Here is a 57671-nt window from a genome sequence, read left to right as displayed (position 1 = left end):
TGAAAGAAGTGCTGGATACCATGATAAGTCTCGCACATGAGGGGATGACCATGCTGTGCGTCACCCATGAGATGGGTTTTGCTCGTACCGTCGCTGATAGGGTTATTTTTATGGATCGCGGGGAAATTGTTGAGCAAGCGCCACCGGCTGAATTCTTCTCTAACCCAAAATCAGAGCGCACACAGGCATTTTTAGCACAGGTTATTCACTAACAAATTCATTACTTTGGGAGTTTCATTGGGTACTTCCGGGTGAGGGCATCCTCACCCTTTTTTAGCGCGGTTACCACAGCAGATGCCCCATCAGCGGTGCGCCGATAACTGTAATAATACCGGCCAGCATCATCACCAGGCTGGATACCACGCCCTCCTGTTGCCCCATCTCATACGCTTTAGCCGTGCCGGCCCCGTGAGAAGAAGCCCCAAGGCCTGCGCCTTTTGCCAAACCACTGCGCACAGAAAGGCGTAGGAATAGCAAATCCCCTACCGCCATCCCGAATACCCCGGTAATCACCACAAACAGTGCCACTAAATCCGGTTGCCCACCCAGCTGTTTTGCCGCTTCCAATGCAAACGGTGTAGTAATAGAACGCACTGCTAAACTGCGCTGCACTTCTTCCGATAGAGTTAATAACTTCGCTAACCACACCGAGCTGACCACCGCCACGGTAATGGCGGTGATAACCCCCGCAGTCAGAGACAACCAGTGGCGGCGAATAATCGACAGATTCTCATAAACCGGCACCGCAAACGCGATGGTTGCTGGCCCCAATAGCCACAATAACCAATGCGTTTCACCAATATAATCCTGATAAGAGATATGGGTAACCACCAGCAGCAACACCAACACCATCGGCGTCAATACCAAGGGCATCAGCAATAATGACCGGCGGCGGCGATAGAGTTTTTTGTTGGCGAAATACAGTGCCAGCGTGGCAAGGAAACACGCAATACTGATAATAAAATCATTCATGATGATTAGACTTGCGGCGCTGTAGCCACACCTCAAAACGGTAAACCCGGTCAACCACCAACCCCGTTGCCGCCAGGGTCAGTGAGGTACTGACCGCGATAACGGCAAAAATCTTCCAACCGTCCACCATGATCAACTGAGCATAATTCACCACCGCCACCACCGCAGGAACAAAGAACAACAGCATTTCAGCCAACAACCAACGTGAACCCGCCTGAACCCAGCGCACCGGCAGAATCCGCAGCATAATCATAGCCAGCAGCAATAGCATGCCGACAATATTGGCGGGTAATGGTAGATGGAAAACGCTAACCAGTTGATCAGAAATAATAAATATCCCAGCATACAGTGCTACTTGAACCGGTACCTGTAAACGCATGAGAACAGACGGCGCAAAACTGCGTAACGCCAACGACATGAGAAACCCCGATGGGAAATTTTACCAGTGCTCAGTATAGGCCGTGGGCAACCTTGCGGAAAATGAATTAAAATCATTGGAATCATGCCTAAATGGCATACTTTTCCGCTCCGCTCACAGGAAAAATAATGGATATCCGAACACTGCGTTATTTCGTCGAAGTCGTGCGTCAGCAAAGCTTCACCCGAGCTGCGGAGAAGTTGTTTGTCACTCAACCCACCATCAGCAAAATGCTGCGCAATCTGGAAAATGAGTTGGAGTGTAGTTTACTGACGCGTGAGGGGCGACGTCTGCATTTGACCGACAGCGGGCAGGCAGTTTATCAGCGCGGGCTGGTAATTCTCGACCAGTTTCAGCAGTTGGAAGCGGAGCTGGAAGACATTAGCTCATTAAAGAAAGGTAAGCTCCGTCTAGGCATTCCGCCGATGGTTGGCACGCAAATGGCGGTGCTTATCAGTGAATTTCGCCGCAGTTACCCCGGAGTAGAACTGCAAATTGCTGAATTTGGCGGTTTAACTGTGCAACAGGCGGTGCTCTCTGGGGAATTGGATTTAGCCCTGACGGCCCTCCCCGCTGATGCCGATTTACCACTAACGTCATTACCGCTGTTCAGTCATCCATTGTGTGTGGTAGTGCCGCGCACCCCGTTTTGGCTTAATCGCACCACCCTCAGTATTCCTGAGCTAGCTGACCAACCCATCCTGATTTATAACGAAGATTTTGCCCTCTATCGTCAGCTAATGGATGCTTTTGCTGCTGGGGGATTTACACCGCAAATCGCCGTGCGCAGCGGTCAGTGGGACTTTCTGGCCGCGATGGTACAAGCCAATATTGGGATCGCCATTTTACCGGAACCTATCTGTCAGCGGCTGGATAAAAATGCACTGTTATGGCTACCATTAGAACCGCTGATGCCTTGGCAATTAGGATTGATCTGGCGTCAGGGAAGTTACCTTTCTCACAGTGCGCAGGCGTGGATTAACCGCTGCCGTGAGTTTTGGCCCAATGGTTCGTTGGTGGAAATAAAACCGGCTACTGATCAGTAGCCGGATTGAAGAATATTAACCTTCTTTTTCGATCAGCAGCGCTTCCAGCAAATCCAAATCGTGCAACAGTTTTTGCAGAGTTTCGTTGCTGATTTTCTGTGTGGCGCGCAAATGATACAGCTCGCCGCGCTCAGCCCGCAGCGCGGTTAAGCGAAAGCGCCGCTCCAGATTTTCGATAAGTAAAGTGTTCTCGATTTCATCTTTACTGCCCGTTCGTCGGCGCAAAGTCCCGATGACGCGAGAGCTGACCTCTTTTAGCAATTCGGGATCGATATTTTCCTCACTGCTGGCCGCCAGGCGCTCTTCCATCTTATTCAAGCTGACAATCGCCACTTCTGCCGCTGCCGCCCGCGCCAAACGAATCTCTTCGCGGCTAGCGCTTTTATCGGCAACAACCACGCCGCGCAATAATGGCGGCAAAGCAATAACCCCGACAATCACCGACAGCAAAATGACGCCGGTGGCGATAAACACCAATTGGTAACGGGATGGGAAGGCCGAACCATCACTGAGAAATAACGGAATGGACAGCACACCGGCCAGTGTAATTGCCCCACGCACTCCGGCAAATGAGGCAACCCATAGCTCACGGGTGGTGTAATTACTGAACTCCAATGGCCGCTTGCTCAACAAACGCTTACTGAGTTTTTTCATCGACCACAGCCAGCCAAAACGTAGCACCAGCAATGCACCATAAATGATGGCGACGTCGGCAAACAGATTCCAGGTTTGAATCGTCGGATCTAGCTCAGCCTGCACAATTGAGGTTTCGAGAATCCCCGGTAATTGCAGGCCCAGCAGGATAAACACCATGCCGTTAAACACGAATTCCAGCATCGACCATACGCTGTCAGCGCGTAATCGCATGGTGAGCGGGGCATTACGGATCACTCCAGACTGACTAATGGTCATACCCGCCGCCACTGCGGCTAAAATACCGGACACACCAATATGTTCTGCAATCAAGTAAGAGGCGAATGGCAATAGCAGCAGCAAGACGATTTGTGTTGCCGGATCATCACCACTCCAGCGGCTCATCAGGCGCAGCGACTTACTGTATAGCCAGGTGACGGCCACACCAGCCAGCAGGCCACCAATCGCTACTTTCAGGAATTCCAGCGTCGCGCCGGACACAGTAAACACCATAGTGCCCATGGCAACGGCAATAGCAAATTTCAGCGCCACCAGACCGGAAGCATCATTCATCAATGCCTCCCCTTCCAGCACGCCCATAATTGATTTAGGTATGCGCCCTTTCCCCACAATACCGGACAACGCCACGGCATCGGTTGGCGACAGCACCGCCGCCAGCGCAAAGGCGGCAACCAGCGGAATACCTGGCACCATCCAGTAAATCAGATAACCGATACCCACCACCGTGACCAATACTAAGGCCAAAGCCAAACCGAATATTTCCCGCCCGTGGTGAATAAACTCCCGCGTCGGTGTTTTCCAGCCATCAGCAAACAGTAGCGGCGGAATAAACAGAACCAGGAATAATTCCGGGTCAAAATCGACATGCAAACCAAAGTGGGGCCAGGCCAACAAAGCACCACAGACAATCTGCATCAGAGGGAGGGGAACTTGAAACGGTAACATTCGCGTGACAACGCCGGAAAGCGACACCACTAAAATCAGAATGAGGATTGTAAAAAAGATTTCCATGCTTTCCTTAGACTCAACTCAACGCAACACAAAACCTGATCGAACTCGCCCGTAAACAGGGCTGGAGCGCAGCTTTTGATAGTAGATCAATTTTTTGTGCAATGGGGAAAAAAATCGGTAATTGATGGCAGGAATAGACAAAGAAAGTAGGGGCATTACGAAGGGTAATGGCATCGGGAACATATTCATCCCGATGCCAACAAAGACTCAGGGCTTAGATTGCCCAACCGCCAGCATAGAATGCCACCAGCGCCACCGCGATAATCACCGTGCCAAGATTCAGCTTACGCCATTCACCGGAGCAAATACGACCAATCACCAATGAACTGAAGCCCAGCATAATACCGGTCACGATATTACAAGTCAGCACGATAAACACCGCGCAGAGCAAGCCAGACATGGCATCAACGAAATCGTCAAAATCCAATTTTGAAACGTTGCTTAGCATCAACAAACCGACATACATCAGAGCCGGAGCGGTTGCATAGGCTGGAACCAAATAGGAGAGCGGCGAGAGGAACAGGATCAGCAAGAATAAGATACCGACGACGGTCGCTGTCAGGCCAGTTTTGCCGCCTGCCGCAGTACCGGCCGCTGATTCAATGTAAACTGCCGCAGGGGCTGCACCCACCAAACCGGCGAAGATGCTGCTAACGGAGTCAGAAGTCAGCGCTTTACCGCCACTGATAATCTGGCCGTCTTTATCCAGTAAGTTTGCTTGCCCTGCTACCGCACGGATGGTGCCAGTGGCATCAAACACCGCAGTCATCACCAGCGCCAACACACTTGGCAGCACCACTGGTTTCAACGCACCCATGATATCAAGACTAAAAATCAATGAGTTGCCGTTTTCATCTGCCAGACTTGGCATGGCAAACAATCCTTGATACTTAACACTTGGATCAAAAATCAAACCGATAACTGAGATGGCAATAATCACCAACAGAATACCACCCGGCACCCGCAGCTTTTCCAGACCAAAAATCACCGCCAGACCCAATAACGTCATCATGACCGGGAAAGAGGTAAATGCGCCCAGCGCGACCGGCAAACCTTCAATTGGGTTTTTGATAACCAGACCGACACCGTTGGCAGCAATCAGCAGCAGGAACAGGCCGATACCGATACCGGTACCATGCGCCACACCCATTGGCAGGTTACGCAATATCCACGAGCGAATACCTGTCACGGAGATAATGGTAAACAGCACCCCCATCAGGAATACCGCCCCCAGAGCCACAGGAATACTGATGTGTTGGCCCAATACCAAGCTAAATGCAGTAAACGCCGTCAATGAGATGGCGCAACCAATCGCCATCGGCAAGTTCGCCCACAAACCCATCAGTAAAGAACCTAAGCCCGCGACCAGACAGGTTGCAACGAATACCGCTGTTGGTGGGAAGCCCGCTTTGCCCAGCATGCTCGGTACAACAATGACCGAATAGACCATCGCCAAAAAGGTCGTCAGACCGGCCAGCACTTCCTGACGTACATTACTGCCACGCTCACTAAGCTTGAAAAACGCATCAAGCGAACTCTTCGGCTTTACTGCCTGGTTCGCTTGAGGATTGGTGCTAGACATGGTTATGTCCCCTGTGTGTCATTTAAAAGTCGTCAACAAGCCACGCGCCCTTTCCATACGTAATCGTTTCCGTCCCTGCCGATTAACTCGTCAATTCCCCCAATGTCGATATGACGGAGAAAATAGCAAACGATTAGCTGGAAACACGCATGACTGAAAAAAATCGAAGTTTAGGGTAGATGAAATTCAAAGCAAACGATTATCTAGCTATTCACAGCGACTAATCAACATCAGAAAGCGACATTTAATGCATTTTCTTACATTAATTTGTCTGGGAACATGCAATTCGAGTTCCATGCAGGCAGGAAACGAAGTGTGAGCAGGCTCACACCCGTTTTTCTTATATAAATCCTGATAGGTTTATCCGTTTTCTAATTTGAATGCGCCGCCCTTTTCAATCGCCTGTTGGTAAGCTGGGCGCTGATGAATGCGCACTAAGAAATCTTGCAGTTTCGGGAACCCCGCAAGACCACCGCGCATATTTATTGCCTCAATAGGAAAGCTCATCTGAATATCTGCCGCGCTAAAATCGCTGCCAGCAAACCATTGATTCTTTTCTAAATGCTGTTCCAGATAATCGCGATGAGTGGCAATTTGCTTATTCAGATAATTTTTCTGCACCCCATCACCCAAAGCTTTGGCGACCGGACGAATAATCCACGGCACAGGCGGCCCGCCGAAGCGGCTAAAGATAAGTTTCATCACCAGCAATGGCATCAAGGAGCCTTCTGCGTAATGCATCCAGTAACGAAATTGCTGACGATCATAATGACCGGTGGGCTTAAACAAGCCCTGCGCATCATAGGTTTCCTGCAAATACTCGATGATGGCACCCGATTCCGCCAGTGTCAGGTCGCCATCAGTAATCACCGGTGATTTCCCCAGGGGATGGATTTTTTTCAACTCCGGTGGTGCCAGCAAGCTACCAGGATCGCGTTGATAACGCTTTAATTCATAGGGGACTTGCAACTCTTCCAACATCCACAGGATACGCTGCGAACGTGAATTATTCAGATGGTGAACAATGACCATAGCTAAGCTCCAGAGGGTAAGTGACAGAATGAGTTGCAACTATTGATACATGATTATAGTTGAGTCACGGACAGCGCTTTATAAATCCGGCTGCCAGTTCGATAGACAACTTATACGTTATTTAATAAAAAACCCCGCCGGAGCAGGGTCTTATTTTTATACAGACTATTAGTTAGTGCTTAGCAGGCCACAGGATCAGAACGGAATATCGTCGTCAAAATCCATTGGTGGCTCATTGCCGCCTTGTGGTTGTGCTGCTGGCGCTGACTGAGCCGGGCGTGAAGCCTGCTGACCACCGCTGAACTGGTTGCCACCTTGTGGCTGCTGAGGTTGGCCCCAACCGCCTTGTGCGCCACCGTCTTGTGGAGCACCACCACCCGCCGGAGCACCACCGCCTTGACGGCCACCCAGCATTTGCATGGTACCGCCCACGTTAACCACAACTTCAGTGGTGTATTTCTCAACACCAGCCTGATCTGTCCATTTACGGGTTTGCAATGCGCCTTCGATATAAACCTGAGAGCCTTTGCGCAAATACTCACCAGCAACTTCCGCTAGTTTGCCGAACAACACCACACGGTGCCATTCCGTCTTTTCTTTCTGCTCGCCGGTTGCTTTATCACGCCAGCTTTCGGAAGTGGCCAGGGTGATATTGGCAACAGCGCCGCCATTCGGCATGTAGCGGACTTCCGGGTCTTGGCCCAAATTCCCGACCAAAATCACTTTGTTTACGCCTCTGCTGGCCATGTGAACTCTCCTGATGAAATAAATTTTGTACAGTATAAACCAGTAAGTTTAACACGCTAGCAGGTAAACGGCACAACTGATCATCACTGCGCAATGCATTGCAAATTTATTGCAATAACCGCCTTAATTGCACCCGGATACTGGATATCCATTCAGGTTTTTTTGTGTCATAATTATCCGTTTCGTACTGGCTGTGTCCTTTTTTGACGTTGCAAAATGCGTCTATACATTATTACTCAAAGTAGTTGGAGTTGCTGGTAGGCGGCAAGCGAGCGAGTCCCTATGAGCTTACAACCAGTAAGTGATTAGGGTGAGTGAACGTAGCTAACAACCCTGCGGCTTCAAGTACGAAGAGTAAAAAAGGGCATGGGAGAGGCTCAGTTTACATCCGGGAAATGTTTGAATGGATAATATCGAAGTTCGGGGCGCTCGCACCCATAATCTTAAGAATATCAACCTGATTATCCCGCGCGACAAACTGATCGTGGTCACCGGTCTATCGGGTTCAGGCAAATCCTCACTGGCTTTTGATACCCTGTATGCCGAGGGCCAACGCCGCTATGTTGAGTCTCTCTCCGCCTATGCGCGCCAATTTCTATCGCTGATGGAAAAACCGGATGTCGACCATATTGAAGGTCTCTCTCCGGCCATCTCCATCGAGCAAAAATCGACCTCTCATAACCCGCGTTCTACCGTGGGCACCATCACTGAAATTCATGATTACCTGCGTTTACTGTTCGCCCGCGTCGGCGAGCCGCGCTGTCCGGATCATGATGTGCCGCTTGCCGCGCAAACAGTCAGCCAGATGGTGGATAACGTCATCAGCCAGCCAGAAGGCCGCCGCCTGATGTTACTGGCGCCAGTGGTAAAAGATCGCAAAGGCGAACATACCAAGACACTGGAAAATTTGGCGATGCAGGGCTATATCCGGGCGCGGATCGATGGCGAAGTTTGCGATCTGTCTGATCCACCCAAATTAGAACTGCAAAAGAAACATACCATTGAAGTCGTGGTCGATCGTTTTAAAGTGCGCGAAGATCTGGCTCAGCGTCTGGCTGAATCATTTGAAACCGCATTGGAACTTTCCGGTGGTACTGCCGTAGTTGCCGATATGGACGATCCTCACGCCGAAGAACTGCTGTTCTCCGCTAACTTTGCCTGCCCAATTTGCGGCTATAGCATGAGCGAGTTGGAGCCGCGTCTGTTCTCCTTTAACAACCCGGCCGGTGCTTGCCCAACCTGTGATGGTCTGGGTGTACAGCAGTTCTTTGATCCAGACCGTGTGCTACAAAATCCTGAGCTGTCACTGGCAGGGGGCGCAATTCGAGGTTGGGATCGCCGCAACTTCTATTACTTCCAGATGCTACGGTCACTGGCTGATCATTATAAGTTTGATATCGAAGCACCGTTTAACTCATTGGATGCCAGCATCCAGAAAGCCGTGCTGTATGGATCTGGCAAAGATACCATTGAATTCAAATACATTAACGACCGTGGTGATACCACGGTACGCCGCCATCCATTTGAAGGTGTGCTGCACAATATGGAGCGCCGTTATAAAGAGACGGAATCCAGTGCGGTGCGCGAAGAGCTGGCTAAATTCATCAGTAATCGCTCCTGTACTTCATGTCATGGCACACGCCTGCGTCGTGAAGCACGTTATGTCTTTGTCGAAAACACCACATTGCCGGAAATCTCAGAACTGAGCATCGGTCATGCGCTGAGCTTCTTCCAGAATATGAAACTCAGCGGCCAGCGGGCGCAGATTGCCGAGAAAGTACTAAAAGAAATTGGCGACCGACTGAAGTTCCTGGTTAACGTCGGGCTGAATTACCTGTCACTGTCCCGCTCTGCGGAAACCCTCTCCGGTGGTGAAGCGCAGCGTATTCGTCTGGCCAGCCAGATTGGTGCCGGTTTGGTGGGTGTGATGTATGTGCTTGATGAGCCGTCCATCGGTTTGCATCAGCGCGATAATGAACGTTTGCTCGAAACACTGATTCACCTGCGCAATCTGGGTAATACCGTGATTGTGGTGGAGCATGATGAAGATGCGATTCGTGCCGCCGACCATGTGATTGATATCGGCCCTGGTGCTGGTGTGCATGGCGGTGAAGTGGTTGCAGAAGGGACGGTGGATGACATTATGGCAGCCCCCGAATCACTCACTGGCCAGTTCCTCAGCGGCAAGCGGGAAATTGCCATTCCAGCTCAACGCGTGGCAGGTGACCCGAGCAAAGTGTTGAAGTTGATTGGCGCCAGCGGTAATAACCTGAAAGATGTCACTCTCACACTGCCGGTCGGGCTGTTTAGCTGCATTACCGGTGTTTCTGGCTCAGGTAAATCAACGCTAATCAACGATACTTTATATTGCATTGCACAGCGCCAGTTGAACGGGGCGACCAGTAATGAACCGGCTCCGTATCGTGATATTCAAGGACTGGAGCATTTCGATAAAGTTATCGATATCGACCAAAGCCCAATTGGCCGCACACCGCGCTCTAACCCAGCAACCTATACCGGTATCTTTACCCCTATTCGTGAACTATTTGCGGGAGTACCTGAGTCACGCGCCCGCGGCTACACGCCAGGTCGTTTCAGTTTTAACGTGAAAGGCGGCCGCTGCGAAGCCTGTCAGGGTGATGGGGTGATTAAAGTTGAAATGCACTTCCTGCCTGACATTTACGTGCCTTGCGACCAATGTAAAGGCAAGCGCTATAACCGCGAAACGCTGGAAGTGAAATACAAAGGTAAGAGTATTCACGAAGTGTTGGCAATGACTATCGAAGAAGCACGTGAGTTCTTTGATGCCGTTCCGGCATTGGCGCGTAAGCTACAAACCTTGATGGATGTTGGCCTGTCGTATATTTGTCTGGGCCAGTCGGCAACGACCCTATCGGGCGGGGAAGCACAGCGCGTCAAACTGTCGCGCGAACTGTCAAAACGCGGCACTGGCCAGACACTCTATATTCTGGACGAACCGACTACTGGCTTACACTTTGCTGATATTCAGCAGCTATTGGCGGTATTACATCAGTTGCGGGATCAGGGCAATACCATTGTGGTCATTGAGCATAATCTGGATGTGATTAAAACCGCAGACTGGATTGTTGATCTGGGGCCAGAGGGCGGCAGTGGCGGCGGCGAGATTTTGGTTTCCGGCACGCCAGAGACCGTCGCAGAATGCGCAGCATCACATACGGCCCGATTCCTCAAACCTATGTTGCAGCGTAAGTAGCCATTAAATGAGCGCTCCGGGGCAATCAGTCAGTTGTCCTGGAGTGCTATTTTAGCCTTCAGACAACTAACTCTTGCCGCCGATGTTCGGGCAATCCCTGTAAAACCAATTGATAAGAGCGGTCTATTAGCGAATAGAACTGTGAGTTTGGTAATTTGCCATCCAGAAACACCGTGTTCCAGTGCGCTTTGTTCAAGTGTTCACTCGGCACGATCTCCGGATGTTGCTCTCTCAGACTTTCTGCCAATTCAGGGCTGGTTTTTAATGAGATAGAGGGGCGTCCTGCCGTCTCGCCTACCATAGCAAACATCACATCTGCTACTTTAATCTGATTCGCCTGCCACTTCTCATGGTCGCTCTGCTCTGCCCCAGGTTTGGACATGCAGTATTCCAGTAATGCTGAATTATTCATGTGGATATCTCCTGTAATGGGCCGGTACCGTCTCGCGAAACGGCCTCATAAGCTATTTATTCCATAAAGGCTTCATTGAACAGTTACACATGCTGAAGCATCAGTTTGCACCTTTGACAACAGATTTACTGTGAGCAATGAATGATCGTTTGGCATATATCAACCACATCAATTAGTATATTCTTTAATCGATTTACAGCCATCGGTCTTGGACTAAACAAGTAGAAGATAAAGGTAACTCACGGAAAGGTGGCGAAAAAAATAAACAAAAAAGGCGATATTGCTATCGCCTTAATTTGAATCACATCAATATCAGATTACTGTACCGCAGCAAAAGCTGCCGCAACACGCTGAACATTACTGTGATTGACGCCCGCCATACACATCCTGCCACTGGCAATCAGATACACACCAAACTCTTCACGCAGGCGATCCACCTGTGCTGCGCTAAAACCGGTGTAGCTGAACATCCCGCGCTGTTGCAGCAAGTAGTCAAAATTGCGATTGGGTAGTGAGGCTTTCAAGGCTTCAACCAACGTGCTACGCATTTCAATAATACGCAGGCGCATTTGCTCCACTTCAGCCTGCCATTGCGCGCGCAATTCGGTGTCATGTAGCACTTTGGAAACCACTTGCGCACCAAAGTTTGGTGGGCTGGAATAGTTACGGCGAACGGTGGCTTTCAGTTGCCCTAATACACGGCCCGCAACTTCTTCACTCTCACACACCACAGACAAGCCGCCGACTCGCTCGTTATACAAAGAGAAGATTTTAGAGAAAGAGTTACTGATCAAACAGGGTAACTCAGCTGCTGCCATCGCGCGGATAGCATAAGCATCTTCATTCAGCCCGGCACCAAAACCTTGATAAGCGATATCCAGGAAGGGGATCAGCTCCCGGCTTTTAGCCACTTCAATCACTTGATCCCATTGTGCATTAGTGAGATCCGAACCTGTCGGGTTATGGCAGCAAGGATGCAATAACACAATGCTTTTGGCGGGTAATTGCTGGAGTGCCGCCAGCATTTGATCAAACTTCACGCCCAGCTTATCGTTATCAAAATACGGGTAGGTATTTACCTTAAAACCTGCACCGCTAAAGATAGCAACGTGGTTTTCCCAAGTAGGATCACTGACCCAGACCTGAGAATCAGGGAAATAATGATTCAGGAAATCAGCACCGACTTTTAATGCCCCGGATCCACCCACGGTTTGAATTGTCGCCACTCGCTGCTGTACCAACATCGGATGATCTGCACCAAATAATAGCTGCTGTATAGCAATGCGATAGGAGTGCAGGCCTTCCATCGGCAAATAGACTGGTGCTCCGTGCGGCTGAGCATTCAATTGTTCTTCAGCCGCTTGAACCGCTTGCATCAGTGGGATCTCACCCAGCTCATTGTAATAAAGCCCGATACTCAAATTCACTTTATGAGCACGGTTGTCGGCTTTAAAACTTTCCATCAGCGACAGGATCGGGTCACCTGCGTAGGCGTCAACATTTTGGAACACGGCGCTGCTCTCCTGAATTAAATAATAATTGTTTATACCTTGATTAGGCAGCTTACCTTATTCCCCTAAATATTCCATCGCGACGCGGGAGGTCAGCTTAGTAATCAATTCGTAGGCGCTGATACCTGTGCACGCTGCAATTTTTTCAACCGGCAATTCAGCTCCCCACAGCAATACCTCGTCGCCCACTTTATCTGTCGCATTTGGCCCGAGATCAACAGAAATCATATCCATTGAAACCCGGCCCACAATGCCAACCTCGCGGCCATTTAGCCACATCGGGGTGCCTGAAGGGGCGCTGCGCGGATAACCATCGCCGTAGCCGATCGCCACCACACCCAGGCGGGTATCGCGCTCACTCACCCAAGTACCGCCATAACCAACAGGTTCACCGGCTTTATGCTCACGCACCGCAATAAGGCTGGATTTCAATGCCATCGCGGGTTTTAGTTCGAAATGACTGGCATAAGGCTCATCCATTGGTGAAACCCCATACAGTATGATTCCTGGGCGAACCCAATCACGGTGCGCTTCTGGCCACAGCAAAATGCCACCAGATGCCGCGATAGATTGCTTGCCAGGCTTATCGGCGACGAAAGTATCAAAACAGTCCAGTTGCTGGCGGGTGGTATCCACTTGTGGCTCATCCGCCCGGCTAAAGTGGCTCATGATATTGACTGGCTGAATAACATTCTTACACGCGCTTAAGCGATTATAGAACGCCTCGGCGTGTTCTGGACGCACCCCCAAACGGTGCATGCCAGTATCCAGTTTCATCCAAACATGGATAGGAGCAGAAAGCTCGGCAACTTCTAGCGCTTCCAATTGTTCAATGCTATGTACCGCAGTTTCAATGCAATTAGCCGCTAGAATAGGGAGATCTTCTGCCGCAAAGAATCCTTCCAACAACAAAATCGGTTTCACGATCCCACCGGATCGGAGCATCAATGCTTCACCGATCCGCGCTACACCGTAGCAATCTGCATCCTGCAAAGTATGCGCTGTTTCTAATAACCCGTGGCCATAAGCGTTTGCTTTCACAACAGCAATCAGGCGGCTTTGCGGCGCTATACGCCGTACCTGTTGCAAATTATGTCGCAGAGCGCGGCGGTCGATTACTGCTGTTGCCGCTTTCATTTCTTATCCTTAATTATTGATATTATTCACTACTCATCATCGTATTGCGGGCCTGCGTAGTTATCAAAGCGCGACCATTGACCATTAAACTTCAGTCGAACAGAACCGATCGGGCCGTTACGCTGTTTACCCAAAATAATCTGCGCAATCCCTTTCTCATCACTGTTTTCGTGATACACCTCATCACGATAAATAAACATGATTAAGTCGGCATCCTGCTCGATTGAACCTGATTCACGTAAGTCGGAGTTGACGGGTCGTTTATCCGCACGTTGCTCCAGGCTACGGTTAAGCTGAGAAAGTGCCACGACCGGCACTTGTAACTCTTTTGCCAATGCTTTCAGGGAACGTGAGATTTCGGCGATTTCCAAGGTACGGTTATCCGAAAGCGACGGTACCCGCATCAATTGCAGGTAGTCGATCATAATCAGGCTCAACCCACCATGTTCGCGGAAAATACGTCGCGCACGGGAGCGCACTTCTGTCGGAGTCAGGCCGGAGGAGTCATCAATGTACATATTGCGCTTTTCCATCAATATGCCCATGGTGCTCGAAATCCGTGCCCAATCCTCATCATCGAGCTGACCGGTACGGATACGCGTCTGATCAACATGGGACAATGACGCCAACATACGCATCATGATCTGATCGCCTGGCATCTCCAGACTGAAGATCAATACTGGCTTTTCCTGCATCATCGCGGCGTTTTCGCACAGGTTCATCGCAAAGGTGGTTTTCCCCATCGACGGGCGCGCGGCGACAATAATCAAATCTGACTTCTGCAAGCCAGCTGTTTTCTTATCCAAATCGGTAAAACCGGTTGAAACCCCGGTAACGCCATCATGTGGCCGCTGATAGAGCTGCTCAATACGCGCCACCGTGGCTTCGAGGATCTGATCGACACTTTTCGGCCCTTCATCTTTATTGGCACGGCTTTCGGCAATCTGGAACACCTTCGATTCGGCCAGATCCAACAGATCTTCACTGCTACGCCCTTGCGGATCATAACCGGCATCGGCGATCTCATTCGCGACCGAGATCATTTCACGTACAACTGCACGTTCGCGAACGATGTCAGCATAAGCGCCGATATTCGCTGCACTTGGTGTGTTTTTTGATAACTCGGCCAGATAGGCGAAACCGCCTACCGACTCCAAATCACCCTTTTGCTCCAGTGACTCAGAAAGCGTGATCAAATCGATTGGCTTGCTGTTTTCCAGCAAACGCTGCATTTCAGTAAAGATTCGGCGATGTGGGCGGCTGAAAAAGTCCTTGCTGGCTACGCGCTCAGAGACATTATCCCAGCGCTCGTTGTCCAGCATCAAACCGCCCAACACGGACTGCTCTGCCTCCAGAGAATGAGGCGGGAGTTTCAGCCCTTCCATCTGGCGATCGCGTGGCTCTGTCATATTGTTGGTTGGTTTTTTTGCTGCCATGAAAAGTGTTCTTTACCTCTTGCGATAGGATAATGGTTGCGATAGGAAAATAGTGCCGCTTAGTATACGCGATGATACCCGAAGGGTAATTATGAATTCCCTATTACTTATCGGTATTAGCAAGATCTTGGCTCCTCGTGTAGAACCCTGTAGGGTAAAAAATATCTATCGTAAAGGAGCTAACATGGCAAAGCATATTCAATTTAGCACCACGGGTGGGCCGGAAGTATTGCAATATCTCGATTTCACACCGGCGAACCCCGCGGCGCATGAAGTTCAGGTAGAAAACAAAGCTATCGGAATTAACTATATTGATACCTATGTGCGTAGCGGCCTTTACGCACCGCCACACTTCCCGAGTGGGCTGGGAACAGAAGCCGCTGGGATCGTGACAAAAGTAGGTACGGCGGTTAACTCGCTAAAAGTGGGTGATCGGGTAGTTTATGCTCAGTCAACTCTCGGTGCTTACAGTGAAGTACATAATGTTGCTGCGGAGAAAGTTGCCCTCCTTCCAGAACAAATCTCTTTTGAACAAGCCGCTGCTTCCTTCCTTAAAGGGCTGACTGTTCAATATTTATTGCGCCAAACTTATGAAATCAAACCCGACCAGGTGTTCTTATTCCATGCGGCAGCGGGTGGTGTCGGGTTGATTGCCTGCCAATGGGCAAAAGCGCTGGGTGCCAGGCTAATTGGCATAGTCGGTTCTGATGAAAAAGCAGAATTGGCTAAAGCCAACGGGGCGTGGGCTACCATCAACTACCGTACAGAAAATATCGCCGAACGCGTAGCTGAACTGACGAATGGCGAAAAAGTGGATGTAGTATATGACTCGGTGGGCAAAAGCACCTGGCTGGACTCACTTAATAGCCTTAAACGCAGAGGCTTAATGGTCAGCTTTGGTAATGCCTCTGGCCCGGTGACAGGGGTAGACCTTGCTATACTCAACCAAAAAGGCGCGCTGTATGTGACCCGCCCATCTCTTAATGTTTATGTCACTAACCGGCAAGAGCTGGAAAGCGCCAGCCACGAACTGTTCTCACTGATTATCAGTGGTGCAATTAATGTGGATGTAGCCAAAGCTCAGCAATTCCCGCTAAGTGATGCCCGCCGTGCTCATGAAATATTAGAAAGTCGTCAGACAACCGGCTCAAGCCTGCTTATTCCGTAATTAATGTTCCTTAATTAAAAACTTTCGCCAATAATGGATAGTTAAATATGACTATCCATTATTTACAATGATAGTTTATTAAAAAACTTATTTACTATTACTTTTAGACCATTAACCTGTGTATCCTGATTGTCCTCCCTGGATTATCTATATATCCTCAGTTTGTAATCGTTAAGTAACATAATTTCATTACATACATTGAGGTTTTAATTATGCATGATGCAGAAATCAATAGAGATATAAAAACACTACTGAACGAATTTTATTGTGATAATAGAATTAACAATAAAGAACTCCAGATACTACGAGACTTTGCTGATGAAAGGTTTGATTTATTACTCAGTGAATTGGGTGAAAACAATAGTTTATCTGCATTTCAAAAATCTACTGATGTCACCGTTCAATTAATGCAACAAAGCTTCTTTGATATAAAAAAGAAATGCAATGATCAAGAAGACAAGAAAGTTATCAAAGAAGCATTTGTCGCTCAAATAGTTTATATCATTGCTAACTACAATCGATTTTTCGCTAATATTTAATACTAACGATCTCACTTCTGATGTGGCTTTATTTAATATTTTAGATACTTAGTATTTATTCATTCACCTTACACTATAAAAGTAATAACCAGGGCCTCTAACAACTAGAAGCCCTGGCTACACTGCTTTCTTTAATGCAAACGTAGGGGTACTACAGGGTAGACTGCCAGAACTGAGTGCCGTTTATACAGCTATTGTTAGCTCTGTCAGGGATGAAAATGTGATACCAAACTGTATCGGATTGCATCCTAGCAAGCTCGTTTGAGAAAAAATACGTTTTCCCCCAGATTTATCCTACTAATCTTTCAGGCTGTGATCTCCGCCGCAAGAAAGCGAAATTTTAGTAACGCCTTACAGTGGGTTTCTGCATCGAACGCCATATCCAGACCACCACAACGGCCAGGATCAGCCAAGGTAGTAGCTTAATCATCATGACAAATAACCCACCCAACATCATAAAGGCCGCCGCAACCAAGAGAGCTGCAAAGATACCCAGTAAAGAAATACCGGTCACCATCAGCATGATAAAAAAGCCGATAACAAAGAAAATTTCAAACATGGCTGGCTCCTAAATAACGGTTTATTTCCCACAATCACTTTATTAAATACAACAATCAGGTCGGGGATTTTATAAGGAGTACTACAAGAAACGTGCCAATCCAGAGAAAACAGGTAACTTATTGAATTTTATTATTTTAGATAAAAATAAGCCTGCCAAAGAAACAGGCAGGCATGGTCAATTTCACTAACTTATAGTCACTTTTCTTACGAACTGTGCTGTGGGCGAGTCACCAGAGCCAGCGCCTGTTCGACCACGGAAACATCAGCTCCAGGCTTATGTGCATTTTCACTCAGATGACGCCGCCACTGACGCGCGCCAGGGATCCCTTGGAAAATACCCAGAATATGACGAGTGATATGCCCTAAATAAGCACCACGTGACAGTTCTTGCTCGATATAAGGAAACAGAGCTTCAATAGCTTTAACGCTATCGACCACCGGCGCATTTGGGTCAAAAAGTTCACGATCCACTTGCGTCAATATACTGGGGTTTTGGTAAGCTTCGCGCCCCATCATCACCCCATCAACATGTTTAAGATGCTCTTTGGCTTCAGCCAGTGTTTTCACACCACCATTAATGGCGATGGTCAGTGCAGGGAAATCACGTTTAAGCTGATAAACCCGCTCATAATCCAGTGGCGGTACTTCACGGTTCTCTTTCGGACTCAATCCTGAGAGCCAAGCTTTACGGGCATGAATGGTGAATATATCGCACTCACCACGCTCCGCGACAGTTTGCACAAATTCACACAAGAACTCATAACTATCCAGCTCATCAATCCCGATGCGAGTTTTCACCGTCACTGGAATAGAAACCACATCACGCATGGCTTTTATGCAATCAGCGACCAAACTAGCCTCAGCCATCAAGCAAGCGCCAAAACGGCCGTTTTGCACTCGGTCAGACGGGCAACCAACATTCAGGTTTATTTCATTGTATCCGCGAAGCTCAGCCAGCTTGGCGCAATGGGCTAATGCCTGCGGATCACTGCCACCCAGTTGTAATGCGACGGGATGGTCTTGCTCGCTATAAGCCAAATAGTCAGCTTTGCCATGAATAATCGCACCTGTTGTAACCATTTCGGTATACAACAAAGTCTGTTTGGTCAACAAGCGATGAAAATAGCGGCAATGGCGATCTGTCCAGTCGAGCATCGGCGCGACGGAGAAACGCTGGAGGGGGTAACGTGGCTTATCGGCCTGAGTGCTGGAAAAAGTCTGAGCTTGGTACATTTACTGTAGTTTCATCGGTTATGACTGCATCAATTACCCATTGAGCAAACCAAACAATGGGAAGGAATCTGTGATTATACCATAGAACTTTATGATGGCTGCCTGAGTGATAGTTGTAGCTCAACATATGGCAATCCGCGGCTAGCTGCTGCAACTTGCTAAAGTTGTGACACTCCACGACATCCCATTTTTTTCATCTATCGGCGATTAGCTGTAAATATGATAAAATCGATACCATTCAAATGCTGCGGGATGTACATGATGAACCCTATCAATCAGGAAAAGCTGCTTGCTCAGGCTGAAAGCCTGTGCCAACAACGAAACGTCCGGCTGACACCGCAACGTCTTGAAGTCTTACGTTTGATGGCGCAACAACCTGGTGCGATCAGTGCTTATGACCTGTTGGATTTACTGCGTGTTTCTGAACCACAAGCTAAACCGCCAACAGTCTATCGTGCATTGGATTTCTTGCTTGAACAGGGGTTTATTCACCGTGTTGAATCAGCAAACAGCTACGTGCTGTGCCATCATTTTGAAGAGCCAACTCATACTTCGGCATTATTTATCTGCGATCGCTGCAAGATAGTGACTGAACGGACAACTGTTGGTATCGAAGAAGCTCTGACACAGTTAGCAAAACAGTCTGGCTTTACCCTGCGCCATACGGTGGTAGAAGCTCATGGTTTATGTGCTGAATGTGGGGAAATCGAAGCATGTGAAAGCCATGATCATTGTGATCATGACCATTCTATTGTGACTAAAAAGAAATAGTCCCTGATGGTAAAAGCAGACTGTCGCCAGATAGGCGACAGGATAAATATGAGTGGAATAATAACCATAGAAAATAAATAGGGGTTTTAAATAAAATAAGACACTTCCTTGTGTCAATTCGATATAAATAGGATACCTATAGAATATTATTAATAATTAAAATCACCAATAAATTTTAGTGTGAATAATATAAAAACCAAAGGTTATTTAATAAATAAGTACTCTATGGATACCAGAGACCCGATTTATTTATATCGATATCAGTTTAATTCCGTTTAACGCGACTACCAGCGATATTTGCTGTGATCTTCCCAGGCCTTAACTTCTTTCTCGGCCTGCTCTTTCTGATAGCCGTATTTCTCCTGGATTTTACCCACTAGATGGTCACGCTTACCTTCAATGACTGTCAGGTCATCATCGGTTAGCTTGCCCCATTTCTCTTTCACTTTACCTTTAAACTGCTTCCAGTTACCGTCGGCTTGATCTTTATTCATAATATCTCCGTTACCTTTGGATTAGTCAGTTTATTTAATTCAATACGGTAAATAATTTAAATTAAACATTGTTGCTTCGCTTACCGTATGAATAACTGTAGCAGAGGATACTGATAATTAAAGTCAGATTAATATTAATCACTGCAAGTTGAGAAATAAATAGAAAGGGAAAACTCGTAATATTCAGTTAAAACAGCAAGTAATAACTTATTATCGGAATGTTCTCAAACTAGATTGAATTAAATATGAAAGGAGTAAAATTCTTTATATACCCTTCTTACTGAAGGGCATATAAATAAACGCGAAAATCAGATCCAGTCACCATTACGGATGACACCAACGGCTAGACCTTCAATAGTGAAACTTTGTTCACGCAGATCGACCACAATCGGCTGAAACTCACTATTTTCTGGCAGAAGTTGTACGATATTACCTTGTTTTTTCAAGCGTTTTACCGTTACTTCATCGTCAATGCGCGCAACAACCACTTGCCCATTACGCACATCTTGAGTTTTATGTACTGCCAGCAAGTCGCCGTCCAGAATACCGATATCTCTCATCGACATTCCATTTACCCGCAACAGGAAATCCGCACTCGGCTTAAACATGGAGGGATCAACTTTATAGTGCCCCTCAATATGCTGCTGCGCTAACAGTGGCTCCCCTGCTGCAACCCGACCAATCAGTGGTAAACCATCTTCTTCTTCCATCAATAGACGGATACCGCGAGAAGCGCCGGAGACAATCTCGATAACGCCCTTACGGGCCAGTGCTTTTAAATGCTCTTCAGCGGCGTTAGGAGAGCGAAACCCCAGACGCTGCGCAATTTCGGCTCGGGTCGGTGGCATACCTGTTTGCGCTAGGTGATCGCGCACAAGGTCATAAACCTCTTGCTGTCTGGTAGTAAGTGCTTTCATTCCGCCCCCTGTTTGTTTATACAGTCTTGCTGTGAGTATATACAGGTAAGCGGGTGTTGGGAACCAAAGAGTGAATAAAAACAGGGATTAATCACTGTTTACATCCACAGCGTGGTTTATCGCATTCTTAGCCGACATGTTGCCAAAGCACTGTTACCCATATAAATAGCGCTAACAAAATAGCCAGAAACACGGCAGCAGATCCCATATCTTTGGCACGACCTGATAGTTCATGGAGTTCACTGCCGATGCGGTCCACCACCGCTTCAATAGCACTATTGATGACTTCAACAATGATGACTAGCACCACACTCGCGATCAATAAAATGCGTGCTGTGGCATCTACATCTAGCCAGAAGGCCAGTATTATAGCGAGTATGGCAGCCACTGCTTCCTGACGAAACGCGGCTTCATTTTTCCAGGCTGCGGTTAAACCTTTCACAGAATAACCAGCGGCTTTATAGATTCGGGTTAATCCTGTTGACTGATTTGCCATTTTTATTGCCTTTATCTTAAGTTAATGATGATTTTTGCCGCTTTCTGTTGTCTCATCACCACAGATCTCAAAACCAGTTTCTGGTATCCTTGCGACGAATTGCTAACAAGAGGCTTCATGTAGTTATGTCAGGTTGGCGTAAAATATATTATAAGTTATTGAATTTACCACTTAAATTGTTGGTAAAAAGCAAGGTTATTCCGGCAGATCCTGTGACTGAGTTAGGGTTAGACCCGTCTCGTCCTATTCTGTACGTTTTGCCTTACAATTCTAAGGCTGATTTACTGACTTTGCGAGCGCAGTGTCAGGCACAGGATCTGCCCGACCCGTTGATTCCATTGGAAATCGATGGCGTGCAGCTTCCCAGCCATGTCTTTATCGATAACGGCCCAAGGGTGTTTCGCTACTACGCCCCGAAGCAGGAATCGGTAAAAATATTCCACGATTATCTCGATCTGCATCGCAATAATCCGGAGCTGGATATTCAAATGCTGCCGGTGTCGGTGATGTTTGGCCGCTCTCCAGGCCGTGAAGGCCACGGTACGCCACATTTACGCGTACTGAACGGTGTGCAGAAATTCTTTGCAGTATTGTGGCTGGGCCGCGATAGCTTTGTGCGTTTCTCGACCACGGTTTCACTGCGCCGGATGGCCAGTGAGCATGGTACAGATAAAACGATTGCCCACAAGCTGGCACGCGTAGCGCGGATGCACTTCTCGCGTCAGCGTTTAGCTGCGGTTGGCCCGAGCCTACCGGCGCGTCAAGACCTATTCAAGAAGCTGTTAACATCCAAAGCGATTGAAAAAGCGGTCGCTGATGAAGCTCGCACCAAGAAAATCTCCCATGAGAAAGCACAGCAAAACGCCATTACGCTGATGGAAGAAATTGCTGCTGACTTCTCTTATGAAGCCGTGCGTCTGTCGGATCGGGTTTTGAGCTGGACGTGGAACCGCTTGTATCAGGGGATAAACGTCCATAATGCAGAGCGTGTACGGCAGTTAGCGCAAGATGGCCATGAAATCGTCTATGTGCCTTGCCACCGCAGCCACATGGATTACCTGCTGCTCTCTTATGTCCTTTATCACCAGGGGCTGGTGCCGCCGCATATTGCTGCTGGTATTAACCTTAATTTCTGGCCTGCTGGCCCGATCTTCCGCCGCTTAGGTGCGTTCTTTATCCGCCGTACCTTTAAAGGCAACAAGCTCTATTCCACCGTGTTCCGTGAATATCTGGGTGAGTTGTTCACTCGTGGCTACTCAGTGGAATACTTTGTTGAAGGTGGGCGCTCACGTACCGGCCGTCTGCTGGAGCCCAAAACCGGCACATTGTCGATGACCATACAGGCTATGCTGCGCGGCGGTTCACGCCCAATCACCTTGGTGCCGATTTACATCGGTTACGAGCATGTGATGGAAGTGGGTACTTACGCCAAAGAGCTACGTGGTGCGACTAAAGAGAAAGAAAGCCTGTTGCAGATGTTGCGGGGCTTACGCAAGCTGCGCAATCTCGGCCAAGGCTACGTCAACTTTGGTGAGCCAATACCGTTGACCACCTATCTGAATACCAATGTGCCGCAATGGCGTGATGCTATCGATCCTATTGAAGCACAGCGCCCAAGCTGGCTGACGCCGGCGGTAAATGATTTGGCCGGTAAGATTATGGTCCGAATTAACAATGCGGCAGCAGCCAATGCCATGAACTTGTGTTCTACCGCATTGTTAGCTTCACGTCAGCGTTCACTCACCCGCGAGCAGTTACTTGAGCAACTAGATTGCTACCTGCAACTGATGCGCAATGTGCCTTATGCGAAAGATGTCACCGTGCCGGATAAAACACCGGAAGAGTTACTTAATCACGCCTTGAATATGAATAAGTTCGAGGTGGAAAAAGACAATATTGGTGACATTATCATCCTGCCACGGGAACAAGCCGTGCTGATGACCTACTATCGCAATAACATCCAGCACTTGTTGATCCTGCCATCGCTGATTGCCAGCATGGTCATGTACCAACGACGCATTACCCGTGCCGAGTTGTTACGCCAAATCAGCATGATCTACCCGATGTTAAAAGCTGAATTATTCCTGCATTACAGCAAAGAGCAACTGCCACAGACCCTGGATACGCTGATTGATGAACTGGCGCGCCAGCAGTTGATTTGCGACAAAGGGAGCGAGTTGGTGCTGAACCCAGCCCGTATTCGCCCACTGCAATTACTGGCGGCGGGTGTGCGAGAAACCCTGCAACGTTATGCGATTACTCTGTCATTACTGAGTGCGAACCCAAGTATCAATCGGGGTGCGCTGGAGAAAGAGAGCCGCATTATGGCACAGCGCTTGTCTGTGCTGCATGGGATTAACGCACCAGAATTCTTCGATAAAGCCGTGTTCTCAACCTTGGTGGGCACATTGCGCGAAGAGGGTTATATCAGTGACAGCGGTGATGCAATTCAAGAACATACGCTGGAAGTTTACAATATGCTGAGCGCCTTGATGACACCGGAAGTGAAGCTGACGATTGAAAGTGTCAGTATGCCGGCAGAAACCAATAGCCTGCTGCCAGAACCCGAGGCAGAGGATAAAGAAGAAAACTAACTCTTCGCTCTGTTAAGCAAAAACAAAATGGCCGGATTCATCATCTGGCCATTTTTTTTATAGATAACTGATGAAAATGCCGAGAAACAACACCAATCCCACGTAATTATTATTCAAAAACGCGCGGAAGCATGGGTCACGTTCACGCCCGGCAATCATCTTCTGTTGGTGGACAAACAACGCGCCAGCCAGCAGAATTGACCAATAAAATGCTCCGCCAAGATTCATCAGCCAGCCAATAGTCACCATCAGAACCAGCGTTGCCAGTTGCAGCAAACCAATAATCAGCTTGTCCTGTTGACCAAACAAAATCGCAGTAGATTTGACGCCAATCTTCAGATCGTCATCACGGTCAACCATCGCATATTGGGTGTCATAAGCCACCGTCCAGCAGATATTAGCCAATAAAAGTAACCAGCAGACCAAAGGTAAACTTTCGCTCACGGCGGCAAAACCCATGGGGATTGACCAACCAAAGGCCGCACCCAAGACCACCTGCGGCAGATGTGTCACCCGCTTCATAAAGGGATAGATCCAGGCTAATGCCAGTGCTGCCAATGACAGCCAGATGGTCATGCTATTGAGCGTGAGTACCAACCCAAACGAGAGCAATACCAAGACGACAAACAGAACTTTGCTTTCTCTCTCACTGATAAGGCCGCTAGGTAATGGCCGTGATGCGGTACGTTTCACAAAACCGTCAATACGGCGGTCAGCATAATCGTTGACGACACACCCAGCCGCGCGCATAAAAAAAACGCCCAAGACAAAAACAATCAATATTTTGGTGTCGGGAATACCTTTCCCTGCCAACCATAACGCCCAGAGGGTCGGCCACAACAGTAATAATGAGCCAATGGGTTTATCGATGCGCATCAAACGGCAATAAGCCTGCCATTTGCTCTGAAATTCACTTCCCTTCAATTTCTCACTCTCCAAAATCTCCCCCCTCTTAAATCGAATATAGCGGCGAGGCGGGTAAAAAAACTTCCGTCAACAACAGGGGCTTACCTGACAGGCGCAGTAACGAACGGCGCGCCCAAAGCTCCTCTTGCCGCCCTACTTGAATATAATCCCGGGTTAAATTGTTGCCACCAAATAAATAGCGCCCAAGGGGTAATGTGCCTAAATCCACCAGCGCCCGATCAGGGCCAGACAGTGTTTCTTCGGGGATGATAGTACGCCCCAGTAGCCACGGCTCATTATCACCACACAATACAATCTCGCGCAGCCAATAGCGCTCACTTATCGGCAGATGTTCAGCATCTTCGCCTAATGCATGACGTGTAATAAAGCATTCTCGTTGTGGTTCGACATGAACCCGCTGGCAATGTTGCTCAAAACGTCGGGTCATCGAGCCTAATTCCATCAACCAATCCGCGATAGCGGCCGGTAGGTTCGGCTGCTCAATGGCATACCATTGGATAGGCTTTATAATTGATGCATCGCCGGTAGACATGCAATTTGCTCCCTGCTGGGGGATAAAAAGCCCACCCCCGCTAAGTCGTCAATAGGGAGCCATTGTAGCGCAGAATGGGCTGCTGGCGGCATCTGATTATCATAGCTACAACAGCATATTAACCGACGAATATATCAGCGATATAATATCTAAATGAGGGAGGAAGAGCAGCTAAACAAAGCATAATAAGAGGTAATAGTTTAAGGGCAGGCCCTGCGCAGTAGCTGTTATTAGATCTAAACGAAAAAAGGTGCGCCGAGGCGCACCAATCATCCAGCCATATTCGGCAGTGCCGGGATTTACCCCTTGCCTTTTACACTACCAATAAAGGTTTTTCGGGCTGAAGTTGAGCCCAAATGTTCCGCTTCGTTCAACAATTTCAGCGCCTTATCGACATCACCGGCTTTCACCGCGTCTTTAATCGCCTGGTTGAAGTAGTTTTCAGTCTCACTCAGCATTGGCTCTGCCGGTTTTGCCGCGACTGGTGCTGCGACTGCCGCAGGCTGGGCTGCGCTGCCCACCACCACAGGTGCTGATGCCGGTGTTGACTGTATTAAACCAATCATCACATTACCCATGCCTTGCTCGGCAGTGGCTTTAATTCTCAAATTACCGGTTGGGATATGTTTGGCAATAGGATCCGGAATATCGGGCACCGCATTACCCACGCCCATAGCATATGCCTTCGCTGGATCCAGTAGCTTGGTAGTTTTAGCCAGATCATCACGGGTGGTGTAGACCAGCAGGTAGATCTGTTTTTGTCCCAGCGCCGGAGTCAACTTCATCACTCCTTGCAAACGATCGCTGGTCATGATGCCCGCTTTTTCATAAGTGAAATAGCTGGAAGGATAATAAGCCGCCGGACGCATTTGTTCGTCTAACACTAATACGCTCGGAGCAAATAATTGGTTGTCTGTCACTAAACTGCTGAGCGTGATCTCCATTGATCCACGATCGGCGGGTAAAGCAAAAGCGGCTACCGCCCCTTCCACATTTCCTTGCGAGATTTGCGGACTGGAAGCAGTCAATTTAATATCTTGCGTCGCCGGTGGCACTAATGGCTGCCAAGGCAATTGTTGTAATGTCGCGGTACTGATAGTCGGCGCGATAGAAACATTCGCAGGAGAAATCGTTGATTCGGCTTGTGCTGCAAGAGGTGCGGTGACCCCCAGAGCCAATGCCAGACAGAGTGTCAGCAGATTCTTTTTCATTGTTATACCCTCGTACATTGAGCGTCAGCGCTAACTGTGCACAGGCAAGGTCGGCAAAGTTAACCAATTAGTTCTGTCATATTTCAGCAAACAGAACAGCCGCCCCAAAGGACGGCTGTATCACTTCTGTTACCACCAGGCTTCGAATTGCGCGCCGAAAGTCACTTCGTTATTCTTGCCACGGCTATTGGTATCAAAGGTACCATTTTGCGCCAGACCATTGTCCGCACCGGCCACATCGTTATAGCCCCACTTCTCATCCCAGTTGGCATAAGTAGCAAAGACACGGATTGCCGGACGAGACCAGATGCTGTCACCTGCCTGCCATTGTTGTGCCAGGGTCAGTTTGTATTGGCCGTTACGGTCACCGGTACGTTGTGATTTAACATTGTCGTAGCCCGCTTCCAGTAAAGTACTCATGATTGGCGTCCATTTGTACATTGGGCGCACACCCACGCTGTACCACGTGGTGCCGTTGTTATTGTCCCAGTCGGTATCCTGATACAACGCGACATACATCATGTCCCACTTCTCTGCCAGATTGATGGCACCGTGGTCGATAATACGCAGCATGTGACCATTGTTATTCACGGCTGACCCTTGTGAATGGCCGCTGTTATATGAAGTCATAGAGTCAGTAGCATACTGAACCACAAATTTGTTGAAGCCACCCATCATGCTTTGAGTATGTTCTGCGGTCAGCATCACGCCATCTTTAGAAGCATTGGGTGCTAAAGCATATCCATCCTGGGTGTTGGCACGGCCATAATCCACACCGAATTCCAGTGAGCCACCTGGGTTAGTTTCTAAACCAGCTAAACGGATGTCATACACATCGTTGATGGTTTTGTCGGCATCTTTGCGTTGATTGTCGATCCAGGCACTTGAACCACCCGCTTCTGAGTTACGGGTTGCTGCCACAGACAATTTACCGAAGCCCAGATCAATGGCTTCTAAACCTGCACCTGGGCCGGAAATATCCCAGTAGTAGAAGTCAATCATATGAACGTCATGGCGTTGATAGAAACGTTTACCGGCCCACATGGTGGAACCCGGCAAGGATTCGATCAGATTCTTACCCTGCACGTTGGCTTCGCGGAAAGCCGGATCGGTGGATTCCCAGTCATCACGTTGCGAAACGGAATACGCGACGTTGGTATCTAAGTAGAAGCTTTTATCGCCTTCTTTCCACAATTCCTGGCCTAATTTAAGTTCCGCATAAGTTTCACACTCGTTGCCCAGACGGTATTTGCTTTGGGCACCGGTTGCTTTGAAACATTGCTGTTCGCCGCCGCTACCCGTCCAGCCGATACCGGAACGCGCATACCCGTGGAAATCAACAGCCAGAGCTTGAGTGGAAAGGACACCAGCGGCAACAGCCAGTGCTATCGGTAACTTGCGCAGAGTAGTCATCAGTAATCTCCTGTTATATTTGCCTGTCGGCATGCGTGCTTAACATTTTCCGAAACTGACCGTCGTGGTAACTAGACGCCCAGTTCTTGGTACAATCGCTTACACGCAGTGCCATCTTCACGGAACAGATGACAACGGTATGGCGGCAGACCGATGGCGAATGTTGCACCTTCTTCTACCAGCACCACGTCGTTCTGGCGGTAGACCAGGTTTTGACGTATTGCAGGGATTTGGATGTGAATTTGAGTCTCATTACCCAGTTGCTCTACCACCTGAATTTCACCTTCCAGCGTGACTTCAGAGGCACTGCTTGGCAGCAGATGTTCCGGGCGGATACCCAAAGACATATTTGCACCGACATGAACTCGCTCACCTTCCACCGGCAGCCACACTAACTGGCCATTAGGATTTGGCAGTTCGATCTGCACTTGATGAGGTTCAACGGCGGTCACTTTAACCGGTAAAAAATTCATTTTTGGCGAACCGATAAAGCCTGCGACAAAGCGGTTGGCTGGATAGTGGTACAGTTCCAGTGGCTTACCGACTTGCGCTACATTGCCGGCATCCAGCACCACAATTTTGTCGGCCAAGGTCATGGCTTCGACCTGATCGTGGGTGACGTAAATCATGGTGCGTTGCAGGCGCTTATGGAGGCGTGATATCTCAATGCGCATCTGCACTCGTAGTGCCGCATCCAGGTTGGAAAGCGGTTCATCAAGCAAGAAGACATCCGGCTCGGCGACCAAGGTACGGCCGATGGCCACACGCTGACGCTGACCACCTGATAGCGCTTTAGGTCGGCGTTCCAGCAGGTGAGCCAGTTGCAGCACTTCAGCTACCTGATTCACCCGTTGGTTAATTTCTGCTTTCTTCGCACCGGCCAACTTCAGGCCGAAAGACATGTTTTCTGCTACAGATAAATGGGGATAAAGCGCATATGACTGAAACACCATGCCAATACCGCGCTCTGACGGTGGCACTTCATTCATCCGTTTACCGCCAATCAACAACTCACCCGAGGTAATATCCTCAAGACCGGCAATCATCCGCAGTAGCGTTGACTTTCCACACCCGGATGGACCAACAAATACAACAAACTCACCGTCATCGATTTCCAAATTAATATTTTTGGAAATCACAGCCTCACCAAAGGCCTTATAAACGCCGCTCAGCGTTACATTAGCCATCTGTTACTCCTTCGCTTACGCAAACAACTTTTCATATGAACCTGACTGAAGAAAAATGGCGGAAGCAAATTCCGGCATGACCCATCGATTACTCCCAGTCCCCTGATGACTCTCTTGCTGCGCGCCGTACCGCCATGCCTAAGCAAGGTTGCCCCGGACGACGTCGCGGCCTGAGTATAGGGCCGCACGTTGGTTAACGCTGCAACGTCCTGATCTACCTGGGTAATAATTAACCGAACAACCACATTTGGTTGGTGACGCTGTTTCAATGGTGCTGACACTGTTTCAATGACTGCGTCGCTTTCAATGACGGCGATAATGCGGGAGTAGCACTATTTGGTAATCATCCGTAACAAAGTTTTTCATGGGGGAGGAGATGGGAGGATGAGGGAACGACCACTGCGAGCAGAAGTTCCATCACAAATACAAATACGTGACCTGACACGCAAATTTCGACCTACATTATTGTGTCTGACACCACAGAATAGGCTGCAGTGTTAAGTCGATCACAATAACTCGTTGGGGGGCGTAGAGAGGGGGAGGATGATGCTGTATCTAGTTGTGACTCAATATGTCAGCGTAATGTATTAGTCCCTGTAATAAATGCATGAATGACTCACAAGAAAGTCGGTACCCACAAAATTGGATAAAAGGATTGGATTATGACTCGCAGCTTCACAAAATCCGGCATTGGTAAGACCGCACGTGTTTTGGCCCTTTCAGCGTTAACCACACTGGTGCTCTCTTCCTCTGCTTTTGCCAAGATTGAAGAAGGTAAACTGGTTATCTGGATTAATGGCGATAAAGGCTATAACGGGTTGGCGGAAGTCGGTAAGAAATTTGAAAAAGACACCGGCATCAAAGTCACTATCGAGCACCCAGATAAACTGGAAGAAAAATTCCCACAAGTGGCTGCGACCGGTGATGGCCCAGACATTATCTTCTGGGCACATGACCGCTTTGGTGGCTACGCGCAATCTGGTTTGCTGGCCGAATTGCACCCATCTAAAGCTTTCCAGGACAAACTGTTCCCATTCACTTGGGACGCCGTGCGCTTTAATGGCAAACTGATTGGTTACCCAGTGGCGGTCGAAGCACTGTCTCTGATTTATAACAAAGACCTGATCAAAGAAGCACCGAAGACCTGGGAAGAGATTCCTGCACTGGATACCACCCTGCGTGCGAATGGCAAGAGTGCCATTATGTGGAACCTGCAAGAACCCTACTTCACCTGGCCACTTATCGCCGCTGACGGCGGTTATGCCTTCAAATCTGAAAACGGCGTCTATGATGTCAAAAACGTCGGCGTGAATAATGCGGGTGCTAAAGCCGGCCTGCAATTTATTGTCGATCTGGTGAAGAACAAACACATCAATGCTGATACTGATTACTCCATCGCAGAAGCGGCCTTTAACAAAGGCGAAACCGCGATGACCATCAATGGCCCGTGGGCATGGTCTAACATTGATAAGAGCAAAATCAATTACGGCGTGACGTTGCTGCCAACCTTCCACGGCCAACCTTCCAAGCCGTTCGTGGGTGTTCTGACTGCCGGTATTAACGCTGCCAGCCCGAACAAAGAACTGGCGACTGAATTCCTGGAAAACTATCTGATAACTGACCAAGGCCTGGCTGAAGTCAATAAAGATAAGCCTCTGGGCGCTGTTGCACTGAAATCATTCCAAGAGCAATTGGCAAAAGATCCACGTATTGCGGCAACTATGGCTAACGCCACCAAAGGCGAAATCATGCCAAATATTCCGCAAATGGCCGCCTTCTGGTATGCAACCCGCAGTGCGGTATTGAACGCCATCAGTGGGCGTCAAACCGTGGAAGCTGCATTGAACGACGCAGCAGCCCGTATCGTTAAGTAACTGTTTCACCTGCAAAAGGGGCGCGGTTCGCCGTGCCCCGACACTGTTTTCAGTCGTAGAAGTCGCTAATAGAATGAGCTTAAGGGAACATTATGCAGTTATCCCACACCGAATACCAAAGCCGTAAAAAGAAAACCGCCTGGTGGCAAAGTGATGCGCTTAAGTGGCTTATTATCAGCATATTAAGCTTATTTACCTGCTATTTAATCGTGTTGATGTATTCTCAGGGCGAATATCTTTTTGCCATCGTGACGCTGATTCTGGTGACTCTGGGGCTGTACGTTTTTGCTAATCGCCGTGCTTATGCCTGGCGTTATGTTTACCCCGGCGTAGCAGGGATGGGGCTATTTGTTCTGTTCCCCTTGATTTGTACTATTGCCATTGCCTTTACCAATTACAGCAGTACTAACCAATTAACCTTTGAACGCGCCCAATCAGTATTACTGGATAGACAATTCCAGACCGGTAAAACATACACTTTTGGTCTTTACCCCAGCGATAACCAATGGCGTTTGCAACTGACTAACCCGGATGATAGTAACGTACTGATTTCCGAGCCTTTCAGCTTTGATGCGGTCAATGGACAGTTACTACACCTTGCCCCTGCCAGCGCTGAACAGACTGGCGAGCGTGCTTCACTGCGTATTATTACCCAAAATCGTCAGGCACTGAGTGGCGTGGTGGCCGTCTTGCCCAATGGGGGTGAGCTACGCATGAGTTCACTGCGTCAATTCGCCGAAACCAGCCCGCTTTACATATTGGCTGCTGACGGTAAAGAACTCAAAAATCAGCAGACAGGTGTGATATATCGACCAAACCTTGATACTGGCTTTTACCAGGCAATCAATGCTGACGGTCAGTGGGAAAATGAAAAACTCAGCCCCGGTTTTACTATCACCATCGGCTGGAAAAACTTCCTGCGGGTACTGCAAGATGAAGGTATCCAAAAGCCCTTTATCTCGATCTTTATCTGGACCATCCTCTTCTCAGTCTTGAGTGTCATCCTGACCGTTGCCGTCGGTATGGTGCTGGCCTGCGTGGTGCAATGGGATGCCCTGAAAGGTAAAGCTATCTATCGCGTGCTACTGATATTGCCTTACGCGGTTCCGTCATTTATCTCAATTTTGATCTTCAAAGGGTTATTTAACCAAAGCTTCGGGGAAATTAACCTGATGCTTAATCAGTTATTTGGTATCAAACCCGAATGGTTCAGTGACCCAATTACTGCCAAAAGTATGATTTTGATTGTGAATACCTGGCTGGGTTATCCCTACATGATGATCCTCTGTATGGGGCTGTTGAAAGCCATTCCTGATGACTTATATGAAGCATCAGCTATGGATGGTGCCGGGCCTTTCCAGAACTTTTTCCGTATCACCTTCCCGTTGCTGATTAAGCCGCTGACCCCGCTCATGATTGCCAGTTTTGCCTTTAACTTTAATAACTTCGTTCTGATTCAGTTATTAACCCGAGGCGGCCCGGATATGATTGGCACCAGTACCCCTGCGGGATATACCGATTTGCTGGTTAACTATACCTATCGTGTCGCCTTTGAAGGTGGAGGTGGGCAAGACTTCGGGCTGGCAGCGGCAATTGCAACACTGATTTTCATTCTGGTAGGCGCACTTGCGATACTGAATTTGAAAGCCAGCAAAATGAATTTTGACTAAGGAGGAGATGCAGATGGCTATGGTTCAACCTAAATCCCAGCGTTTGCGTCTATTTGGCACTCATTTCTTAATGCTGTGCTTTATCGCGCTGATTATGTTCCCGCTACTGATGGTGATTACCATTTCACTGCGGCCCGGTAACTTTGCCACTGGCAGCCTGATCCCGGATCAAATCTCCTGGGAACACTGGAAACTGGCTCTGGGTATGAGTGTCACCCATGCTGATGGTAGCGTGACACCGCCGCCATTCCCGGTGATGTTATGGCTGTGGAACTCAGTCAAAATTGCGGTGATTACCGCCATTGGTATTGTCACCTTATCCACCACTTGTGCTTACGCCTTTGCCCGTATGCGTTTTCGCGGCAAAGACACCCTGCTGAAAAGTATGCTGATTTTCCAGATGTTCCCTGCGGTGCTGTCACTGGTGGCGTTATATGCCCTGTTCGACCGCCTTGGGCAATATATGCCGTTTATTGGGCTGAATACCCACGGCGGCGTAATTTTTGCTTATATGGGAGGGATTGCCCTGCATGTTTGGACCATCAAAGGCTATTTCGAAACCATTGATAACTCATTGGAAGAAGCCGCCGCTCTGGATGGCGCTACGCCATGGCAAGCTTTCAGACTGGTGCTGTTGCCACTGTCAGTACCGATTTTAGCTGTGGTCTTTATTCTGTCGTTTATTGCCGCGATTACCGAAGTCCCGGTCGCGTCACTGCTGTTGCGCGATGTGGACAGCTACACTCTGGCAGTGGGTATGCAGCAATACTTGAACCCGCAAAACTATCTGTGGGGCGATTTTGCCGCTGCCGCCGTGTTATCAGCCATTCCTATCACCGCCGTCTTCTTACTGGCGCAGCGCTGGCTGGTCGGTGGCCTCACGGCAGGTGGAGTGAAAGGTTAAAGATTCAAAATTTCATCACCCAATACCCAAAGTAATTGGAATTGTAGCTAGGCAACAAACGAGTGAATCCCGATGAGCTGACTCAAGTCAGTGATTCGGGTGAGAGAGAGCAGTAAACAACGCTACAATTTCAAGTAAGAAGGGTATTTTTCCCTCTGGTACTGTGTCTTTAGGGCGGCCGTAATGGCCGCCATTTTTATTCTCTTTTCAGCCGCTCGGTATTGGCTAAATACAAAGTCACCACCAACAATAATATCGAGCCGGAATAAATCAGCGTATCAATTGGATTCTCATGATCGACAATGATCAAGCGGATAATTGCGGTGATCCCGATATAAATAAAATAGCGCAGTGGGAAGTGATAGCCAGACTCAAAGTACTTAACAATCAATGCGATAAACTCGAAATACAAAAAGTAGATCACAATCCCTTCAATCAGCATGTAAGAAGACGCATCCTGATTATTGACGAATAAAACCTTGCCAAGATGGAAGGTTTCTTTTATCAGAAAGACCACCAAAATAGCGGCTAATACAATCAACCCCACATTCAGTAAACGCTGTAGATTTTTGGCTATCCACTGTGAGCGCGAATTTTTGGCCATAAATACTCCTATTGAAAGTAGGTGAAATGATCCGGGCCGAAAAAAAGCCCCTTACATCAGTAAGGGGCTAATAAGCACGGATCAAAGAGCTTAGCCCGTTAGCTTAACGCCAGCTCTTGAAACGGTTAATCAACGCATTGGTAGAACTGTCATGGCTGGTGACATCTTTGTCATCTGCCAGTTCTGGCAAAATACGATTCGCCAGTTGTTTACCCAGCTCTACACCCCATTGGTCGAAGGAGTAGATATTCAGGATAACCCCTTGCGTGAAGATCTTGTGCTCATACAGCGCAATCAATGCACCCAAGCTGAACGGCGTGATTTCGCGCAGCAAGATAGAGTTGGTTGGGCGGTTACCTTCGAACACTTTGAATGGTGCAACATGAGCCACTTGCTCAGGTGTTTTGCCAGCTGCAGCAAATTCTGCTTCAACTTCTGCCAGTGATTTACCGAAAGCCAGCGCTTCGGTTTGTGCAAAGAAGTTAGACAGCAGTTTCGCGTGATGGTCACTCAGTGGATTATGACTGATAGCCGGTGCGATAAAGTCACAAGGAACCAATTTGGTGCCCTGATGGATCAACTGATAAAACGCATGCTGACCATTAGTGCCTGGCTCACCCCAAATAATTGGGCCAGTCTGGTAATCAACTGGTTTACCATCACGGCCAACATATTTACCGTTGGATTCCATATTGCCCTGCTGGAAGTAAGCCGGGAAACGGTGCATATACTGGTCATATGGCAGGATGGCTTCGGTTTCTGCACCAAAGAAATTGTTGTACCAGATACCAATCAATGCCAGCAGAATCGGCAGGTTCTTCTCAGCCGGAGTTTCTGCAAAGTGCTTGTCCATAGCATGTGCACCACTGAGCAGTTGTTCGAAGTTTTCGAAACCAACCGACAGCGCGATAGACAAGCCAATCGCAGACCACAGCGAATAACGGCCACCGACCCAATCCCAGAACTCAAACATATTGTTGGTATCAATACCAAACTCGCCTACTGCTTTGGCATTAGTGGACAATGCAGCAAAGTGCTTCGCAACATGTTTCTCATCACTCGCGGTAGACAAGAACCAGTCACGCGCGCTGTGGGCGTTAGTCATGGTTTCTTGAGTGGTAAAGGTTTTTGATGCGACCAGGAATAGCGTGGTTTCTGGGTTCAGCGGTTTCAACGTTTCAGCAATATGAGTGCCATCCACGTTAGAAACGAAATGCATATTCAGATGATTTTTATACGGGCGTAGCGCTTCGGTCACCATGTAAGGGCCGAGATCTGAACCACCGATACCGATATTCACCACATCAGTAATCGCTTTGCCGGTATAGCCTTTCCATTCGCCGCCAATCACGCGGTCACAGAACTGTTTCATTTTAGCCAGTACTGCGTTTACTTCTGGCATCACATCTTTGCCATCGACCACAATCGGCGTATTACTGCGGTTACGCAGAGCAATATGCAGCACGGCACGGTCTTCGGTGCGGTTGATTTTCTCACCAGAGAACATCGCTTTAATTGCACCAGCCAGATCAGTTTCTTTAGCCAGAGCTTGCAGTTTTTCCATGGTTTCGCTGGTAATGCGATTTTTGGAGAAATCCACCAGCATTTGATCGTTAAAAGTCGCTGAGAACTTGTTAAAACGCTGGTCGTCCTTGGCAAACAGACTGCTGATAGTGACATCTTTCATCTGTTCAAAGTGTTGCTGTAACGCTTTCCAGGCAGCGGTTTGACTAGGATTAATATTTTTCATAGCGGCGCTCTTCTAGGCTTAAGGATTAATGAAACGAATACCTTGATTGTATCCTGTTACCCTGTGATTGAGATCTCTTTTCTTGCGATAGGTATTATCTCTCGAAACAACTATTGATCTGATCCATGTTTCTCAATACCTCGGTTCATCTTAAGATTTTTAATCATAATCTGAAGACCTTCAATCAGATACTCTAAATAATTCGAGTTGCAGGAAGGCGGCAACTGAGTAAATCCCCAGAAGCTTACATGAGGTAAGTGACTGGGGTACGCGAAGGCAGCCAACGCACATGCAGCTTGAAGTATGACGAGTATAGTGGCCGCTCACATTCAGGCCAGTATCCAATCAATTTAGTGATATGAGGGAGCATATTATTAAATATGAAAATACCTCATAGCCATTTCATTGACAGAAAGTGGATAACCCGTTATTTCCTTGTACAGAGAAAAATACAGCCGACCACCCGAGATGGCATCTGACACGAGGTTTTTTTAGATGATTTCCGCTTCACAACGACAGGCTTCACAACAACAGACTGCTCGCAGCGCCCCAACCCCAACTGTCGTCGCCAAATTTGGTGGTACCAGTGTGGCTGATTTTGATGCCATGAGCCGCAGTGCTGACGTAGTTTTATCGAACCCGGATGTTCGTTTGGTTATTCTGTCGGCTTCGGCCGGGATTACCAATCTGTTGGTCGCGCTGGCCGATGGTTGCGAACAGGAAACACGCGCCATTCATTTAGATGAAATCCGCCGCATTCAATACAGCATTCTCGCTAAACTTTCCGACCCAGCCGTTATTCGCGAAGAAATTGACCGCATGCTGGAGAACATTGCCATGCTGTCAGAAGCGGCCAGTCTGGCGACCTCGGCAGCACTGACGGATGAACTGGTCAGCCACGGCGAATTAATGTCGACATTATTGTTTGTCGAACTGTTGCGCCAACGCCAGGTGGCGGTGGAATGGTTTGATGTACGTAAAATTATGCGCACCAATGATCGCTTTGGCCGTGCCGAGCCAGATACCCATGCATTAGCCGAACTGGCCCAGACCCAATTAGCGCCCCGTATCGAGCACGCCATTATCGTAACGCAAGGTTTTATTGGTAGCGAAAGTAAAGGTCGCACCACCACGCTAGGCCGGGGTGGCAGTGATTACACTGCTGCATTGTTGGGGGAAGCGCTGAATGTCAGCCGCATTGATATCTGGACGGATGTTCCAGGGATTTATAGCACTGACCCGCGCGTAGTTCCCGGTGCAAAACGTATTGATAAAATCGCTTTTGAAGAAGCTGCTGAAATGGCGACTTTTGGTGCCAAAGTGCTGCACCCGGCAACTTTATTACCGGCCGTGCGTAGCGATATCCCGGTGTTTGTCGGATCGAGCAAAGACCCCGAAGCTGGCGGCACCTTAGTGTGCAATGAAACTTACAACCCTCCGCTGTTCCGAGCTTTAGCATTACGCCGCAAACAAACCCTGCTAACCCTGCATAGCCTGAATATGCTGCACGCACGCGGTTTTCTGGCCGAAGTTTTTAACATTCTGGCACGCCACAATATCTCGGTTGATTTGATAACCACCTCCGAAGTGAGTGTAGCGCTGACACTAGATACGACCGGCTCGACATCGACTGGCGATAGCTTGTTGACCAGCTCATTGTTGACCGAGCTCTCCTCCCTGTGCCGGGTTGAAGTGGAAGAAAATCTGGCATTGGTGGCAATTATCGGAAACAACCTGTCGCAAGCCTGCGGGGTGGGTAAAGAGGTGTTTGGCGTGTTAGACCCATTCAATATCCGCATGATTTGTTACGGAGCCAGCAGCCACAACCTATGCTTCCTGGTGCCGGGCACTGATGCAGAGAAAGTGGTACAAACGCTGCATCACAATCTCTTTGAATAACTGATTATTTGAACAACCAAATTGTTTAAATAACCAGCAATATACTAATGTACTTTTATAACAAACCGGGCGCTTTCGTCCGGTTTTCTTATCTCTGACACTGACGATTAAGGACACTCGCTTCATGTTAGCCAAAATCACTCGGCTGTTCCCACTCTGGGCATTATTGCTCTCAGTTGCGGCCTATTTCCGCCCAACAACCTTTGTCGGCATTGGCCCGTATGTTGGCCCACTATTGATGCTTATTATGTTTACTATGGGAGTCACCCTGCGGTTGGATGATTTCAAACGCGTGTTATCGCGCCCAGCACCGGTTGCGGCGGCAACATTCCTGCATTATCTGATTATGCCGCTCACCGCCTGGATTCTGGCAATCTTATTCCGTATGCCACCCGATCTGTCTGCCGGTATGGTATTGGTCGGCAGTGTTGCCAGCGGAACAGCATCCAATGTCATGATTTATCTGGCGAAAGGTGATGTGGCACTCTCCGTGACTATCTCTGCGGTTTCAACCTTGGTAGGCGTGTTCGCTACCCCACTACTGACCCGTTTATATGTGGATGCCACCATCAGTGTGGATGTGGCTGGGATGCTAAAAAGTATTCTGCAAATCGTAGTTATCCCTATTACTGCGGGCCTGATTGTCCATCATACCTTTACTAAAACAGTCAAACGTATCGAGCCTTATCTGCCAGCCATGTCGATGGTCTGTATTGTCGCCATTATTAGTGCGGTAGTCGCCGGTAGCCAGAGCCACATTGCTTCTGTCGGTTTCGTAGTGATTATTGCAGTTATTCTGCATAACGGTATTGGCCTGTTAAGCGGATACTGGGGTGGGAAACTGTTTGGTTTTGATGAGTCAACCTGCCGCACATTGGCGATTGAAGTAGGGATGCAAAACTCAGGATTAGCAGCGACTCTGGGTAAAATTTACTTCTCCCCTCTGGCCGCACTGCCAGGCGCGCTGTTCTCGGTTTGGCATAACTTATCTGGCTCACTGCTGGCAGGTTATTGGTCAGGTAAACCGGTAAATAAAGACAAAGAGTAATCCAGCCTATTCACCATGCCCGTTAAACACGGGCATCTATTTCTTCCATTTTATCTTGCCATGCCCCTCCCGTTAAAATTTAATCAATAACATCCTGCATTGACCTGAATAGAGATTAAATAATTATAAATTTCATTATTTATCTGTCTTCGAATATCAAAAAATTATTATATTTCAGTTTTTCCTGAATATAACTTAATTCCCAAGCCGCCCCGCCGTTTTTACTTATCAGGGACGGTAATAGTGCTGCCCGTAAATTTGACTCAAGGATGGAGACGACTGAGCCTATTCCGCCAGTAAACTCCCCCACAGATATCATGATCAAAAAACGCACCGCATTATGTTTTTTATTGAGCACGGGCGCCTACGCTAATACCACTCCGGGGATGGATATTCCCTCTTCGATCAATGAAGCTCGCCAAAACTTACAGAACAATAGCAATGAGATAAACCACTTAATAGAAGAACGTCGCCAACCTCATGCTAAACAACCTGAAGCAGAAATAGATACGCCTGAAAATAGTGCTCCGGAATTAGACGATAGCGCACAATGCCTTCCTATTAGTGGCATCTATATTCAGGGTATTACCTTATTGACCGCAACAGATTTAGAGTCATTAAGCGCCATACCCGAACAATGTATCAATAGTGAGCATGTCAATCTTCTGGCCCGAGAGCTGACTCAACTTTATCTTAGTAAAGGCTATATTACAGCGCGCATCCAGTTTATTCCTCCCGACGAAGAAGATGAACTCGGGGTGGACGTCACAGAAGGCTTTATTGAGAGCATTGAAAGTGATGATCCAGAATTAAATGGTGAAACTATTTTCCCCAATATGCTGGGTCAGCCATTAAATATTAAACAACTTGATCAAAGTTTGGATCAAGCCAACCGTCTGCCTTCCAACAAAATTACCGTAGATATATTACCGGGAAATAAAGCGGGGGGATCAATTCTGAAACTGAGTAATATCCGGACAAAACCGTGGCATCTGACAACCTCTCTTGATAATTATGGTAATAAAAGTACCGGAAAATGGTTGAGCCGCAATGCATTTTCTTTCGATAACCCTCTTGGGCTATCGGATTCCCTCAGTTTGAATATCAGCACCACCACTGATAATCCACAGAAAAATCATAGTAAAGCCTACTCACTATTTTATTCCGTTCCTTACGGTGCACTGACCTTCAGTGGTTTTGGCAGTTATTCCGAATACCTTTATCCGGTGAAATTGCAATTTAATACTATTGAGCTCAAGGGGAAAACCCAGCAGCACGGTTTACGGACTGATTACGTTTTCCATCGCGAACAAGACCAAATTAATGGCTTAAGCGCACAGTTAACCTATAAACAGGCAGAAAACTATTTTAACGATCAAAGAATAGCAGTGAGTAGCCCGACACTGACGGTATTTGAATTAGGCATTAATCACCTTCACATCCTACCAACTGGCATATTCAATATAAATGTGGGTATTGAACAAGGATTATCGTGGTTAGGAGCCGATCAGAATTTAACTGCCAGTTATCAGGATAGCCAATTCACTAAAGTTAAAGCAGCCGTTACTTCCAATCAATATTTCAAACTGTTTGATGACTTCTACCTGTTTAGTAATCAATTCTATGGCCAATATACCCGCGACCGTTTACCGGGCGTTGAATGGTTGAGTATCACCGACAGCAATGCTGTTCGCGGCTTTAGTCGCAATACTTTATCTGCCGATAAAGGTTGGTATTTACAAAATACGCTATCCCGCAATTTCTCTCTTGGCAACACCATTATAACGCCACGGTTAGGGGCGGATGTCGGTCGTATTCAGCAATTATCACAAGGCTGGAGCAGCGCTATGGGTTTAAGCGCGGGCATCAATATCAGCTACCGCGATATCAAACTGGATATTGAAGCCAGTCGTGGTCATCTGCTGTCCGGTAAATCAGAAAATAAAGACCCGACTCAAATTCTGGCGCGCTTCTCTTATTCCTTTTAGTTCACCGCTGCCAGTGAAAGCCAATTTTTATCAACACCAAGCAATATGACAAAAATGGAGAAGTAAAAATGAAACAAAATAAGTTCAGGCTCTCCCCGGCAGGAAAACTGGCGGCGGCCGTCGCTATTATTTCAGTATCAGTCGCCACCTGTTATGCAGCGGGCATTGTCGGTGCTGGCGATCCTGCTCATAACCCAGGAGTTAGCTCAATCAATGGCGCTGCGGTAGTCGATATCGTCAAACCCTCGGCCTCCGGTTTATCCCATAACCAATATAATGAATTCAATGTTAGCAAAGAGGGTGCTGTATTTAATAACTCCCTCAGTGCCGGACAGTCACAACTTGCTGGGCAATTATCCGCTAACCAGAATTTAAATGGTCAAGCAGCGAATATTATTCTGAATGAAGTTATCAGCCGTAACCCTTCATTATTATTAGGCAAGCAGGAAGTCTTTGGTATGGCCGCTGATTATATTCTGGCTAACCCTAATGGAATTACCTGTGATGGCTGTGGTTTTATTAATACTACTCGAAACTCACTAGTAGTCGGTAATCCATTAGTTGACCAAGGTAATTTACAAGGGTTTGATACTCGTAATAACACCAATTTATTAAATATGACAGGTTACACATCAACAGTTGGGCCAATAGACTTAATTGCCCCACGTATTAATATGCTGGGAGCTGTAGACTCCAGAGAAAGCATTAATGTCATTCTCGGCCAAAACAAAGTGGGTACTGATGGGGAAATACTTGCATCACAAAAATATGTTGGTTCGGCTTACGACAGTAAAATATTTGGCGGTATGATGGCTGGCCGTATCAGAATAATTAATACCGCGGAGGGGAATGGTGTCAATATGTCAAGTGGGTATACCGGTCGTGAATCAATAGATATTTCAACGCCTGGCACACTTAATCTTGATGTCGATTCCGATCCTGAACTGAATTATAACCCTACTCCCGCCAGCTTAAGTGGTAAAAATATAACAATTAACGCCGGTGATATTTTTACCTCAGGCGATATTATTGAAACCTCTGCTAATGGTTCGACGACACAAACGCTCGAACGTACCAAAATTAAAGGTTCGAACATTTCTATTATTGCCAAGAAAAAAAACCATCTTGATGCCGCCATTATTGATGGCAAAAATATTGTAATGCACGGTGGCAACATTCAACTGAATGCTGAAAAACTCACTAATACACACACAGATGGTTATTCAGAAGGCGGTGGATGGTGGCTCAGTGAGTGGAGTAAATCCAAAGATAATAAAAATGAACAACAAACAACCGTTGGAACTACCATTATCGCGGAAAATAATGTCTCACTTCAGTCAACTAAAGGCGATATAAAGCTATCCGGTACTTCTATTAAAGCGGGTAATAACCTTTCAATCAAAGCGAAAAAAGACTTAAACCTTGCGGCTGTAGTTGATCAAGAATCAACACAAGAAAAGGGACACCATTATGTTAATTCAAATAAAGATATAACCTGGGATAACAAAACGACCACGCAAACACTGAATAAAGCCACACTACAAGCGGGTGGAAATATGGGTTTGACCGCAGAAGGGAATATTAGCGCCAACGGAGTTCAAGCTTCTGCTGGCGGTGATTTATTAATCAATGCCAATGAAGTTAAGATTGATGTACAAAAGACCAAAAATCAGAAAACGACTAAGGGCAGAAATGAACAAAACTTAGGTCTGGGTGGAATAGACCATAATAATAATGATAAAAATGCGGAAGTAAGCCACCGTTCAGAAATAACCGCTGAGGGTAATATTCTTGTTGTAGGTAATAAAGGTGTCTCTATTACCGGCAGTAAAGTCAAGGCTGACAAAGATGGTTATGTTCAGGCGGCAGAGGGCGGGATTAAAATCGACAATGCAGTCAGTATTACTACCACTAAAATTGATGAGCGCACCGGGGTCGCCTTTAATATTACCGGCAGCTCACACAAAGCCAATAATAGTGATGAAAAAATTACCGGCAGTGAGTTAGTTTCAGACGCTAATCTTAAAATTATCGCTAAAGATAATGTCGATATCATTGGTAGTCTGGTAAAGAGTGCCGGCGAACTCGGTATCGAGACGTTGGGTGACATCAATGTAAAAGCTGCACAAACCCAACAGCAAATAGATGAACAAAAAACCAAACTGACCATCTCCGGCTTCACCAGTGATGATGGTAAACATCAGTATCAAGCAGGCCTGAAGCTAACTCACACTAGCGAAAGTGAGAAAACTGACAGCACCAAAAATCACGCGGCATCACTTGAAGGTAGTAACGTCAAACTAGACGCTAAAAAAGACGTCACCTTCACTGGATCTAATATCACTGCCACCAAAGGCGATGCCGAAATTAAAGGCGAAAATGTTTCATTTGTGGCAGCACAAGACACCCTCTCCAGCGATAAATCCAAAGAAACTGTCGGTGTTGATTTCCACTATACCGGCGGTATGGATAAGGCTGGCAGCGGAGCAAATGTCAGCTATGAAGACACTCAAACAACCACAGATAAATCAGCTGCCGTGGTTTCTAATTCAACAGTTGCAGGTAATCTGAATATCATTGCAACTAAAGATGTGACCAATCAGGGAACTAACCATAGTGTTGGGGGTGCCTATCAGGTTGAGGGAAATAATATCCATAACCTGGCTGCCGAGAACAACGAAATAACGAATACCAAAACTACAAAAGTTGATGTCGGCTATGAGGCTAATATTGCTTATGGCGAAGTCACTCGTCCAATTGAAGATGTGATCAATAATGGGAAAAAACTTGATCTCGGCGGCATGATCGAAGCTGTGGGAGAAATAGGTGCACCCAATGCTGGGGTAGACTTCTCTGCTAAAGGTGGCACCAAAGAGACCCACCTCAATAGCAGTCAATCCGTCGTAACATCAATTAAAGGCGGAAATATTGCGCTCAATGCCGCAGGAGAAGTTAAAGATCAGGGGACAAAATATCAAGCCGATAAAGGTGGCATTACTCTGGATGCAGCGAGCCATACCTCAGAAGCCGCCATTAATAGTTCTGACCGGCATATTACCGAAACCTCTGGCGAGGTGGATATGCGCATTTACACTTCTACCGGTAAAGATATTACTCTGGATGGCAAGGGTAAAGGCGGTTCTACCGACCAACATGTGAAAGGTGATATCGCACAAGTTGGTAGTATGAACGCCGCCAATGGCATCAATATCAACGTCAAACAAGATGCCGTCTATCAAGGTACAAATATCAATGCTGGTGATGGTAAAACAACGATTACTGCGGGTAACAATATTCGCTTTGAGCAAGCGACCAACCACACCAGCGAAAGCCACAATAATGTTGAGGCTAACGCTAAAGCTAATCTCGGTACTAACACCGGCAGTAAAAACTTTGGTGCAGGTTTAGGTGGTGGCAACAGTAAGGGGGAAAGCAGCACCTCAGTTGCTCAAGTCAGCCAATTACAAGGTCAGCAAGGTATTGAGCTGAATGCAGGGAAAGACTTAACCATGACAGGCACGACATTCGGCAGTAAAGATAAAGCAACGGGTGATGTTCAGTTGATAGCTGGCGGCAAAGTTGATGTGCTGGCCGCACAATCACACGGTTCCAAAGAGGATATGACCTGGTCTGCAAAAGCCAACGCAGGTATCAGTCAAAGTTCTGGGACAGATAAAAATAACAAAGGAATCAGTGCGGGAGCTGAGGTCAAAGTTGCTAATAAAGATGAATCAGCACTCAAGCATCAGGGCAGCGTTATCAATAGTAATGGTACGGTAACGGTTAAAGCAGGCGGTCACGATAACCAAGCCATCCATATGCAGAATGCCAATATTACCAGCCAGAAAACCACACTAACGGCTGATAATGGCGGTATCTTGCTGGAATCGGCACAAGACAAAGAGCATAAGAATAACTGGAAATTTACTGTCGGAGCCAATGGTAATCAAAACAGCTCTTTCAATAAAGATGACAAAGGTGTGGTTGATAAACAAAGCAGCGGAAAACTTCATAATATCAGTGCTGAATTGGATGTTAATGTTGAACAGTTAGATGCTGTCATACAGCAAAACACCCATATCAATAGCAACAATATCGTCCTCAACAGTGCCAAAGATGCCGCACTATCTGGGGGCATTCTTAAAGCCAGCAATATGACCGGTGTTATCGGCGGTGACTTGAAAGTACAAAGCCGTGAAGATAGTCGGCATGAAGTGAATGTTAATACCGGCTTTGGTTTCAACCACAGCAATGAGAAACAAGATAGTTTGATTACTCAAGCAGCCGAAATGTCGCCGATTGGTTCAGATAAAGTGAAGAAGACTCTGACCACCAAATCCAATAAGTTATTCGACAAAGTCAAAAAGCAATATGACCAAATATCCAGCAAATTCACCACGAAAGAAGAAGACAATGTCAAAACGCTCAGCTACACCAAAGAGGGCAAAAAAATGACATTAGACGAATCAACAAGTGAAGAAGAAACCAAAGAAAAATGGTGGCAGAAAGGGGCAAAAGCAGTTGGCAAAAAAGTCAAAACCAATGTTCAGGATGAGCAAGTTAAAGGTGGCAATGGAAAAGCCAAAATTGAGGTAGAAGTCGTTGATAATAAAGCTGTAGCAGAACAATCCGCCATTAGCGGTACGCAATCAGTTAATCTCAATGTAGCCGGTAAAACAGAACTCATTGGCGGGAAAATATCCAGTCAAGATAGTGATGTAAATTTACAGACTAACGGCCTGGAACTACAGGATATCAATGGTAAACACACGCAAGGCGGGGCCAGAGTCAATGCCTCGACTAAAATCACCGAGACAATCGGTAGTGGTGTGGGTGAAATGATGGAAGGCAAAACACCTGTGCTTGGCGCTCATGGCGGCTCTGAACAGAAAAATGCAGTCGCTGGTGTGACACGAGGCTAAAACCAACTCGGCGCTCCGATTAAGCGTATAAAAAAGGAGATAGTCATCATGGCTATCTCCTTTTCATCTTATCGAACGGACTTACCTATCAATCCGCATCGTAACCCAGGTTCGGAGCTAACCAGCGCTCAACCTCGGCAATTGGCATCCCTTTACGGGCAGCGTAATCTTCAACTTGATCTCGCTGAATTTGCGCCACAGCAAAATATTTGCTATCCGGATGACTAAAGTACCAGCCTGACACCGATGCCCCAGGCCACATGGCGTAGGATTCCGTCAGTTTCATACCCGTATGAGTTTCCACATCCAGCAACTGCCAGATTTGGCCTTTCTCTGTATGCTCAGGGCAAGCCGGATACCCAGGAGCCGGGCGGATCCCTTGATAATTTTCCCGCACCAACTCTTCGTTGCTCAGATTTTCATTCGGTGAGAAGCCCCAATACACCTTACGTACCCGCTCATGCAGATACTCTGCAAAAGCCTCTGCCAGCCGGTCAGACAGCGCCTTAATCATGATTTTGTTGTAATCATCATGTTGAGCATCATAGGCATCGGCCAGAGCATCCTCTTCCAGCCCGCCGGTCACCGCAAAAGCACCGTAATAATCAGCTTTACCGCTGGATTTAGGTGCGACGTAATCAGCCAGACAATAGTTCGGAAAATCGGTTTTCTCGGTTTGCTGGCGCAAGTGATGGCTAACCACCAGCACTTCATCACGTCTTTCATCGCGATAGATTTCGATGTCATCGCCAACACTGTTGGCCGGAAATAGCCCGACGACACCTTTTGGATGCAGTAAGCCCTCCGCTGACAGCTTATCCAGCATCTCATTGGCATCAGCAAACAGGCGCTTGGCCTCTTCACCTACCACTTCATCTTCCAAAATACGCGGATACTTGCCCGCCAGCGACCAGGTCATAAAGAATGGCGTCCAGTCGATATAGTTACGCAAAGTTTCGATGCTGGCTTCCACTGCCTGCACGCCCAACTTATGCGCCACTGGTGGGGTGTAATTTTCCCAATCAATAACGGTTTGGTTATCTCGTGCCACTTGCAAACTAACCGGCGGGGTACGTGGTTTTTTTCGCGCATGTTGAATGCGGACGGTTTCGTATTCTTTGCGGGTTTTCGCTATAAAATCATCTCGTTGCGTATCAGATAACAATGCTGAAACTACGCCAACACTGCGCGATGCGTTAGAGACATAAGTGGTGGACCCACTGTAGTTCTGCTCAATTTTAACCGCGGTGTGTGCTTTGGAGGTGGTAGCTCCGCCAATCAGCAGCGGCAAGGTGAAGCCCTGGCGCTCCATCTCTTTGGCGACATTCACCATTTCATCGAGCGATGGCGTAATCAGACCAGATAAACCGATGATATCGACCTTTTCTTCCCGCGCAGTACGCAGAATTTTTTCGGTCGGCACCATCACACCCAAGTCTATGATTTCATAGTTATTACACTGCAACACCACACCGACAATGTTTTTGCCGATGTCATGCACATCGCCTTTAACCGTCGCCAGCAAGATTTTACCTGCCGTAGTACCTTTCTGTTTACTGGCTTCAATATAAGGTTCGAGATAGGCGACCGCTTGTTTCATCACTCGGGCGGATTTTACCACCTGCGGCAGGAACATTTTCCCCTCACCAAACAAGTCACCCACCACATTCATCCCGGCCATCAATGGCCCTTCGATAACCTCGATTGGCCGGTCAGCCTGCTGACGGGCTTCTTCAGTATCCAACTCAATGAACTCGGTAATCCCTTTAACTAACGAGTATTCCAGGCGTTTTTTCACCGGCCAGCCGCGCCATTCTGCTTGCTGAACCGCCACCTCATCACTCTTACTGCCACGGTATTTTTCTGCCAGATCTAGCAGGCGCTCAGTGCTGTCATCACGACGATTAAGAATGACATCCTCAACTGCATTACGCAGTTCATCTGACAGATCGTCATAGATAGCCAACTGCCCGGCATTCACGATACCCATATCCATTCCATTACGAATGGCGTAATAAAGAAATACCGCGTGAATAGCTTCCCGCACCGGATCATTACCACGGAAGGAGAACGAAACGTTGGAGACACCGCCTGAAATCATGGCATGCGGCAGTTCGGCTTTGATATCGGCACAAGCCTCAATAAAGTCGACGGCGTAGTTGTTATGTTCTTCAATCCCGGTAGCGACGGCGAAAATATTCGGGTCAAAAATAATATCTTCCGGCGGGAAGCCAACGGTTTCAGTCAGAATTTTATAGGCGCGGCGGCAAATCTCTATCTTGCGCGCGCGCGTATCAGCCTGCCCCTGCTCATCAAACGCCATCACCACCATCGCCGCACCATAGCGCCGCACCAGCTTGGCATGATGAATAAAGGCATCTACACCCTCTTTCATCGAAATGGAGTTAACGATGCCCTTGCCCTGAATACATTTCAGACCTTTTTCGATGACATCCCATTTGGAAGAGTCGATCATAATCGGCACCCGGGCAATATCGGGTTCACCGGCAATCAGATTCAGGAAACGCACCATAGCGGCTTCAGCATCCAACATGCCCTCATCCATATTGATATCGATGATTTGCGCGCCGCTTTCAACCTGCTGACGAGCCACATCGAGCGCTTCGCCATATTTCTCTTCTTTTATCAGCCGCTTAAAGCGGGCCGAACCCGTGACGTTGGTCCGTTCACCGACGTTAACAAACAATGTGTTGGCATCGATTGTTAGTGGTTCTAGCCCCGCTAAACGGCAAGCGACCGGAATCTCCGGCAACGGACGTGGTGCTACGCCAGCGACAGCTTTCACCATCGCGGCGATATGACGTGGCGTGGTACCGCAGCACCCGCCGACAATATTTAAAAACCCTGCCCGCGCCCACTCACCAATCTGCTCGGCCATCTCTTTAGCTTCCAGATCATATTCACCAAAGGCATTCGGCAAACCGGCATTCGGGTGCGCACTGACATAATATTCAGAAATTCTTGATAACTCAGCGACATATTGGCGTAGCTCATCCGGCCCCAAAGCGCAGTTCAGGCCAAAAGAGAGCGGCTTCACGTGGCGCAGAGAGTTATAAAAAGCTTCGGTGGTTTGGCCGGATAGAGTACGGCCAGAAGCATCGGTAATAGTGCCGGAGATCATCACCGGTAACAGCACCCCCATAGCTTCAAATTCAGATTCGACAGCAAAGGTGGCAGCTTTGGCATTCAGGGTATCGAAAACCGTTTCAATCATAATTAAATCGACGCCGCCCTCAATCAGAGCACGGGTCGATTCACGATAAGCCTCAACCAACTGATCAAAACTGACATTACGAAATGCCGGATCATTCACTTTCGGTGAAATAGATGCGGTTCGGTTGGTCGGGCCAAGCACCCCGGCAACATAGCGTGGTTTGTCGGGCGTGCGGGCAGTCCATTCATCAGCACAGATACGGGCCAGTCGGGCAGCTTCATAGTTAATTTCAGCTGACAGCGACTCCATCTGATAATCCGCCATAGCAATGGAGGTAGAGTTAAAGGTATTGGTTTCGAGAATATCAGCGCCGGCTTCAAGATAGGCATTGTGAATGGCAGTAATGACTTCGGGCTTGGAGAGCACCAATAAATCATTATTCCCTTTCAGATCACTGGGCCAATCAGCAAAGCGCGCACCACGGTAATCCGCCTCTTCCAGTCGATAGCTCTGGATCATGGTTCCCATACCACCATCCAACACCAAGATCCGTTGTGCTAATTGCTGGTGTAATTCCTTAACCTTATTATTTGTTACTGTGTCCACCACTGTCGCCTCTTTACCCTGTTGCCTTGCCATTATCCGATGCATCTTTAATTGTTTATTCGTATCAGACATGCTGAAAAATTCATCTGTCATCCTAGCACAAGTTGTCAATGTAATGAGTCCAGTCACAGTTGAGACTTTTTCAGGTAGGAAACCAAACTCATCGGATGAGCAATTTTTGTGGTTTGCATGCATAATTAAAAACGAAAATGAGTTCCATAATAATAGATGAGAGGCTGATTTATGGCGTTACCGATTGCGATCAAACGGGGGAAGAAACCCAAGGCAGCTGCGCAAATGGCGACTGCTCCAACCGGTCAGGTTCAATCATTGACTCGGGGCCTTAAATTACTGGAATATATTTCCGAAGCACAGGGTAGTGTCGCACTGACAGATTTAGCACAGCAGGCAGGTTTACCTAATTCCACCACTCACCGCCTGTTAACCACCATGCAACAGCAGGGTTTCGTCCGCCAGGTGGGGGATTTAGGCCTTTGGACGATGGGTGCACATGCCTTTATTGTCGGCAGTAGCTTTTTGCAAAGCCGCAATTTGCTGGCTATGGTTCACCCCATGCTACGCCGTTTAATGGATGAATCCGGTGAAACCGTCAATCTGGCCGTGCTGGATCACAGTGACTATCAGGCCATTATTATCGATCAAGTGCAATGTACCGCCCTGATGCGGATGTCCGCACCGATTGGCGGCAAACTGCCTATGCACGCCTCTGGGGCCGGTAAAGCTTTTCTCTCCACCCTGCCAGACGACCAACTGGTTCAGCTTTTACATAAAAAAGGGCTGCATGCCTACACGCAGCATACCCGCACCAGCCCAGCCAGCTTGAAAGAGAATCTGGCGCTGATTCGCAAACAAGGTTATTCATTTGATGATGAAGAACATGCTCTTGGCCTGCGCTGTATCGCCGCCTGCCTGTTCGATGAACATCACGAAGCCTTTGCCGCTATTTCCATTTCCGGCCCGATATCGCGTATTACCGACGATCGCGTCACAGAGCTTGGCGCATTGGTTATTCATGCTGCGAAAGAAATAACTCAATCATACGGCGGCGGGAATCGTAATTAATTAAATAATCGAATGCATAAAAACTTTGTCGTTCGGTGAGAACAAGCAGATCGTAAAGACGCCGTAAATACTTCCCTGTAGGCTCGAGCCGCGCCGTCCTGGCGCGGACGCTTTACTCTTCTGCCTGCCCTCACCTCTCTGAATCGAGAACTAATTACACACAACAGTGCTTCTTTACATTCCTGATCAAGGCGTAGCGAGCGAAAGGAGTTTAGGTGCGCCCTGCGCGCAGAACCCGGAGCGTATATGTAATACGCGAGGAGTTCGAGCACAGCGCAAACCCAAAATCCGCACGCGCAGTAGCCGTTAATTTAAAACCCGCTGGGAGAAGCGTTGTTTTCGACGATAAGCAAAAACATCCTCCACATGCCCATCACGGATACGCTGCTGCAAACCGCGCCAGTAACTGGCATGGAACAAGTCGCTGTGCATTTCCTCAAAAAAGTGCCGAACTTTGCGGTCACTACATAAGAAATGGCGAAATTCTTCGGGGAAAACATCATTGGGAGATACGCTATACCACGGCTCGCTGGCCATCTCATCTTCCGGATAGCGTGGCGGCGGGATATCGCGGAAATTCACCTCAGTCATATAACAAATTTCATCATAATCGTAGAACACTACGCGCCCATGACGAGTTACCCCGAAGTTCTTAAATAACATGTCGCCGGGGAAAATATTCGCCGCAGCCAGTTGTTTAATGGCATTACCGTATTCTTCAATAGCATCCTTCAACTGCTGATCATTTGCCTGCTCCATATAGAGATTCAATGGCGTCATCCGCCGCTCCATATAAAGGTGTTTAATGATGATTTGGTCGCCTAAGTCTTCCAGTTTTTCCGGCACTTCCCGCTGTAATTCCGTCAGCAATTCTGCGCTGATGCGATGCTTATCAATCACAAAATTCTCATACTCTTGGGTATCCGCCATTCGCCCTACTCGGTCATGTTCTTTAACCAATTGATAGCACTCTAAAACTCTCGCCTGACTGACTTCTTTTTGTGGCGCGAACTGGTCTTTAATGACCTTAAAAACCCGGTCAAATGATGGCAGAGTAAATACCAACATCACCATCCCTTTGACCCCAGGCGCAATAATAAACTGTTCGCTGGATTGATGAACAAAGGTTAGGTATTCACGATAGCTTTCGGTTTTACCGTGTTTTTGGCAGCCAATTGCCATATACAGTTCAGCAGTCGATTTGCCCGGCAAAATTTCCCGCAGCCATTCCACCATTGCCGCAGGTAAGGGGGCATAAACCATAAAATAGGAACGGGCGAAACCGAACACGATACTGGCCTCTGCCTTGCTGGTGAGGCAGGTATCAATAAATAACCCGCCTGATTCATTGTGATGGATAGGTAGCAGAAATGGATAGACCTCGTCAGCCAGTCGCAGTTTTCCCACCAACCAAGCGGCTTTATTACGATAAAACAGTTCATTAGCAATTTGAAAGCGCGCTGTTGCGAGTTGCTCATCAGTAAAATTTTGCCGCAATGCAATCGCAATGTAGCCGATATCGCGGGGCAGATCCTCCCAGGGTAAACGCAGCGGCAAATCATTGAGTACCAGCTGCAACATACCGCTCAAATCTCCCTTGGGGGCAAAATCACGCGCTAAGGGACGGGGAATTTCACGAAAGCGCCGTTCTGGTTGTGAACTGAAAACAAACAGCTTATCCGGGGTTAAATCGCGGTGTTTAAATAACCGACAATAGACTGAATTAAAAAAACTTTCAGCGATTTCAAAGCGCGGATAATCCGGTAACAAGCCAGTATAGATTTCTTTTACTCGCGTTAGAAAATTCACATCAAAACAGCGTTGATCAGTGATGTGTTTCAATTGCTCAACCACCAGACCCACATGACTATCATAGAGGTGAATACGCTTTTTCATCGCCTGCTGTACCGCATGCCAATCAGCCTGCTCAAAACGATGTTGCGCCCCCGCAGTGACCTCCAGAAAGCGGCCATATTGAGCATCAAACCCCTGCAAAATTGTTTGCGCGATTAATTGTTCCAGCTTTGTCACCATACTCACCTCCGCCATACGGAACAGAGCCTGCATAAGCAGGCTCTTGATAACATACCCTTTCACTCAAATCGTGGAGCTAAAATTGCTGTTCTTCCGTCGAGCCGGTCAATGCTGTCACGGAAGACTCGCCGCCCTGAATAATATTGGTGACTTTATCAAAGTAGCCGGTACCCACTTCCTGTTGATGGGACGCGAAAGTGTAGCCGCGCTCAACAGCGGCAAATTCTGGCTGCTGAACCTTCTCAACATAGTGTTTCATGCCCTCTCCCTGTGCGTAAGCATGCGCCAGATCGAACATGTTGAACCACATGCTGTGGATACCCGCCAGTGTAATAAACTGGTATTTGTAACCCATCGCTGACAGCTCATCCTGGAAGCTGGCAATCTGTTGGTCAGTCAGATTCTTTTTCCAGTTAAATGATGGGGAGCAGTTGTAAGCCAATAATTTACCGGGGAATTGTGCGTGAATCGCATCAGCAAAACGTTTAGCTAACGCCAGGTCTGGTGTTGAGGTTTCGCACCACACCAAATCGGCATACGGGGCATAAGCCAGACCGCGGCTGATGGCTTGCTCAATACCAGCATGAGTGCGGAAGAATCCTTCAGCTGTGCGATCGCCAGTAATGAATGCGCTATCATGCGGGTCACAATCAGAAGTCAGCAAATCAGCGGCATCAGCATCGGTACGGGCAATCAGCAGTGTTGGTACACCGAGAACGTCCGCAGCCAGACGGGCGGCGACCAACTTCTGAATCGCTTCCTGAGTCGGTACCAAAACTTTACCGCCCATATGACCACATTTTTTCACGGCCGCCAGTTGGTCTTCGAAATGTACCCCGGCAGCACCCGCCTCAATCATAGCCTTCATCAATTCGAACGCATTCAGTACACCACCAAAACCGGCTTCCGCATCGGCTACAATCGGCAGGAAATAGTCGGTATAACCTTTGCTACCCGGCTCAATATTATTCGACCATTGAATCTGATCTGCGCGACGGAAACTGTTATTGATACGTTTAACCACCGCGGGAACGGAGTCAACCGGATACAGCGACTGATCCGGGTACATGCTTGATGCGGTGTTAGCATCAGCCGCGACCTGCCAGCCTGACAGATAAATGGCCTCAACCCCGGCCTTCGCCTGTTGCAGCGCCTGACCACCGGTTAATGCACCTAAACAGTTGATATAGTCTTTACGCGATTTGCCGTGCAGTAATTCCCACAATCTCTTCGCACCGTGCTGCGCCAAAGTGCACTCTGGGTTGACTGAGCCACGTAATTTAATCACTTCTTCGGCACTATACGGGCGAATAATGCCCTCCCAGCGCGGTGATTTCCATTCCTGTTCCAGTTGCTGAATTTGTTGAGTACGAGAGGTAGTCATGACGATATTCCTTATTATTTAATTTTGTAGGGTTAAATAGGATTTGATCCCCAAAGTCATTGGAGTTACAGCCAGGTAGCAAGCGAGCCAGTCCCGATGAGCTGACACAAGTCAGTGATTCGGGCGAGTGAGCGTAGCTAACACCGCTATAACCTCAAGGACGAAGGGTATTTCAGGCTAATAGTGCGTAGCCGGGTAGTGTCAGGAAGTCGATAAGCTCGTCTTGTGTTGTAATTCGCTCCATCAAACGCGCAGCTTCTTCAAACCGCCCGCCATCAAAGCGCTCTGCGCCAAGTTCCAGCTTCACTACCTGCATTTCTTCACTCAACATGTTTCGGAACAGCTCTTTTGTCACCGTTTGACCATTACTCAGGTTTTTCTGGTGATGTATCCATTGCCAGATAGAAGTACGGGAAATCTCTGCCGTCGCGGCATCTTCCATCAAGCCATAAATCGGCACGCAACCATTGCCAGATATCCATGCTTCAATGTATTGCACAGCAACCCGGATATTGGCGCGCATCCCTTCTTCCGTGCGTTCACCACTGCAAGGCTCCAACAACTCAGCGGCGGTGATAGGTTTGTCCTGCGCTCGGCTAACCTCTAATTGATTTGGCCGGTCACCCAACACCTTGTTAAAGACTTCCATCACGGTATCGGCCAGCCCTGGATGGGCTACCCATGTACCATCATGGCCATTACTGGCTTCTAACTCTTTATCCGCACGGACTTTATCCAGTACTTGCGCATTTTTTACCGGATCTTTATTCGGGATAAATGCCGCCATGCCCCCCATCGCTAAAGCACCGCGTTTATGGCAGGTTTTGATCAATAAACGGGAATACGCGCTCAGGAATGGTTTATTCATGGTGACCGATTGGCGGTCTGGCAACACACGATCACCGTGATTTTTCAGTGTCTTGATATAGCTGAATATATAATCCCAACGACCACAATTGAGGCCAACAATGTGGTGGCGCAGGTGATAGAGGATTTCATCCATTTGGAACACGGCAGGTAATGTTTCAATTAATACCGTGGCTTTAATGGTGCCTTGCGGTAAGTCGAAGCGCTGCTCGGTAAAGGTGAAAACATCACTCCACCAAGCGGCTTCCTGATAAGACTGCATCTTCGGCAAATAAAAATAAGGGCCGCTGCCATTGGCAAGTAATTGCTTATAGTTATGATAGAAATACAAAGCGAAATCGAACAGTCCACCAGGAATATCTTCCCCCTGCCATTTCACATGTTTCTCCGGCAAGTGCAGGCCGCGAACTCGCGCAATTAGTACCGCAGGATTGGGTTTGAGCTGATAAATCTTGCCGGATTCATTTGCATAGGAAATCGTGCCTTTTACCGCATCATGCAGGTTAATTTGACCATCGATCACTTTGTCCCAGCTTGGCGCCAACGAGTCTTCGAAATCAGCCATAAAGACTTTTACGTTGGCATTGAGAGCATTAATCACCATTTTGCGCTCAACCGGCCCGGTAATTTCCACCCGACGATCACGTAAGTCAGCAGGAATCCCCTGAATCCTCCAGTCGCCTTCACGAATGGAATTAGTTTCCGAAATAAAATCCGGTAAGGCACCTTGATCGATATTTTTTTGCCAGGATACCCGTGCGGCAAGGAGTTCACGACGTGACCGTGCGAATTTCACCACCAATTCGGTCAAGAATTCGATCGCTTCATCCGGTAAAATCTGTCTTTCAGCAGCATTAAAATGCTGTGTAAAAACTAACTCCGTGCCGACTAACTGTTGTGTCATTTCCCTTCCCCTTTCCAATCTCACGGCTTTCACATCAACGCTAATGTAGCGTCACTCTTGGATTCGTATCGGATAATGTGTTCCAACCGGAAATTGAAGGCTAGATTATATGGTCACTTTTCACCCCGACAGGACTAAGAATAATCAATTAATTAAGAAAATCAAAAACGATTTCCATTTTTATTTAAAATAATTTTTTAATCTTTATTTATCATATTGTTAACATAATGCTAAGTGTTAGATAGATAGGAACCAGCTTCCATTAATGACTTTATCTCATGGTAACTCGTTGTTTGATAAAGAGATCAGACCAGTTTAAGTCAAGATGAATGGAGTATATTCGAGCAAAAAATAGAAAGGCGGCTCGATTCAGCCGCCTTTATTAACATTCAGGGAGGAGGAAAGTTAGTCGAGAGTAGGATTCATATGACGTAAATCAAATGGTGTGATTTGGTAAACGTAGTAGTTCAACCAGTTAGCAAATAACAGATGTCCGTGGCTACGCCAGGATGCTTTTGGGGGTAATGAAGCATTATCATTGGGGAAATAATTGAGTGGGATTTGTGGATTCAGACCGGCAGCCAGATCTCGTTGATATTCCCCCGCTAAAGTATCGACATCATATTCAGGATGACCGGTGACAAAAGCGACTCGCTTGTCTTTACTGGCAAACAAATATGCACCGGCCTCTTCCGAGGAGACCAGAATATCCAGATCAGTATATTGCTGAAGTACCTCAACGGGGAAATCGGCATAACGGGAGTGTGGGGCCAGGAATGTCTCATCAAAACCACGCGTGAGTAGTGCGAGTGGTTTATCTGTTTGATGCTGATAAATGCCTGAGAGCTTAGTCTCACGCGTCATTTTAGGAATACCGTATAAGATATTTAAGGCTGCCTGTACCGCCCAACACACGAATAAAGTTGAGGTTACATGATCTTTTGCCCAGGCAATAATGCGCTCAATTTGCGGCCAATAAGCAACATCACAGAAATCGACCAAGCCCAGAGGAGCCCCTGTCACAATCAACCCGTCAAAATTTTGCTCCTGAATATCTTCAAAATCACAATAAAAGTTGTTCAGGTGCTCAGCTGGCGTATTTTTTGATTCGCGACTATCAATTCGCAACAATTGAATATCGATCTGTAGGGGTGAGTTGGAGAGTAAACGCAGGAATTGATTTTCCGTCTCAATTTTTTTAGGCATCAGATTTAAAACCAACACCTTCAGGGGACGAATTTCCTGAGTTTTTGCACGCGATGAGGTCATGACAAACACATTCTCATTACGTAAAAAACTCACTGCTGGTAATTCATCAGGAACCCGAATTGGCATGCCTATATCCTCAATATATCCGTTTATACGTTTAGACTTCCAGATGCCTGAAGATAGCGGATTTTTGGAGGAAAGTCGAGCAATCTGCTGCAACCTGAAAATGTTTCATTGATGAAATTTCAGTCTATAAAATTTAGTGGACAGCCGTAATCATTTTATATACTGCAAAATCCTCTGCAGATATAGATACTTAGGTGTCATCTGGCGATATAATTTCAGATATATTACATGGAGAATGGTAGCGGCTGAGGCAACCTATTATCGGTTACTAACTGTTTATTGGTATGTAGATATTTATCGGATAGCAGAAAAGCAAAAACCCCACGCTTTTGGCATGGGGTCTTGGCTTGATTTGATGCCTGGCAGTGTCCTACTCTCGCATGGGGAG

The 57671-nt window shown here is 47.7% G+C and carries 42 protein-coding genes and 1 pseudogene (1 of these 43 running past the window's edge); 15 read left to right on the top strand and 28 right to left on the bottom strand.

The genetic code is table 11. The features are described from left to right. Window positions 1–212, top strand: partial view of an amino acid ABC transporter ATP-binding protein gene (locus tag QSV56_RS20530; RefSeq protein WP_005174366.1) — the 3' end only. The gene continues 550 nt to the left of window position 1, outside the view; only the last 212 of its 762 coding nucleotides appear in the window; the start codon falls outside the window, past its left edge; it ends in the stop codon at window positions 210–212. 70 nt (window positions 213–282) lie between these two features. Here QSV56_RS20530 and QSV56_RS20525 read toward each other — a convergent pair whose 3' ends face one another. Beyond that, window positions 283–972: an LrgB family protein gene (locus QSV56_RS20525; protein ID WP_005174368.1), complete on the bottom strand. Its 690-nt coding sequence runs from the start codon at window positions 970–972 to the stop codon at window positions 283–285. Then, window positions 965–1390: a CidA/LrgA family protein gene (locus QSV56_RS20520; RefSeq protein WP_019080101.1), complete on the bottom strand. Its 426-nt coding sequence runs from the start codon at window positions 1388–1390 to the stop codon at window positions 965–967. The genes QSV56_RS20525 and QSV56_RS20520 overlap by 8 nt, the downstream gene beginning before the upstream one ends. Before the next feature lie 128 nt (window positions 1391–1518). Between QSV56_RS20520 and QSV56_RS20515 the strand changes: the two genes are divergently transcribed. Then, the gene (locus tag QSV56_RS20515) at window positions 1519–2436 is read left to right on the top strand and encodes a LysR family transcriptional regulator (protein ID WP_019080102.1); all 918 of its coding nucleotides are present in this window, start codon (window positions 1519–1521) and stop codon (window positions 2434–2436) included. Between the two features lie 15 nt (window positions 2437–2451). On the opposite strand, the gene QSV56_RS20510 is transcribed toward QSV56_RS20515, so the two are convergent. The 4 genes from QSV56_RS20510 to ssb1 all read right to left on the bottom strand — a co-directional run bounded on the left by QSV56_RS20510 (window position 2452) and on the right by ssb1 (window position 7462). Further along, the gene (locus QSV56_RS20510; RefSeq protein WP_019080103.1) at window positions 2452–4101 is read right to left on the bottom strand and encodes a Na+/H+ antiporter; all 1650 of its coding nucleotides are present in this window, start codon (window positions 4099–4101) and stop codon (window positions 2452–2454) included. A 214-nt stretch (window positions 4102–4315) separates the two neighbouring features. Beyond that, window positions 4316–5683 carry an NCS2 family permease gene (locus QSV56_RS20505; protein ID WP_019080104.1) on the bottom strand — a complete coding sequence of 456 codons (1368 nt, stop codon included), beginning with the start codon at window positions 5681–5683 and terminating at the stop codon, window positions 4316–4318. 360 nt (window positions 5684–6043) lie between these two features. Then, on the bottom strand, window positions 6044–6715 hold the full coding sequence (locus QSV56_RS20500) for a glutathione S-transferase family protein (protein ID WP_019080105.1): 672 nt from the start codon (window positions 6713–6715) through the stop codon (window positions 6044–6046). A 195-nt stretch (window positions 6716–6910) separates the two neighbouring features. Then, entirely contained in the window at window positions 6911–7462 is a 552-nt protein-coding gene (gene ssb1 / locus QSV56_RS20495) for a single-stranded DNA-binding protein SSB1 (RefSeq protein ID WP_019080106.1), read from the bottom strand. A 403-nt stretch (window positions 7463–7865) separates the two neighbouring features. Here ssb1 and uvrA point away from each other — a divergent pair, with 403 nt between their 5' ends. After that, entirely contained in the window at window positions 7866–10697 is a 2832-nt protein-coding gene (gene uvrA / locus QSV56_RS20490) for an excinuclease ABC subunit UvrA (protein WP_046050117.1), read from the top strand. A 58-nt stretch (window positions 10698–10755) separates the two neighbouring features. Here the strand turns inward: uvrA and QSV56_RS20485 are convergent, their stop codons facing one another. The 4 genes from QSV56_RS20485 to dnaB all read right to left on the bottom strand — a co-directional run bounded on the left by QSV56_RS20485 (window position 10756) and on the right by dnaB (window position 15193). Then, window positions 10756–11109, bottom strand: a complete 354-nt coding sequence (locus QSV56_RS20485) for an MmcQ/YjbR family DNA-binding protein (RefSeq protein ID WP_019082203.1) — start codon at window positions 11107–11109, stop codon at window positions 10756–10758. Window positions 11110–11426: 317 nt separating this feature from the next. Further along, a complete protein-coding gene (locus tag QSV56_RS20480; protein WP_050870919.1) occupies window positions 11427–12620 on the bottom strand; it encodes an amino acid aminotransferase in 1194 nt (397 codons plus the stop codon). Window positions 12621–12677: 57 nt separating this feature from the next. Next, entirely contained in the window at window positions 12678–13757 is a 1080-nt protein-coding gene (gene alr / locus QSV56_RS20475; protein WP_050158564.1) for an alanine racemase, read from the bottom strand. 29 nt (window positions 13758–13786) lie between these two features. Next, window positions 13787–15193 carry a replicative DNA helicase gene (dnaB, locus tag QSV56_RS20470; RefSeq protein WP_005165232.1) on the bottom strand — a complete coding sequence of 469 codons (1407 nt, stop codon included), beginning with the start codon at window positions 15191–15193 and terminating at the stop codon, window positions 13787–13789. Between the two features lie 184 nt (window positions 15194–15377). Here dnaB and QSV56_RS20465 point away from each other — a divergent pair, with 184 nt between their 5' ends. Together QSV56_RS20465 and QSV56_RS20460 are read left to right on the top strand one after the other, a co-directional pair. Continuing rightward, window positions 15378–16361, top strand: coding sequence for a quinone oxidoreductase (locus tag QSV56_RS20465; RefSeq protein ID WP_050164633.1), 984 nt, complete (start codon window positions 15378–15380; stop codon window positions 16359–16361). Window positions 16362–16573: 212 nt separating this feature from the next. Further along, entirely contained in the window at window positions 16574–16900 is a 327-nt protein-coding gene (locus QSV56_RS20460) for a hypothetical protein (RefSeq protein WP_046050113.1), read from the top strand. 340 nt (window positions 16901–17240) lie between these two features. Here QSV56_RS20460 and pspG read toward each other — a convergent pair whose 3' ends face one another. Together pspG and dusA are read right to left on the bottom strand one after the other, a co-directional pair. Further along, entirely contained in the window at window positions 17241–17459 is a 219-nt protein-coding gene (gene pspG / locus QSV56_RS20455) for an envelope stress response protein PspG (RefSeq protein WP_005165239.1), read from the bottom strand. A 206-nt stretch (window positions 17460–17665) separates the two neighbouring features. Next, window positions 17666–18694 (bottom strand): tRNA dihydrouridine(20/20a) synthase DusA, encoded by a 1029-nt coding sequence (gene dusA / locus QSV56_RS20450; protein WP_046694448.1) that lies wholly within the window; start codon window positions 18692–18694, stop codon window positions 17666–17668. Window positions 18695–18955: 261 nt separating this feature from the next. Here dusA and zur point away from each other — a divergent pair, with 261 nt between their 5' ends. Continuing rightward, the gene (zur, locus tag QSV56_RS20445; protein WP_032900821.1) at window positions 18956–19465 is read left to right on the top strand and encodes a zinc uptake transcriptional repressor Zur; all 510 of its coding nucleotides are present in this window, start codon (window positions 18956–18958) and stop codon (window positions 19463–19465) included. Between the two features lie 284 nt (window positions 19466–19749). On the opposite strand, the gene QSV56_RS20440 is transcribed toward zur, so the two are convergent. From QSV56_RS20440 to QSV56_RS20430, 3 genes are all read right to left on the bottom strand, one after another. After that, on the bottom strand, window positions 19750–19959 hold the full coding sequence (locus tag QSV56_RS20440; RefSeq protein ID WP_301213568.1) for a CsbD family protein: 210 nt from the start codon (window positions 19957–19959) through the stop codon (window positions 19750–19752). 308 nt (window positions 19960–20267) lie between these two features. Next, on the bottom strand, window positions 20268–20876 hold the full coding sequence (lexA, locus tag QSV56_RS20435; RefSeq protein WP_004704739.1) for a transcriptional repressor LexA: 609 nt from the start codon (window positions 20874–20876) through the stop codon (window positions 20268–20270). Window positions 20877–21003: 127 nt separating this feature from the next. Next, window positions 21004–21372, bottom strand: coding sequence for a diacylglycerol kinase (locus QSV56_RS20430; RefSeq protein ID WP_019080115.1), 369 nt, complete (start codon window positions 21370–21372; stop codon window positions 21004–21006). 125 nt (window positions 21373–21497) lie between these two features. Between QSV56_RS20430 and plsB the strand changes: the two genes are divergently transcribed. Next, window positions 21498–23966: a glycerol-3-phosphate 1-O-acyltransferase PlsB gene (plsB, locus tag QSV56_RS20425; RefSeq protein WP_019080116.1), complete on the top strand. Its 2469-nt coding sequence runs from the start codon at window positions 21498–21500 to the stop codon at window positions 23964–23966. A 57-nt stretch (window positions 23967–24023) separates the two neighbouring features. On the opposite strand, the gene ubiA is transcribed toward plsB, so the two are convergent. The 6 genes and pseudogenes from ubiA to QSV56_RS20395 all read right to left on the bottom strand — a co-directional run bounded on the left by ubiA (window position 24024) and on the right by QSV56_RS20395 (window position 29481). Continuing rightward, on the bottom strand, window positions 24024–24890 hold the full coding sequence (ubiA, locus tag QSV56_RS20420; RefSeq protein ID WP_046051956.1) for a 4-hydroxybenzoate octaprenyltransferase: 867 nt from the start codon (window positions 24888–24890) through the stop codon (window positions 24024–24026). A gap of 28 nt (window positions 24891–24918) precedes the next feature. Beyond that, window positions 24919–25425 carry a chorismate lyase gene (gene ubiC / locus QSV56_RS20415; protein ID WP_019080118.1) on the bottom strand — a complete coding sequence of 169 codons (507 nt, stop codon included), beginning with the start codon at window positions 25423–25425 and terminating at the stop codon, window positions 24919–24921. A gap of 299 nt (window positions 25426–25724) precedes the next feature. Further along, window positions 25725–26636, bottom strand: a complete 912-nt coding sequence (gene malM / locus QSV56_RS20410) for a maltose operon protein MalM (protein WP_019080119.1) — start codon at window positions 26634–26636, stop codon at window positions 25725–25727. 129 nt (window positions 26637–26765) lie between these two features. Further along, complete coding sequence (locus QSV56_RS20405) at window positions 26766–28049, bottom strand: maltoporin (RefSeq protein WP_019080120.1); 1284 nt, start codon at window positions 28047–28049, stop codon at window positions 26766–26768. A gap of 71 nt (window positions 28050–28120) precedes the next feature. Then, a complete protein-coding gene (malK, locus tag QSV56_RS20400; protein WP_005165719.1) occupies window positions 28121–29236 on the bottom strand; it encodes a maltose/maltodextrin ABC transporter ATP-binding protein MalK in 1116 nt (371 codons plus the stop codon). A 15-nt stretch (window positions 29237–29251) separates the two neighbouring features. Continuing rightward, a pseudogene (locus QSV56_RS20395) lies at window positions 29252–29481 on the bottom strand (hypothetical protein). A gap of 417 nt (window positions 29482–29898) precedes the next feature. Between QSV56_RS20395 and malE the strand changes: the two are divergent. From malE to malG, 3 genes are all read left to right on the top strand, one after another. Next, window positions 29899–31110 carry a maltose/maltodextrin ABC transporter substrate-binding protein MalE gene (gene malE, locus QSV56_RS20390; RefSeq protein ID WP_005165720.1) on the top strand — a complete coding sequence of 404 codons (1212 nt, stop codon included), beginning with the start codon at window positions 29899–29901 and terminating at the stop codon, window positions 31108–31110. 92 nt (window positions 31111–31202) lie between these two features. Further along, entirely contained in the window at window positions 31203–32780 is a 1578-nt protein-coding gene (malF, locus tag QSV56_RS20385) for a maltose ABC transporter permease MalF (protein ID WP_050334684.1), read from the top strand. Window positions 32781–32793: 13 nt separating this feature from the next. Continuing rightward, window positions 32794–33684: a maltose ABC transporter permease MalG gene (gene malG / locus QSV56_RS20380; RefSeq protein WP_005165723.1), complete on the top strand. Its 891-nt coding sequence runs from the start codon at window positions 32794–32796 to the stop codon at window positions 33682–33684. A gap of 196 nt (window positions 33685–33880) precedes the next feature. Here malG and psiE read toward each other — a convergent pair whose 3' ends face one another. Together psiE and pgi are read right to left on the bottom strand one after the other, a co-directional pair. Continuing rightward, window positions 33881–34288: a phosphate-starvation-inducible protein PsiE gene (gene psiE / locus QSV56_RS20375; protein ID WP_019080122.1), complete on the bottom strand. Its 408-nt coding sequence runs from the start codon at window positions 34286–34288 to the stop codon at window positions 33881–33883. A gap of 103 nt (window positions 34289–34391) precedes the next feature. Further along, window positions 34392–36038 carry a glucose-6-phosphate isomerase gene (gene pgi / locus QSV56_RS20370; RefSeq protein ID WP_301213540.1) on the bottom strand — a complete coding sequence of 549 codons (1647 nt, stop codon included), beginning with the start codon at window positions 36036–36038 and terminating at the stop codon, window positions 34392–34394. A gap of 495 nt (window positions 36039–36533) precedes the next feature. Between pgi and lysC the strand changes: the two genes are divergently transcribed. The 4 genes from lysC to QSV56_RS20350 all read left to right on the top strand — a co-directional run bounded on the left by lysC (window position 36534) and on the right by QSV56_RS20350 (window position 45895). Further along, complete coding sequence (gene lysC / locus QSV56_RS20365; RefSeq protein WP_019080124.1) at window positions 36534–37937, top strand: lysine-sensitive aspartokinase 3; 1404 nt, start codon at window positions 36534–36536, stop codon at window positions 37935–37937. Between the two features lie 124 nt (window positions 37938–38061). Then, the gene (gene panS / locus QSV56_RS20360) at window positions 38062–38985 is read left to right on the top strand and encodes a ketopantoate/pantoate/pantothenate transporter PanS (RefSeq protein WP_050328554.1); all 924 of its coding nucleotides are present in this window, start codon (window positions 38062–38064) and stop codon (window positions 38983–38985) included. A gap of 317 nt (window positions 38986–39302) precedes the next feature. Further along, complete coding sequence (locus QSV56_RS20355) at window positions 39303–40973, top strand: ShlB/FhaC/HecB family hemolysin secretion/activation protein (protein ID WP_026018136.1); 1671 nt, start codon at window positions 39303–39305, stop codon at window positions 40971–40973. 68 nt (window positions 40974–41041) lie between these two features. Continuing rightward, entirely contained in the window at window positions 41042–45895 is a 4854-nt protein-coding gene (locus QSV56_RS20350; protein ID WP_050130184.1) for a hemagglutinin repeat-containing protein, read from the top strand. 88 nt (window positions 45896–45983) lie between these two features. On the opposite strand, the gene metH is transcribed toward QSV56_RS20350, so the two are convergent. Further along, on the bottom strand, window positions 45984–49679 hold the full coding sequence (metH, locus tag QSV56_RS20345) for a methionine synthase (protein ID WP_046051954.1): 3696 nt from the start codon (window positions 49677–49679) through the stop codon (window positions 45984–45986). Between the two features lie 240 nt (window positions 49680–49919). On the opposite strand from metH, the gene iclR reads away from it, so the two are divergent. After that, window positions 49920–50759, top strand: a complete 840-nt coding sequence (gene iclR, locus QSV56_RS20340) for a glyoxylate bypass operon transcriptional repressor IclR (protein WP_076706439.1) — start codon at window positions 49920–49922, stop codon at window positions 50757–50759. A 306-nt stretch (window positions 50760–51065) separates the two neighbouring features. Here iclR and aceK read toward each other — a convergent pair whose 3' ends face one another. The 4 genes from aceK to metA form a co-directional block, all read right to left on the bottom strand. After that, complete coding sequence (aceK, locus tag QSV56_RS20335) at window positions 51066–52793, bottom strand: bifunctional isocitrate dehydrogenase kinase/phosphatase (protein WP_026017917.1); 1728 nt, start codon at window positions 52791–52793, stop codon at window positions 51066–51068. Window positions 52794–52869: 76 nt separating this feature from the next. Continuing rightward, the gene (gene aceA / locus QSV56_RS20330) at window positions 52870–54177 is read right to left on the bottom strand and encodes an isocitrate lyase (protein WP_046050053.1); all 1308 of its coding nucleotides are present in this window, start codon (window positions 54175–54177) and stop codon (window positions 52870–52872) included. A gap of 172 nt (window positions 54178–54349) precedes the next feature. Next, the gene (gene aceB, locus QSV56_RS20325) at window positions 54350–55948 is read right to left on the bottom strand and encodes a malate synthase A (RefSeq protein WP_050130182.1); all 1599 of its coding nucleotides are present in this window, start codon (window positions 55946–55948) and stop codon (window positions 54350–54352) included. A 405-nt stretch (window positions 55949–56353) separates the two neighbouring features. Further along, window positions 56354–57283 carry a homoserine O-succinyltransferase gene (metA, locus tag QSV56_RS20320; protein ID WP_019080132.1) on the bottom strand — a complete coding sequence of 310 codons (930 nt, stop codon included), beginning with the start codon at window positions 57281–57283 and terminating at the stop codon, window positions 56354–56356. Window positions 57284–57671 lie beyond the last annotated feature (388 nt).

The organism is Yersinia sp. 22-579, from assembly GCF_030433455.1.
GTDB lineage: Bacteria > Pseudomonadota > Gammaproteobacteria > Enterobacterales > Enterobacteriaceae > Yersinia > Yersinia enterocolitica.
This window is presented reverse-complemented; position numbering and strand designations above follow the sequence as displayed.

Bases quoted from the DNA above. Each gene is read 5' to 3' on its own strand.
- QSV56_RS20525 (WP_005174368.1), bottom strand. From the start codon at position 972: ATGAATGATTTTATTATCAGTATTGCGTGTTTCCTTGCCACGCTGGCA.
- QSV56_RS20520 (WP_019080101.1), bottom strand. From the start codon at position 1,390: ATGTCGTTGGCGTTACGCAGTTTTGCGCCGTCTGTTCTCATGCGTTTA.
- QSV56_RS20515 (WP_019080102.1), top strand. From the start codon at position 1,519: ATGGATATCCGAACACTGCGTTATTTCGTCGAAGTCGTGCGTCAGCAA.
- QSV56_RS20510 (WP_019080103.1), bottom strand. From the start codon at position 4,101: ATGGAAATCTTTTTTACAATCCTCATTCTGATTTTAGTGGTGTCGCTT.
- QSV56_RS20505 (WP_019080104.1), bottom strand. From the start codon at position 5,683: ATGTCTAGCACCAATCCTCAAGCGAACCAGGCAGTAAAGCCGAAGAGT.
- QSV56_RS20500 (WP_019080105.1), bottom strand. From the start codon at position 6,715: ATGGTCATTGTTCACCATCTGAATAATTCACGTTCGCAGCGTATCCTG.
- ssb1 (WP_019080106.1), bottom strand. From the start codon at position 7,462: ATGGCCAGCAGAGGCGTAAACAAAGTGATTTTGGTCGGGAATTTGGGC.
- uvrA (WP_046050117.1), top strand. From the start codon at position 7,866: ATGGATAATATCGAAGTTCGGGGCGCTCGCACCCATAATCTTAAGAAT.
- QSV56_RS20485 (WP_019082203.1), bottom strand. From the start codon at position 11,109: ATGAATAATTCAGCATTACTGGAATACTGCATGTCCAAACCTGGGGCA.
- alr (WP_050158564.1), bottom strand. From the start codon at position 13,757: ATGAAAGCGGCAACAGCAGTAATCGACCGCCGCGCTCTGCGACATAAT.
- dnaB (WP_005165232.1), bottom strand. From the start codon at position 15,193: ATGGCAGCAAAAAAACCAACCAACAATATGACAGAGCCACGCGATCGC.
- QSV56_RS20465 (WP_050164633.1), top strand. From the start codon at position 15,378: ATGGCAAAGCATATTCAATTTAGCACCACGGGTGGGCCGGAAGTATTG.
- QSV56_RS20460 (WP_046050113.1), top strand. From the start codon at position 16,574: ATGCATGATGCAGAAATCAATAGAGATATAAAAACACTACTGAACGAA.
- pspG (WP_005165239.1), bottom strand. From the start codon at position 17,459: ATGTTTGAAATTTTCTTTGTTATCGGCTTTTTTATCATGCTGATGGTG.
- dusA (WP_046694448.1), bottom strand. From the start codon at position 18,694: ATGTACCAAGCTCAGACTTTTTCCAGCACTCAGGCCGATAAGCCACGT.
- zur (WP_032900821.1), top strand. From the start codon at position 18,956: ATGAACCCTATCAATCAGGAAAAGCTGCTTGCTCAGGCTGAAAGCCTG.
- QSV56_RS20440 (WP_301213568.1), bottom strand. From the start codon at position 19,959: ATGAATAAAGATCAAGCCGACGGTAACTGGAAGCAGTTTAAAGGTAAA.
- lexA (WP_004704739.1), bottom strand. From the start codon at position 20,876: ATGAAAGCACTTACTACCAGACAGCAAGAGGTTTATGACCTTGTGCGC.
- QSV56_RS20430 (WP_019080115.1), bottom strand. From the start codon at position 21,372: ATGGCAAATCAGTCAACAGGATTAACCCGAATCTATAAAGCCGCTGGT.
- plsB (WP_019080116.1), top strand. From the start codon at position 21,498: ATGTCAGGTTGGCGTAAAATATATTATAAGTTATTGAATTTACCACTT.
- ubiC (WP_019080118.1), bottom strand. From the start codon at position 25,425: ATGTCTACCGGCGATGCATCAATTATAAAGCCTATCCAATGGTATGCC.
- malM (WP_019080119.1), bottom strand. From the start codon at position 26,636: ATGAAAAAGAATCTGCTGACACTCTGTCTGGCATTGGCTCTGGGGGTC.
- QSV56_RS20405 (WP_019080120.1), bottom strand. From the start codon at position 28,049: ATGACTACTCTGCGCAAGTTACCGATAGCACTGGCTGTTGCCGCTGGT.
- malK (WP_005165719.1), bottom strand. From the start codon at position 29,236: ATGGCTAATGTAACGCTGAGCGGCGTTTATAAGGCCTTTGGTGAGGCT.
- malE (WP_005165720.1), top strand. From the start codon at position 29,899: ATGACTCGCAGCTTCACAAAATCCGGCATTGGTAAGACCGCACGTGTT.
- malF (WP_050334684.1), top strand. From the start codon at position 31,203: ATGCAGTTATCCCACACCGAATACCAAAGCCGTAAAAAGAAAACCGCC.
- malG (WP_005165723.1), top strand. From the start codon at position 32,794: ATGGCTATGGTTCAACCTAAATCCCAGCGTTTGCGTCTATTTGGCACT.
- psiE (WP_019080122.1), bottom strand. From the start codon at position 34,288: ATGGCCAAAAATTCGCGCTCACAGTGGATAGCCAAAAATCTACAGCGT.
- pgi (WP_301213540.1), bottom strand. From the start codon at position 36,038: ATGAAAAATATTAATCCTAGTCAAACCGCTGCCTGGAAAGCGTTACAG.
- lysC (WP_019080124.1), top strand. From the start codon at position 36,534: ATGATTTCCGCTTCACAACGACAGGCTTCACAACAACAGACTGCTCGC.
- panS (WP_050328554.1), top strand. From the start codon at position 38,062: ATGTTAGCCAAAATCACTCGGCTGTTCCCACTCTGGGCATTATTGCTC.
- QSV56_RS20355 (WP_026018136.1), top strand. From the start codon at position 39,303: ATGATCAAAAAACGCACCGCATTATGTTTTTTATTGAGCACGGGCGCC.
- QSV56_RS20350 (WP_050130184.1), top strand. From the start codon at position 41,042: ATGAAACAAAATAAGTTCAGGCTCTCCCCGGCAGGAAAACTGGCGGCG.
- iclR (WP_076706439.1), top strand. From the start codon at position 49,920: ATGGCGTTACCGATTGCGATCAAACGGGGGAAGAAACCCAAGGCAGCT.
- aceK (WP_026017917.1), bottom strand. From the start codon at position 52,793: ATGGTGACAAAGCTGGAACAATTAATCGCGCAAACAATTTTGCAGGGG.
- aceA (WP_046050053.1), bottom strand. From the start codon at position 54,177: ATGACTACCTCTCGTACTCAACAAATTCAGCAACTGGAACAGGAATGG.
- aceB (WP_050130182.1), bottom strand. From the start codon at position 55,948: ATGACACAACAGTTAGTCGGCACGGAGTTAGTTTTTACACAGCATTTT.
- metA (WP_019080132.1), bottom strand. From the start codon at position 57,283: ATGCCAATTCGGGTTCCTGATGAATTACCAGCAGTGAGTTTTTTACGT.